The sequence below is a fragment of the Mycobacterium sp. Dal123C01 genome, from assembly GCF_052566995.1.
On record NZ_CP199580.1, the window covers coordinates 2,502,340 to 2,557,055 of the forward strand.

Genomic DNA, 54,716 nt, shown 5'->3' on the forward strand with positions numbered 1-54,716 from the left:
GCCCGTGGTCGGCGCCGAGCCGCCGGTGATGGCCGGTGAGGTGGCCGGCAGTGTGTCCGAGCGCGAACTGCTCTCGGCCGTCTTCGAGGGTCGCGCCAAATTGGCCGACGCCGTCTCCGAGCACATGAGTCCGCCGTTACCGATGATCGGTGCCGGCGAGCTGGTCAGCGCGGCCGGAAAGGCGTTGCGCGAGTGGGATGCGTTGATGGTCGTGGAGGAAGGAAAACCGGTCGGGGTGATCACCCGGTATGACCTGTTGGGCTTCCTGTCGGACGGACCTCGGGTACAGGCAGGGCGGCGTTGACGACGCCGCCGGCCAGCTGATCCGGCCCTCGCCCGAAACCTCCGCGAAGGGTAGCCCTCAGGTACTGTAATGCGGCCTGGTCCAGCTACCCCGCAGTGGAAGGTTGCCCATGACCGATCAACCGCCGCCCTTCCCGCCGCCTGAACCACCTGGTGGCTACGAACCGCCATCCGGCGGGTATGAACCCACTCCTTCGCCGCAGGGTGCCTCGTACCCTCCACCGCCTCCGCCACCCGGCGGCGGTTCCTACCCCCCGCCTCCTCCGTCTTCCGGTGGATATGCCCCGCCGCCGCCGCCCGCACCGGCAATCCGCGCACTGCCGACGGACTCCTACACGCCGTGGATCACCCGGGTGCTGGCGCTCATCATCGACTACCTTCCCTACGCGATCGTGCAGGGCATCGGCACCGGGATCATGTTCGCGACCCAACAGTCGACCTGCGTCACCGACATCACGCAGTACGACGTCAGCCAGTACTGCGCCAGCCAGCCCTCGATGATCGGCCAGTTGGCGCAATGGCTGGCGACGCTGGTGGGCTTGGCCTACTGGCTCTGGAACCGTGGCTACCGCCAGGGCACGACCGGATCGAGTCTCGGCAAGACGGTGATGAAGATCAAGGTGGTCAGTGAGATCAGCGGACAGCCGATCGGATTCGGGTTGTCCGTCGTGCGCGACCTCGCCCACTTGGTCGATGCGGTCATTTGCTTCATTGGTTTCCTGTTTCCGTTGTGGGACCCCAAACGGCAGACGCTGGCCGACAAGATCCTGACGACGGTCGTCCTGCCGATCTGAGGTGTTCGGGTGCGCCTGACGTGATCGTCCGTCGCTCACTAGGCTGATCGTCGATGAGCGAAAACCGTAGCGGACACCACGGAATCAACGGCCTGGCCACCAAAGCCATCCACGCCGGCTACCGCCCGGATCCGGCAACCGGGGCGGTGAACGCTCCGATCTATGCCAGCAGCACGTTCGCCCAAGACGGCGTCGGGGGCCTGCGCGGCGGGTTCGAGTACGCGCGCACCGGCAACCCGACCAGGGCCGCGCTGGAGGCGTCGCTGGCGGCGGTGGAAGGCGGCGCGTTCGGGCGGGCGTTCAGTTCCGGGATGGCCGCGACCGACTGTGCCCTGCGAGCGATGCTGCGGCCCGGAGACCACGTGGTCATCCCAAATGACGCCTATGGCGGCACATTCCGCTTGATCGACAAGGTCTTTACCCAGTGGGGCGTGGGGTACACGCCGGCCGCGCTGTCCGACCTGGACGCTGTCCGGGCCGCGATAACGCCGCAGACCCGGCTGATTTGGGTGGAAACCCCGACGAATCCGCTGTTGTCCATCGCCGATATCGCGGCCATTGCTGAACTCGGGAAGCGTCACTCGGCAAAAGTATTGGTGGACAGCACCTTTGCCTCGCCGGCGCTGCAGCAGGCTTTGACGCTGGGCGCCGATGTCGTGTTGCACTCGACCACCAAATACATCGGGGGCCACTCCGACGTGGTGGGCGGCGCCTTGGTCACCAACGACAAAGCGCTCGACGACGCGTTCGGCTTTCTGCAGAACGGGGCGGGCGCGGTGCCGGGCCCGTTCGACGCCTACTTGACGATGCGCGGCCTGAAGACCCTGGTGCTGCGGATGCAGCGGCACAGCGAAAACGCTTTGGCCGTAGCGGAATTCCTGGCCGGGCATCCGTCGGTGAGCACGGTGCTCTATCCGGGTCTGCCCACCCATCCCGGGCATGATGTCGCGGCGCGGCAGATGGCAGGCTTCGGCGGCATGGTGTCGGTGCGGATGCGCGGTGGCCGGGCAGCCGCCGAAAAGCTGTGTGCCGGCACGAAGGTGTTCATCCTGGCCGAGTCGCTGGGTGGGGTCGAGTCGCTGATCGAGCACCCCAGCGCGATGACACACGCGTCGACGGCCGGTTCGCAATTGGAAGTACCCGACGACCTGGTGCGGCTTTCGGTGGGCATCGAGGATCTCACCGACCTGCTGGCCGATCTCGAACAGGCCCTGGGCTAGTCCGCGACAGAACCTAGTCCGCGACAGAACTAGGAGTGATACGGCTCCGCGCTGACCAACGTGACCTCGACGGTGTTGCCATTGGGCACGGTGTAGCTGCGAGTCTCGCCGACCTTGGCGTCGATCAGGGCCCCGCCCAGCGGTGAGAGCGGCGAGAACACCTCCAGCTTGCCTTCGTTGACACCCTCCTGGCGGGTGGCGATCAGGAACGTCTCGCTGTCCGACTTGTCGCCGTTGTAATAGACCTTCACCACCGAACCAGGCAGCGCGACGCCGGACTGCTTGGGCGCTTCGCCGACCTTCGCGCTGTTGAGCAGGTCCTGCAGCTGGCGGATGCGGGCCTCCTGCTGGCCCTGCTCGTCGCGGGCGGCGTGGTATCCGCCGTTCTCCCGGAGGTCGCCCTCCTCGCGGCGGTCGTTGATTTCCGCGGCGATGACGGGACGATTCGCGATCAGCTGATCGAGTTCGGTCTTCAGTCGGTCATGTGACTCCTGGGTCAGCCAGGTCACCTGAGTGTCCGTCATCTCGTCGTGCTCCTCGTCGTGTCGTTCCGCGTAGCCGCGTAAGTCTCTGAACTCCGCTACAGGGAGTTTCTAGGTCCCGCCCCTTGCCGCCGTTCCGTCGTGCTCACGGCCGCTAATGCAGCAATACACGGTCCCAGCAGGAACCGTGCATTCATCCATGTTACCACTGTGCAAACAGCCGATGACGTCATTCGAGGTTCGCCTTTGTGACCAGTCAGGCTGCGCGCAGGTAGCCCGGTACGTCGGTGCCGCATCCGTAAATATCCGCCATCGCCGGCGGCCGGGAGGATTTCACCGTCGTCGTGACCTGCACCGTGGCCTGCACCGACGGTGGGACCAGGACCTCGCGTCGGCCCGTCTCGCTGCCGTCTTTCGCGCGGACCCGCACGATGCAGTCCACCGGTCGCGACGGGTCAGATCGCGTCACGCTGATCGTGACCGACGCGGTTTCGTTGTCGATCACCTGGTAGCCGGCCAGTGAACCCGAGACGTCACTGGTGCCCAGCCGTTGATAGCCGACGGTCGCGACGGCAACGCCGGCCGCAAGGACCAGCACACCCAGCGCGATGGCCACCCGGCGCCGCGACACGCGAGACAGTCGCGAACGCCCATAGCGGGCCTCGGGACGCGGAATGGAAGGCGGGGTCATGCCTGTTTCACTGGTGGACTCCTGGGCTGCCGCGCCACGGCGGACAGCGTGCAACATGGGGGAACTGGAATTATAAGGTCCTTATAGGGTCGAAAGGGAGACCGGCGGACCGACAAGGGGACATGTGAGCGAACTGCGGTTGATGGCGGTGCACGCCCACCCCGACGACGAGTCCAGCAAGGGTGCGGCCACACTCGCCCGGTATGCCGACGAGGGTCACCGCGTGCTGGTCGTGACATTGACCGGGGGCGAGCGCGGCGACATCCTCAACCCGGCGATGGATCTGCCCGATGTGCAAGAGCACATCACCGAAATTCGCCGTGACGAGATGGCCAAGGCGGCCGAAATTCTCGGCGTCGAGCACACCTGGCTCGGCTTCGTCGATTCCGGTCTGCCCACGGGGGATCCGCTACCGCCGCTGCCCGAGGGCTGCTTCGCGCTGGCGCCGTTGGAGGAGTCCGTCGAGGCGCTGGTGCGCGTTGTCCGCGAGTTCCGGCCGCATGTGATCACCACGTACGACGAGAACGGCGGCTATCCGCATCCGGATCACATTCGCTGCCACCAGGTTTCAATCGGTGCCTACGAAGCGGCCGGCGACTATGCGCGCTTCCCGGACGCCGGTGAGCCCTGGGCGGTGTCCAAGCTCTACTACGTCCACGGCTTCCTGCGCCAGCGGATGCAGTTGCTCCACGACGAGGCCGTCAAGCATGGCCAAGAGCCCCCGTTCAAGAAATGGCTTGAGTGGTGGGATGCCGAGCACGATCCGTTCGAGTCCCGGGTCACCACGCGCGTGGAGTGCTCGGAATATTTCAGCCAGCGCGACGACGCGCTGCGCGCACACGCCACCCAGATCGACCCCAAGGCCGACTTCTTCGCCGCCCCGATCGCCTGGCAGCAGCGACTATGGCCGACCGAGGAGTTCGAGTTGGCTCGCTCGCAGATCCCCGTCAGCCTGCCCGAGGACGACCTCTTTGCCGGAATCGAGAACCACCGGTGAGCCACCTTTTACTCACGGTGATCGCTGACGGGACCCCCCACAACACCGGGCCCGATTTCGGCAAGGCCAGCCCCATCGGGCTGCTGGTCGTCGTGCTGCTGTTGATCGCCACCTTGTTTCTGCTGCGCTCGATGAACCGGCAGCTGAAGAAGGTGCCCGAATCCTTCGACCCCATCCACCCCGAGCCCGATCAGGCTGCCGACGAGGGCACCGATGCGGTCCGGCCACCCCTTGACGAAGCCCCCGGGCAGGCGAACGGATCCACCCGGCCGTCAGGACCCGGCGATGAGCCCGGCTGAATCGTCTTCGACGAACACGCTGGGGCTGGCTACCAGCCCCTATCTGCGTCAACATGCCGACAACCCGGTGCACTGGCAGCAGTGGACGCCGCAGGCAATGGCCGACGCGGCGGCACGCGATGTGCCGATCTTGCTCTCGATCGGTTATGCCGCCTGTCACTGGTGTCACGTGATGGCGCACGAATCGTTCGAGGACGACGAGGTTGCCGCCGCGATGAACGCGGGATTCGTCTGCGTCAAAGTCGACCGCGAGGAACGACCCGACATCGATGCGGTCTACATGAATGCCACCGTCGCGCTCACCGGGCAGGGCGGTTGGCCGATGACGTGCTTCCTGACACCGGACGGCCGGCCCTTCTTCTGCGGCACCTACTACCCGAAAGACGGTTTTCTGCAACTCCTTTCGGCTGTCACCGAAACCTGGCGGGGACGCCGTGGCGAGGTCGACGAGGCATCGGACCAGATCGCGGGCGAGCTGCGCAAGATGGCTGGGGCGCTCCTGACGGTGCCCTCTGGGGGCCCGGACATCGATCCGTCGCTGTGCGATCACGCGGTCGCCGCGGTGCTGGCCGACCAGGACACCGTGCACGGCGGGTTCGGCGGTGCGCCCAAATTCCCGCCGTCGGCGGCTCTGGAAGCCCTGCTGCGCAGCTACGAGCGCACCGGATCACCGGCGGCGCTGCAGGCCGTCGCGCACGCGGGCAACGCGATGGCCCGCGGCGGCATCTACGACCAACTTTCCGGTGGCTTCGCCCGGTACAGCGTCGACAACGCCTGGGTCGTACCGCATTTCGAGAAGATGCTCTACGACAACGCGCTGCTGCTGCGTGCCTACGCGCACTGGGCCCGGCGTACCGGAGATCCGTTGGCCCGCCGGGTCACCGCGCAGACCGCGCGATTTCTGCTCGACGAGCTGGCCGACGGCGCGATGTTCACGTCGTCGCTGGATGCCGACGCCGCCGGCAGCGAGGGCTCGACCTATGTCTGGACGCCGGAACAACTGACCGAGGTGCTCGGCGCCGACGACGGCCGTTGGGCCGCCGAGGTTTTCGCGGTCACACAGTCCGGCACCTTCGAACACGGGACGTCGGTGCTGCAGTTGCCCAGCGAACCCGATGATCCGCAACGGTTGGACCGGGTGCGGACCGAACTGCTGGGCGCCCGGCTCACCCGAACCCAGCCGGGACGCGACGACAAGGTCGTCACGTCGTGGAATGGGCTGGCGATCACCGCGCTGGCCGAGGCCAGTGTGGCCCTGGAAGAACCCGAACTTGCCCGCGCGGCGCGACATTGCGCGACGGCGCTGCTGGACTTGCACCTCGTCGACGGGCGGCTGCGGCGGGCCAGCCTCGGCGGGGTGGTCGGCGACAGCGCCGCCATCCTGGAGGACTACGCGACGCTGGCCACCGGACTGTTGGCGCTCTACCAGCTGACCGTCGAAGAAGTCTGGCTGACGGCGGCATGCGCGCTCCTCGACACCGCCCTGGCACATTTCGCCGATCCGCACCGACCCGGCCGCTGGTATGACACCGCCGACGATGCCGAGCAGCTGATGCTCCGGCCGGCCGACCCGCTGGACGGGGCCACCCCGTCGGGCGCGTCGACGATCACCGAAGCGCTGCTGACCGCGGCGCACCTGGTCGCCAGCGACAAAGCGCCGCGGTACCTGCAAGCGGCGACCGAGGCCCTCACCGCGCATTCCGTACTGCTGGCCCGGGCTCCGCGGTCGGCCGGGCATTGGCTTGCCGTCGCCGAAGCCGCGATCCGCGGCCCGCTACAGATCGCGATCGCCTGCGACTCGTCGCGGTCGCCGCTGCTGACCGACGCCCGCCGGCTGGCGCCCGGCGGGGCGGTCGTGATCGGCGGCAAGATGGACTCGTCGGCCCTGCTGGTCGGCCGGGATCGGGTGACCGGCGCCGATGCCGCCTACGTGTGCCGGGGACGCCTCTGCGACCTACCGGTGACGCGCTCGGCAGACCTGGCCGCCGCCCTGGGCGTGGCCGCGCAGTAGCGCCGATTCAGAAGACCACGAACCACATCGCGATGTAGTGGCAGGTGGCCGCTATCGCGGTGCAGGCGTGGAAGAACTCGTGGTAGCCGAACGTCGAGGGCCAGGGATCGGGCCAGCGCAGCGCGTAAAGAATGCCGCCGATGCTGTACAAGACGCCGCCGACGAACAGCAGCACCATCGCGGTCACGCCGGCGTTATGCAGGATCGACCCGGTGAACCAGACGGCTACCCACCCCAACAGCAGATAGAGCGGCACGCCCACCCAGCGCGGCGCCGACGGCCAGCACATTTTCAGCAGAATTCCGGCCGCCGCCCCGCCCCACACGACGTACAACACCAGCCGCCCGGCGGCCGGCGGCAAGGCCAGCAACGCGAACGGGGTATAGCTGCCGGCGATGAACACGAAGATCATCGAATGGTCGGCCCGCTTCATCCACTTGCGGGCGGTAGCGGACTTCCAGTGCACGCGGTGATACGTAGCGCTGACGGTGAACATGACAATGGTGGCCGCGGTGTACAACAGCGTCGCCAGCCCGGCGCGGGTGGACGCCACCGCCCAGGACACCGCGACCAGCGAAGCGCCGGCGAAAACGGCGACCCCGGCCGAGTAGACGTGAATCCAGCCGCGGAAGCGCGGTTTGGTCAGTACCCGGGCGACGCCCTCGACGAGATGCTGCGCGGCGTTGGCCGCGATCCCCTGCGAGTCGGGTTCTGGATCGGTGACAGTGCTGCTTCGGCCGCTCATGTCTCCTGTTGCCTTGCTCGGATGGCGGTCAAATTGCCAATACCTGACATCGGTAAACACTAGTCCGCACCGGCCGGATGGCCGGGGGTTCGAAGGCGGCGAAATCCCACAAATCGACCGGGAATTCATTGCCCTTCACAGTAGTGTGGATCTTCGTGGAGATTATCTCGCCGCGCCTCAAAGACCCGTTGTATCGCGTCTACGAGCTGCGACTGCGGCAGGGTCTGGCCGCCTCGAAGTCCCAGCTGCCGCGGCATATCGCCGTGCTGTGCGACGGGAACCGGCGGTGGGCCCGCGACGCGGGATACGAGGACGTCAGTTACGGCTACCGGATGGGCGCATCCAAGATCGCCGAGATGCTGCGGTGGTGTCAGGAAGCTGGCGTCGAAATGACGACCGTCTATCTGCTGTCCACCGAAAACCTGCAACGCGATCCCGACGAGCTGGCCGGGCTGATCGAGATCATCACCGATGTCGTCGAGGAGATCTGTGCACCGGCTAATCGCTGGAGCGTGCGCACGGTCGGGGACTTGGAGCTGCTCGGCGAGGAGCCCGCCCGCCGGTTGCGGGGTGCTGTCGAGTCCACGCCCAGCGTCGCGCCCTTCCACGTCAACGTGGCGGTGGGCTACGGCGGCCGGCAGGAGATCGTCGGCGCCGTGCGCGCGTTGTTGGGCAAGGAACTCGCCAACGGCATCACCGGCGAGGAGCTGCTCGACGCGGTGACCGTCGACGCCATCTCCGAGAACCTCTACACCTCCGGGCAGCCCGACCCGGACCTGGTGATCCGCACGTCGGGTGAGCAACGGCTGTCCGGGTTTTTGCTATGGCAGAGCGCCTATTCGGAGATGTGGTTCTGCGACACGCACTGGCCCGCATTTCGCCGCGTCGATTTTCTGCGCGCGCTGCGTGACTACAGCCGGCGGGATCGCCGGCACGGTAAGTAGCTGAGTAGATGGCTGCGCTATCGGCAGTGGTGTTCGCGCTGAGCGGTTGGCTCGGGTTGTATCTGCTGGCTCGTGATCCGCGTAAACCGGTGCTGGTGCTGGCGGCCATCGGTCTGTGCGGTTTCGCGCTGGTGGTGGCCCTGGATGCGGTGCGCACCACCAACCCTCTGCAAGCACCGGCCGGGCTGCTCAGCCACGTCGAGATCTATTTGGTTGCCGTTCCCAGCGTGGCGTGGTTCGCGGTGCTCGTCGAGCTGTCGCAGCCGAGCGACAGCTGGCGGGCGCGCACCCGTGAGCTGCTGCTGGTGGCCGGGGTCGCCGCGCTGACCCTGTTCGGGGCAATGCTGGCCGGCAGCGTCGAGGGGCCGCTACGGCCCGGACACTGGCTGATGTTCGCGGTGATCTCGGTGTCCACCCTGGGCGCGATGGCCGTCGCGCTTCGGCGGCCGCGCCGGCCGCGACGGGCCGTCGGGCTTGCCGTCGTCGCGACGCTGTTCTTCGCGCTGGGCAATGCGATCCTGATCATTCCGCTGGGTCTGGTGCCCAGCTGGCTGGCGCTGGCGTCTACGAGTTTCGACGTCCTCTCGCTCGGGGTCGCCGTCGCCCTGTGGGACGCGTTCGACGAGGGCCAGGCGCTGCGCGCCGACATGCTGCGCTCGTTCGCCGGCTCGGTGGTGGTGGCTGCGCTGTTCGGCGGTCAGGTGCTGATCGGCTTGACGCTGACCCGCACGGAGCCCGCGGCACAGACCGCGCTGACGGTGCTGCTGTTCAGCATCCTGGCGATCGCCCTCGCGGTGCAGGTGTTGGCCGACCCGCTGGCCGGGGTGCTCGACCGACTGGCATTCTCGAAATCGCCTGCGCTGCAGGCGGATCGGGCCGCGCTGCGGCACACCGGGGCGGCCCTGCCGTTGCGGTCGGTGTATCCGCTCGACGATGTCGACGACGAAACCTTCGCCAGGCTCACCCGCCGGGCCCTGGGCCATTACGGTGACCTGACCAAGCTGGTCGCCAGTCCCCTGACCGCATTGCCCGTGATCGACGAGCGGCTGGCCGCCCGGGGAGCGCCCGACCACCCGGTCGAGCGGGCCAACGAACTCAAGGCCGTTCTGGCCGACGGCATCGGGCGGCTCAAGCCGCGTGACGGCGGCGATTTCGGAACCACCGAACAGTGGCGGTACTACAACTCGCTGTATTTCCCCTACGTCGTCGGGGTGCGCGCGTACGCGCAGAATGCCACCGCCTCGGGTCTGGATCCGACCGCGCGGCAGGCCTGGCAGTGGTTGGTGACGGAGGTCCCACAGCGTTCGTTGCATAACTGGCAGAACGCCGCGGCTCGGCTGATCGCCGCTGATCTTCGCGGACGTGTCGGCGTCCCCAGCGAGTAGCCCGGCGCCGCTGCGGGCGCGGTAACGCCCGCCACACTGTGGTTTGTGTCACCACCGGCAAGCGTTATCAGGATGACAACGGTGGTTGTAATGGCTCTCCCGTCCATCTTCGGGTGGACTGGCAACGAATACGGGTATGTGCGGCCGACCGGCCGGCACCGTGATCATCCCGAGTCTGCTGGGGGGACTTATGTTTTCGCCGACTATTCCGACGAACCAACTCGCACGGGCCATCGAGAGAGTCCGGCACCACGTCGGTCAGTTACACCAACGTATGCTTCCGGCGCCGGCCGCGATGATGGAACTGGTCACGAACGCTTGGGTCGCGCAAGCGATTACTGCCGCCGCCGACCTGGGCATCGCCGACGCGCTGGCCAAGGGACCGCTGTCGGTCGACGAGTTGGCGGACGCGGTCGATGCGGATGCCGACACCGTCAGTCGTCTGCTGAGGGCCTTGATCTCGCGAGGCGTTTTCCGTCGGCGCCGGGACGGGCGCTACGACCTCACCCCGCTGGCGGACACGCTGCGCAGCGACGCTGATACCTCGCTGCGCGCGTTCGCACGATTTATCGGGTCACCCCAGGACCGCGAGCACTGGAGCCACCTCACGGACGCGATTCGCACCGGCCGATCGGTTGTCCCTGCCTTGCGCGGTAAGCCGATCTTCGAGTACCTGGCCGAGGACAAAGAACTCGACGAGATTTTCAATGAGGCCATGACAAACATGTCCGGGCTCGCGATCCCGCCGGTCATCGCCGGCTACGACTTCAGCAAGTATCGGACGATCGTCGACGTCGCCGGTGGGCACGGTCGATTCTTGGCCGAGATCTTGAAAGCCACGCCACAAGCTTGTGGCATTCTGTTCGACCAGCCGCACGTGGTCGCGGGCGCCTCGGCATTACTCGAGGAACATCGGGTGGCCGACCGAGTCAAGCTGGTCGAAGGTTCCTTCTTCGAGACCGTGGCCGAGGGTGGCGACGCCTACGTCCTCAAGCACATCATCCACGACTGGCCCGACGACGAGGCGGCGCAGATCCTTGGGAACATTCGCAAAGCGGCCGGCGTCGGCAAGCATGTGTTGATCGTGGAATTCGTTATCCCGCAGCACAACCGCGAATTTCCGGGTAACTGGCTGGATCTGGAAATGCTCGTCGGAGCCGGCGCCCGCGAGCGGACCGCCGCCCAGTACAGCCGACTGCTGAGCCGCGCCGGCTTCCGGATGACGCGGGTGGTCGAAACGGTATCGCCGTACAGCGTCGTCGAAGCAGTCGCCGTCTAGCGCTGAGGCGAATCCGCCGTGTGCATTACCGGTTGTGTAAGGAGTACTGATGTTTTCGCTTAAAGTTCCGCCCACTCAGGTTGTTCGGACCGTCGAGATTGTTCGGCATCACCTCGGTCAGCTGCACCAACGGATGGTTCCGCCACCGGCGGCGATGCTGGAGATGATCACGAATGCCTGGGCGGCGCAGGCGATTACCGCGGCGGCCGACCTCGGCATCGCCGATGCGCTGGCCAACGGGCCACTGTCGGCCGACGAGTTAGCCGACGCGGTCGACGCTGACGCCGACACCGTCAGTCGCCTGCTGAGGGCCTTGATCGGCCGCGGCGTCTTCCGTCAACTGCGCAACGGGCGCTACGCCCTCAACCCGCTCGCGAACACGCTGCGCAGCGATAGCGATGTCTCGTTGCGGGCACTCGCCCGGTATGTCGGGTCACCTCAGGACCGGGAGCACTGGAGCCACCTCGCCGACTCGATTCGCACCGGCCGAGCCGTTGCCCCGGAACTACGCGGTAAGTCCTACTTCGAGTATCTGGCCGAGCAACCGGAACTCGACGAGATCTTCAATAACGCCATGACTGACATGTCCGAGCTCGCGATCCCGCCGGTCATCGCCGGTTACGACTTCACCCGCTACTCGACGATCGTCGACGTCGCCGGAGGGCACGGTCGATTCTTGGCCGAAATCTTGAATGCCACGCCACAAGCTCGTGGCATTCTGTTCGACCAGCCGCACGTGGTCGCGGGCGCCTCGGCAATACTCGAGGAACATCGGGTGGCCGACCGGGTCAAGCTGGTCGAAGGTTCCTTCTTCGAGACCGTGGCCGAGGGTGGCGACGCCTACGTCCTCAAGCACATCATCCACGACTGGCCCGACGACGAAGCCGTCCAGATTCTTGGCAACATCCGGAAAGCCGCCGGGCTTGGAAAGCATGTGTTGATTGTGGAATTCGTCATTCCGCAGCATGGCCGTGAATTCCCCGGCCACCTGATGGACCTGGCAATGCACGTCACAGCCGGCGCCCGCGAGCGCACCGCCGGTCAATACAGCCGCCTGCTGAACCGCGCCGGATTCCGCACGACGCGGGTGGTCGAAACGGCCTCGCCGATCAGCATTGTCGAAGCGGTCGCCGTCTAGCGCTGAGGCAAATCTGCCGTGTGCATTACCGATTGTGTAAGGAGTACTGATGTTTTCGCTTAAAGTTCCGCCCACTCAGGTTGTTCGGACCGTCGAGATTGTTCGGCATCACCTCGGTCAGCTGCACCAACGCATGGTTCCGCCACCGGCGGCGATGATGGAAATGATCACGAATGCCTGGGCTGCGCAGGCGATTACCGCGGCGGCCGACCTCGGCATCGCCGATGCACTGGCGAACGGGCCACTGTCGGCCGACGAGTTGGCCGACGCGGTCGACGCGGACGCCGACACCGTCATTCGCCTGCTGAGGGCTTTGATCGGTCGCGGAGTCTTCCGTCAACTGCGCAACGGGCGCTACGCCCTCAACCCGCTGGCGGACACGCTGCGCAGCGACAGCGATATCTCGGTGCGGGGTATGGCTCGATATGTCGGTGCTCCCCAGCCTCGCGAGCACTGGAGCCGTCTCACGACCGCGATCCGCACCCGCCGGGAAGTTGTATCCGAAATGCGCGGTAAACCGATTTTTGAATACCTGGCGCAGGAAAAGGAACTCGACGAGCGCTTCAACGACGCGATGACCAGCATCTCGGAGTTGGCGATCCCATCGGTCATCGCGGGCTACGACTTCAGCCGCTACGGGACGATCGTCGACGTCGCCGGTGGGCGCGGTCGGCTGCTGGCCGCGATCTTGAATGCCACGCCGCAAGCCCGGGGGATTCTGTTCGACCAGCCCCATGTCATTGCGGACGCACCACCGCTGCTCAAACAGCATCGGGTGGCCGACCGGGTCACGCTGGTCGAAGGTTCCTTCTTCGAGAACGTGGCCGAGGGCGGCGACGCCTATGTCCTCAAGCACATCATCCACGACTGGCCCGACGACCAGGCGCTGCAGATCCTGCGCAACGTGCGGAAGGCGGCCGGGCTCGGCAAGCATGTGCTGCTGGTCGAAATGGTTCTTCCCGGACACGATCGCGATTTCGTGGGCAACTGGCTCGACCTGGAAATCCTGGTCGAATTCGACGCCCGCGAGCGCACCGCCGCGGGGTATGCCGAATTGCTCGACCGTGCTGGATTCCGGATGACGCGGGTGGTGGAAACGGTTTCGCCGTACAGCGTTGTCGAGGCAATTGCCGTGTAACGCTGAATTATCCAGGAGCACCGATGTTTGCGTCTAGAATTCCGGCCGCTCACGTCGCACGGATCATCGAGATGGCTCGGCATCGCCTCGGTCGGCTGCAGCAACGCTTGGTTCCACCACCGATCGCGGTGATGGAGATGGTCATGAATGCTTGGGCTGCGCAAGCGATTACCGCGACGGCCGATCTCGGCATTGCCGACGCGCTGGCCAAGGGGCCACTGCCCGTCGACGAGCTGGCGAGTGCGGTCAATGCCGATGCCGACGCCGTAAGCCGACTGCTGCGGGGCTTGACGGGCCGGGGTCTATTCCGGCTGCGCCGCGACGGCCGTTACGAGCTCACTCCGCTGGGGGATTGCTTGCGCAGTGACGCTGAGGTGTCGCTACGCGGGTTGGCCCGGTTTGTGGGTGCACCCCAGCATCGCGAGCATTGGAGTCACCTCACTGATGCCATTCGCACCGGGCGCCCCGCCGTCCCGGAATTGCGCGGCAAGCCGATGTTCGAATACCTCGCCGACGAGCCGGAATTCGCTGAGGTTTTCAACGCCGCGATGACGAGCGTCTCCGAGCTCGCGATCGCGCCGGTCGTCGCGGGCTATGACTTCAGCCGCTACGACACCATCGTCGATGTGGGTGGGGGGCACGGACGGCTGCTCGCCGCGATCCTGGAAGCCGCCCCGCGGGCCCGCGGGGTCCTTTGCGACCTGCCCCACGTGGTGGCGGGCGCCCCGGCAGTGATGGCGGAACGCGGGGTGCAGGACCGGGTGACAGTCGTTCCGGGATCGTTCTTCGACGCGATACCCGAGGGCGGCGATGCATATGTGCTGAAGCACATCATCCACGACTGGCCCGACGACGACGCCGTGCAAATTCTCAGCAATGTGCGGAAGGTGGCCGACGTGGGCAAGCACGTGCTGCTCGTCGAATTCGTCATTCCGGGGCACGACCGCGAATTTTTGGGGAACTGGGGTGACCTGGAAATGCTTCTCGTGGTGGGTGCCCGCGAGCGCGCCGGCGCCCAGTATGGCCGCTTGTTGGACCGTGCCGGCTTCCGCATGAAGCGGGTGGTGAACACGACGTCTCCGTTCAGCGTCGTCGAGGCGGTCGCCGTATAACAATCCGCATTCACCGCCGATCACGGGAATACCCGGAAGAAATCCCTGGTCTTCTCTTGCGTGGCAGCAGTTGGCAGTGCCACGGGTCGATATGGCAGTGCTCTGGCGGCACGCTCAAACCAGTTCGACACAAATCGTCATCGCGAGGAGTAATCACATGTCCGCTGTATCTGGCATACAAACCCGGCACCTGTACGCCGCGACCGACTCGCTGCTGCGCTTCGCCATGCGGGCAGATGCCACGTTGACGGGGCTGTTCGGTCTGGCCGTGGCCTTCTTCGCCGACCCGCTGTCCTCACTGACCGGCCTGAGTTCCGACCTGGAATACGCCCTGGGCGCCTTTTTCGTGCTCTACGGCCTGGTGGTGTTCAGCCTGGCGGCGTGGCCGAACTTGCGCAGTGCCGGCGTCGGTGTCGTCGTGGCCAACAGCGTGTTCACGCTGGGCTCGGTTGTGGCGGTGGAAGCGGTGCCGATGACCGCGACCGGGGTGGTCGCGACGCTGGGCGGTGGCGTCTACACCGCGGCTTTCGCGAGACTGCAGTACCTGGGACTGCGCCGGCTGCAGCCCGCGTAACTCCCCTTCCCGCCGGTGCGGGGCGCCTCCGCTGGACCCTGCGGAGATCCGCCCCGCTCCGGCCATTTCGGGGTTCGAGCGTGTTAGAGCTTGCGCAGCCGCAGCCGGTTGATGGAGTGGTCGGCGTCCTTGCGCAGCACCAGGGTCGCGCGGGGGCGCGTCGGCAGAATGTTCTCGACCAGATTGGGCCGGTTGATCGACCGCCAGATTTCTCGCGCAGCCGCGACGGCCTTCGTGTCGTTGAGGGCCGAGTAGTGGTGGAAGTGCGATTCCGGGTCCGCGAACGCGGTGCTGCGCATCGCCAAGAACCGCGACACGTACCACTGCTCGATGTCCTCGATTCGGGCGTCCACGTACAGCGAGAAGTCGAACAGGTCCGACACCATCAGGGTCGGGCCGGTCTGCAGTACGTTGAGGCCCTCCAGGATCAGGATGTCCGGGTGCCGGACCACGTGATTGGCCCCGGCGATGACGTCGTAGCGCAGGTGTGAGTAGACCGGCGCACACGCGTGGTCGGAACCCGATTTGACCGACGTGACAAACCGCATCAGCGACCGGCGGTTGTAGCTCTCCGGAAAACCCTTGCGGTGCATGAGGTTTCGCCGGTCCAGCTCGGCATTCGAGTAGAGAAAGCCGTCGGTGGTCACCAGGTCTACCCGGGGATGGTGATCCCAGCGGGCCAGCAACGCCTGCAGCACACGGGCGGTGGTCGACTTTCCGACCGCCACGCTGCCGGCGACGCCGATGATGAACGGCACCGGCCGGTCCGGGTTCTGCTGCGGCTCGCCGAGGAATTCCGCAGTGGCAGCGAACAATCGCTGCCGGGCCGCGACCTGAAGGTGGATGAGCCGGGCCAGCGGCAGGTACACCTCTTCGACCTCGAGCAGGTCGATCTGCTCGCCGAGACCACGCAGGCCGACAAGTTCTTCTTCAGTGAGGGCCAGCGGCGTCGACATGCGGAGCGAGCGCCATTGCTTTCGGTCGAACTCCACATAGGGACTCGGCTCGCTCAGCCGCGGCATAGTGCCAGTGTGGCAGGGGCGATCGCGTGCCACACGGCTGGGCTGGGTAAAACCACCACTCGATAGACTGGCACTCGTGACTGCCGCACCTGATGCCCGCGTAACCGCGTCCCTGATGTCCGCCCCGCTCGCCGAAGTTGACCCGGACATTGCCGAGCTGCTCGGCAAAGAGCTCGGCCGCCAGCGCGACACCCTCGAGATGATCGCGTCGGAGAATTTCGTGCCGCGCTCGGTGCTGCAGGCCCAGGGCAGCGTGCTCACGAACAAGTACGCCGAGGGACTGCCCGGCCGGCGTTACTACGGCGGTTGCGAGCACGTCGACGTCGTGGAGAACATCGCCCGCGACCGTGCCAAGGCGCTGTTCGGTGCCGACTTCGCCAATGTGCAGCCGCACTCCGGCGCCCAGGCGAACGCCGCGGTGCTGCACGCCCTGATGTCGCCGGGGGAGCGGCTGCTGGGCCTGGATCTGGCTAACGGCGGGCATCTGACGCACGGCATGAAGCTCAACTTCTCCGGCAAGCTCTACGAGAACGCCTTTTACGGCGTCGACCCGACGACGCATCTCGTCGACATGGACGTGGTGCGCGCTCAGGCGCTCGAATTCCGTCCGAAGGTGATCATCGCCGGCTGGTCGGCGTACCCGCGGATTCTCGACTTCGCGGCGTTCGCGTCAATCGCCGACGAGGTCGACGCCAAGCTCTGGGTGGACATGGCGCACTTCGCAGGCCTGGTCGCCGTCGGATTGCACCCCTCTCCGATACCGCACGCGGGTGTGGTGTCCACCACCATTCACAAGACGCTCGGTGGCGGCCGCTCCGGGATGATCCTGGGGAAGCAGGAGTACGCCAAGGCCATCAACTCGGCGGTGTTCCCCGGCCAGCAGGGCGGTCCGCTGATGCACGTCATCGCGGGCAAGGCGGTCGCGCTGAAGATCGCGGGCACGCCCGAATTCGCTGAGCGGCAGCAGCGCACGCTGACCGGTGCGCGGATCCTGGCTGACCGGCTCCTGGCCGCCGATGTCGCCAAGGCCGGCGTGTCGGTGGTCAGCGGCGGCACTGACGTCCACCTGGTGCTGGTCGACCTGCGCAACTCCCCGCTCGACGGCCAGGCCGCCGAGGACCTGCTGCACGAGGTCGGCATCACGGTCAACCGCAACGCCGTGCCCAACGACCCGCGACCGCCGATGGTCACGTCGGGTCTGCGGATCGGGACCCCGGCGCTGGCCACCCGCGGCTTCGGCGACGCCGAATTCACCGAGGTCGCCGACGTCATCGCCACCGCGTTGGCGGCCGGCAGCTCGGCCGACGTGTCGGGGCTGCGGCAGCGAGTGACGCGGCTTGCCCAGGAGTTTCCGCTGTACGAGGGCCTCGAGGACTGGGCCCTGATCGGGCGGTAACTCCTCCCCGGGGACCAAGGTCACCGTTTGGTCCGACACGCTCGGGCATTTTCATACATCTGTGTCGGCGGGTTACAGTAATCTCATGGCACAGAGACCTGTCGCAAACGCGCTGATCCTGGAACTCGCGCCGATCGTCGAAGCGAACATGGACCGCCACCTCAGCACCGAGGAAATGTGGTTCGCCCACGATTACGTGCCCTTCGACCGAGGCGAGAACTTCGCCTTCCTCGGCGGACGTGACTGGGATCCGTCCAGCATGACGCTGCCGCGGGCCTTCACCGACGCCTGCGAGATCCTGTTGCTGCTCAAGGACGACCTGGCCAGCCATCACCGCGAGCTTGTCGAGCACTTCATTCTCGAGGAGTGGTGGGGTCGCTGGCTCGGCCGGTGGACCGCCGAAGAGCATCTGCACGCCATCGCGCTGCGCCAATACCTGGTGGTGACCCGCGAGGTGGACCCGACCGCCAACGAAGAGGCCCGAGTCAAGTACCTGATGCAGGGCTACCGCGCCGACACGTACACGCAGGTGGAAACCCTGGTCTACATGGCGTTCACCGAGCGCACCCACGCCGTCTTGGGCCGGAACCTGGCCGCAAGGCTCGAGGAGCCTATTTTGGCCGGGCTTATCGACCGGATCGCCCGGGACGAGGCGCGGCACGAGGAGTTCTTCTCGAATCTTGTCGCGCACTGCCTCGAGTACTCGCGCGACGAGACAATCGCCGCGATCGCTGCCCGTGCGGCCGATCTCGAGGTCGTCGGCGGCGACATCAACACATATCAGGACAAGGTGCAAAACGTCGCCGCCGCCGGAATTTTCGGCCCCGCCGAGCTGCGCCAGGCCATCTCCGACCGCATAACCGCATGGGGCGTCGCTGACGAACCCCAGCTGCGGCAGTTCGTCAGCGGCTAAGCAAACCTTCGCGACCGACTGCGCGACTCTTCGTCGCGGGTCGTCACTCGGCGTCGGCGCGTCTGCGCGGCGGCAAAGCGGCGACGAGAGTAGCGTCATTCTCGATGGTCAGCGTCATGCTTTGCTGCCAGGGCGGCACCTCCCGTCAGCTCGAGGGAAGGACCGGCCCCGGTCCTCGTGTCGCAGTTCCCGCCGACATGCCTGTGCGGGTCCGCGCCGGCTTATCCCGCACGAGGAGCGCTACGTGACCGAAATCCGGACTTACGTGATCGACACTTCCGTGCTGCTGTCCGACCCATGGGCGTGCAGCCGGTTCGCCGAGCACGAGGTGGTGGTCCCGTTGGTGGTGATCAGTGAACTGGAGGCCAAACGCCACCATCATGAGCTGGGATGGTTCGCCCGTCAGGCACTGCGTCTTTTCGATGACCTTCGGCTGGAGCACGGACGGTTGGATCAGCCCATTCCTGTTGGGGCACAAGGCGGTACGCTGCACGTCGAGCTCAACCACACCGACCCTGCCGTGCTGCCCGCCGGATTCCGCACCGACAGCAACGATTCCCGGATCTTGAGCTGCGCGGCCAACCTCGCCGCCGAAGGCAAACTGGTCACGTTGGTCAGCAAGGACATTCCGCTGCGCGTCAAGGCCGCCGCGGTGGGCCTGGCCGCCGACGAGTACCACGCCCAGGATGTCGTGGTCTCCGGTTGGCCGGGGATGCAGGAGATCGAGACCGCCGCGGAAGACATCGACGCGCTCTTCGCCGACGGCGAGATCGACCTGGCTGAAGCCCGGGATCTGCCCTGCCACACCGGAATTCGGCTGCTCGGCGGTAGCTCTCACGCGCTGGGCCGGGTCACCGCGGCCAAACGAGTTCAACTTGTTCGCGGTGACCGCGAGGTATTCGGGCTGCGGGGCCGCTCCGCCGAGCAGCGCGTGGCGCTCGACCTGTTGCTCGACGAGTCGGTGGGAATTGTGTCGCTGGGTGGCAAAGCCGGCACCGGTAAGTCCGCACTGGCCTTGTGCGCTGGCCTGGACGCGGTACTGGAACGGCGGACCCAGCGCAAAGTGGTGGTGTTCCGCCCGCTGTACGCCGTCGGCGGCCAGGAGCTGGGCTACCTGCCCGGCAGCGAAAGCGAAAAGATGGGCCCCTGGGCGCAGGCGGTTTTCGACACCCTCGAAGGTCTGGCCAGCCCGGCCGTGCTGGAGGAAGTGCTGTCCCGGGGCATGCTCGAAGTACTGCCGCTGACTCACATCCGGGGGCGCTCGCTGCACGACTCGTTCGTCATCGTCGACGAAGCCCAGTCGCTGGAGCGCAACGTCCTGCTGACCGTGTTGTCCAGGCTGGGGTCCGGGTCGCGGGTGGTGCTGACCCACGACGTCGCCCAGCGTGACAACCTGCGGGTCGGCCGCCATGACGGCGTTGCCGCCGTGATCGAGAAGCTCAAAGGCCACCCGCTTTTCGCGCACATCACCCTGTTGCGCAGCGAGCGGTCGCCGATTGCCGCGCTGGTCACCGAGATGCTCGAGGAAATCGCCGGGCCGAACTGACGCGGCCGCGGCTTGAGTGTGCGTTAACGGCGGGATTTGAGCCGTTTCACCGCCCAGTACGCACACTCGGCGCCCAGATTGCACACTCGAGGGCGAGTAGGCTGCCAGGGTGCCGAAACGACCTGACAGCCAGGCCTGGCGCTACTGGCGCACCGTGTTCGGTGTGGTGGCCGCCGGTGCGGTGCTGGTGATCGGTGGCCTGACCGGTCACGTGACGCGCGCCGACAACCTGAGCTGCTCGGTGGTCAAGTGCGTCGCGCTGACGTTCGACGACGGGCCGGGCCCGTTCGACGAGCGGCTGCTGCAGATCCTGAAGGACAACGACGCCAAGGCCACCTTCTTCCTGATCGGCAACAAGGTGGCCGCCAACCCGGCCGGAGCCAAGCGCATCGCCGACGCCGGCATGGAGATCGGCAGTCACACCTGGGAACACCCCAACATGGCGACGGTCCCACCGGACGACATTGCCGCACAGTTCTCCAAGGCCAACGACGCGATCAACGCCGCGACCGGGCGGATCCCGACGCTGTACCGTCCCGCCGGCGGGCTGTCCACCCCGGAGGTACGTCAGACCGCCGGCCGCTATGGGCTAGCCGAAATCCTTTGGGGTGTCATCCCTTTCGATTGGGCGAACGACTCGAACACCGCGGCGACGCGGTACATGCTGATGACGTACATCAAGCCGGGCTCGGTGGTGTTGTTCCACGACACCTACTCGAGCACCGTTGACCTGGTGTATCAGTTCATTCCGGTGCTCAAGGCCAACGGCTACCGCCTGGTGACGGTCAGTGAGCTGCTCGGGCCTCGGGCGCCGGGCAGCAGCTATGGCAGCCGGGAAAATGGACCACCCGCCAACCAACTTCACGACATCCCGGCTGGCGAGATTCCGACGCTGCCCAATACTCCCTCGCCCAAGCCGATGCCGAACTTCCCGATCACCGACATCGCGGGGCAGAACTCGGGGGGGCCAAATAATGGCGCTTAGGGGACGCGCGGCTACCTTTATAGGGTGATGAAAGCGGACTGGCGGCGAAGTCGGGGCGCGCGAGATTCGCGCGAGCCAGTGGCGACATCCGAGACGGCGCAGCGCAAGTCAGCTCGCCGGTTATCCATTGAGTATGCGATCGACCTTGCGCTGTCCTACATCATTGCCGTCATCGACGTCGCCGCCATCCTGATTCCGCTGCGGGGCCACGTTTCCGCCACGACCAGCGTCGTCTTTGCGGAAATGAACACGACGATAGTTGTGCTGCTGGTGGCGCTGGGGATCGTCGGTGTCGCGGTGGCCGGTATGTTCAGCCTTGCTCCCACGCTGCGGTGGTATGCCGCCGGCGAAGAACCCACACCGGCGCAACAGGAAGCCGCGATGAAACTCGCCGGCCGCCAGACGGTGATCCTGCTGGTGGCCTGGGGGGCGGCCGGCATCATCTTTCTGCTTTTCAATCTTGGCGGCGGCGCCACGCTGCTCTTGCCGATGGGCCTCGGCGTCCTACTCGGCGGGCCGGCCGCCGCGGGCACGGGAATGCTGCTCGCGCAACGCACCCTGCGGCCCATCATGGGCACCGCGACCCGGGGGCTCGAGCCTCGATTGGCAGTGCCGGGGGTGTTCGCGCGACTAGTCATGCTGTGGTTTCTGGTCAGCGCACTTCCGATTGGAGTCGTTGCAACCCTTGTCGTGCTGCGTTCGTACGGCTGGCTGATTGAGAGGTCTGCCTCGTTGGACGGGCCCGTTCTGGTGGTGTCGCTGGCCGCGCTGCTGCTCGGGCTGCCCACGATGATCCTGACATCGCGATCCATTGCGGATCCGATCGGCGAAGTCGTCGACGCGATGGGGCAGGTCGAACGCGGCCACATCGACACTGCCGTCGGCGCCTACGAGCGATCCCAAATCGGGCGTCTGCAAACGGGATTCAATCGAATGGTCGCCGGGCTCGCCGAGCGTGACCGGTTACGCGACCTGTTCGGACGCCACGTGGGCGCCGACGTGGCTCAGCGCGCCCTCGAAGAGGGCGCATCGCTGTCCGGAGACGTGGTCGAGGCGGCGGTCCTGTTCATCGATCTGGTGGGCTCGACCCAGCTCGCGGAAAGCCGTCCGCCCCAAGAGGTTGCCGACGTGCTCAACGACTTCTTCCGGATCGTCGTCGACGCCGTCGACGAACATCACGGCCTGATCAACAAATTCGCGGGCGATGCCGCGCTTGCGATCTTCGGGGTGCCGCTGCGGACGAGCGAGCCGGCATCCGCGGCGCTGGCCACCGCGCGCACGCTGGGCACCCAACTGCGCCGGCTACCCGTGGTCGATTTCGGGATCGGGGTTTCGGCGGGCCGCGTCTTCGCCGGCAATATCGGTGCCGAAAACCGCTATGAATACACGGTAATCGGTGATGCGGTCAACGAGGCCGCACGGCTCGCCGACCTCGCCAAAACCTCGGATCGGCGCATCCTGTGTTCGGCAGCGGCCATCGACCGTGCCGACGAGACCGAACGGGGGCACTGGGCAGAGTGCTACTCCACCGTGCTGCGCGGCCGCTCGGAAGCCACGCACATCTCGGCGCCGGCGGGTCCCGCCTAGCCGCGAACTACCGCGTCACTTCGTGACCTTGAGCGACCCGATCACCTGGTTGAGCAGTCCCGCCGAGGCCGCATCGCCGATGGGTGTCGCACCCAGGAAGATGGTGACGGGCTTGGTGTCGACCGCGATGATGATCACGGCGTCGCCCTTTACCCCGCGAGCGGGGTCGGCGATCGTGACGTCGGCATCCACTCGGGCGGCCTTGATTCCCTCCACCGTGATCGATGACTTCTTGATCGGGCCCAGCGTCGGCGAGGCGTTTGAATAGCCGGGGCCTTCGGCGACGCAATTCATCAACTTCGCTGCCTGCGCGGTGACGTCCATGCTGGAGACGAAGTTGCTCACGGCGACCTCGGCCTGCATCACCCACTGGTTGGCTCCGGGCACCTCCTGCGCGAGGCCCACCGCGCCAATGAGATTCGGAGTCTGGTCGTCCGAGAACGGCATCCAGCCGGGCGCCGCGGTGGCCGGGAACGACAACTTGCCCGCCTTGATCGGGGCGCCCCCCACGGGCTTGTCACCCCCGGACACATTGGGGGTGCAATCGCTGGCGGTCTGCTGCCCGGAACCGCTCGGCTGCGACGTCGGCGCGGCCGTCGTCGAGGGACTTGCCTTGGGGGACTTAGGTTCGCTGCCGAGGCTGAGCACCAGGATCACCACCAGCGCGATGACGCCCAGCACCGCGATGCCGGCAACGATCAACCATGGCGTGTTCGACCGCGGCCCGTTCGGCGGTGGTCCGGGAGGGTAGGAACCCGGTGGCCAGTTTGGGGGATACTGCTGCCCCGGCGCAGGAAACGGCTGGCCCGGGTAGCCGGGCGCGGAGGGATCCATACCGCCCGCAGGATTGGGGTACGGACCGGTCGGCGGGTAGGCGTGCGGACCGCTCTGCGGCTGCGAGTAGGGGCCGCCCTGCGGGTACGGGGGTGGGCCGCCTTGCGGCGGGCCGCCCCAATAGGGGCTTTGCCCATACGGATTCGCTCCGTACGGATCCTGACCGTAGGGACCGCCCGGAGGAACCGTCATTAGATAACCACCCCTGCCTAGTTCGCCGGTTTGACGTTGGCCATCGCCAACACGTCAAGCCGGCGGTCCAGCTCCTCGACCGACAACTTCTCGCCGATCAGCCCGCGGTCGATGACGGTCTGGCGGATTGTCTTTTTCTCTTTGAGCGCTTGTTTGGCCACGGCGGCGGCTTCTTCATAGCCGATGGCCGAGTTCAACGGTGTCACGATCGACGGCGACGACTCGGCCAGCTCGCGCAGATGCTCGACGTTGGCCGATAGCCCGGTAATGCAGCGCTCGGCGAACAGCTTTGACACGTTGGTCAGCAGCTTGAATGACTCCAAGATGTTGCGGGCCATCATCGGGATGTAGACGTTGAGCTCAAAGGCGCCACTTGCCCCGCCCCAGGCAACCGCGGCGTCGTTGCCGATCACCTGTGCGGCGACCTGTGTAACTGCCTCTGGCAGAACCGGATTGACTTTGCCGGGCATGATCGAGCTGCCCGGCTGCAGATCGGGCAGTTGGATCTCGGCCAAACCGGTCAGCGGCCCGGACCCCATCCAGCGGATGTCGTTGGCGATCTTTGTCAGTGACACCGCGATGGTGCGTAGCGCTCCGGACGCTTCCACCAGGCCGTCGCGCGCGGCTTGGGCCTCGAAAGAGTTTGCCGCCGTGCGTAATTCGGACAATCCCGTCGAAGCGACCAGTGCTTCGACCACCTTGGCGCCGAAGCCGTCGGGAGCGTTGAGCCCGGTGCCCACCGCGGTTCCGCCGATCGCCAGTTCACCCAGCCGCGGCAGCGTCGCACGCACCCGCTCGATCCCGGCCTCGATCTGGCGGGCGTATCCGCTGAACTCCTGGCCGAGCGTCACCGGAACGGCGTCCATCAGGTGTGTGCGGCCCGACTTGACCACGGTGTGCCACTCGCGGGCTTTGGTTGCCAATGCGTCGTGCAGTATCTCGAGCGCCGGAATGAGATGGCGGACCGCGGCTTCGGTGGCCGCGATGTGGGTGGCGGTCGGGAAGGTGTCGTTGGACGACTGCGACATGTTGACGTCGTCGTTGGGGTGCACCGTGACGCCGTTGGCGGCCGCGACGCTGGCGATCACCTCGTTGGTGTTCATGTTGGAGCTGGTGCCCGAGCCGGTCTGGAAGACGTCGATCGGGAACTGGTCGTCGTGTCGGCCGTCGGCGATCTCAGCAGCCGCCGCGATGATCGCGTCGGCTTTCTCCGGTGCCAGCAGCCCGAGGTCTCTGTTGACCTGTGCGCAGGCCCCCTTCAGCAGTCCCAACGCGCGAATCTGGGTGCGCTCCAGCCCCCGGCCCGAAATCGGAAAGTTCTCCACGGCGCGCTGAGTTTGCGCTCGCCACAACGCTTTTGCGGGTACCCGCACCTCGCCCATGGTGTCGTGCTCGATGCGATATTCGCCGCTGTCGGCCATGAATCAGTTCCTCTTCGTCGGGGTGTGCTATCGCGGTTACGGCAGGGGATAGGCGGCGGTGCTGTCGCCAGTGAAGTCGATGGCGGAATATTCGTTGAGCTTCGAAAGTCGGTGGTAGGCCTCGATCATGCGGACGGTGCCCGACTTCGACCGCATCACGATGGACTGGGTGGTGCAACCGCCCGGGGAGTAGTGCACACCCTGCAGCAGGTCACCGTCGGTGACCCCGGTGGCGCAGAAGAAGACATTGTCGCCGGACACCAGATCCCGGGTGGCCAGGATCTGGTCCAGGTCGTAGCCCGCGTCCAGCGCCTTGCGGCGTTCGGCGTCGTCCTTGGGGGCCAGCTGGGCCTGGATCGCGCCGCCCATGCACCGGATCGCGGCGGCGGCGATGATGCCTTCCGGGGTGCCGCCGATTCCGGCCAGCATGTCGGTGCCCGAGCCCGGCCGGCAGGTGGAGATGGCGCCCGCCACGTCGCCGTCGGTGATCAGCCGAATCCGAGCCCCGGTGTCGCGTACGTCTTGGATGAGCTGACCGTGACGGGGCCGGTCCAGGATGCACACGGTCATGTCTCGTACCGACAGTCCCTTGACCTTGGCGACCGCCCGAATGTTCTCGGCGATCGGCGCGGTGATGTCCAGTACGTGCGCGGCGTCGGGTCCGACGGCGATCTTGTTCATGTAGAACACCGCCGACGGGTCGAACATCGCGCCGCGATCGGCCACCGCCAGCACCGAGATGGCGTTGGGCATGCCCTTGCTCATTAGCGTGGTGCCATCCACCGGGTCGACGGCGAAGTCGCAGTCCGGTCCGTCGCCGTTGCCGACCTCTTCGCCGTTGAACAACATCGGGGCTTCGTCTTTTTCGCCCTCGCCGATGACCACCACCCCGCGCATGGAGACCGTGTTGACCAGCTCGCGTATGGCGTCGACGGCCGCGCCGTCGCCGCCCTCCTTGTCCCCACGGCCCACCCAGCGGCCGGCGGCCATCGCGCCGGCCTCGGTGACCCTGACCAGTTCCAGGGCCAGGTTGCGGTCCGGGGCTTCGCCACGTGCCCTTACCTGCGGGTCGTGGGCCGCAGTCGCGGTGCGAGACGAACGGGATCCGCCCGATGCTGTCATGGTTGCTGATTGTCCCAGAAGCAGATCGGTCCGCTGGATCTGGGCTGTGGCTGTTGATAGCGGGCTGGGATACTCGTGGGGTGACCGAGGAGCAGCCCAACGCCGATCCGGCCGGTGAGCCGGTACCGGCACCCAGGCCCGCCAAACCGCGCCTGCTCCAGGACGGTCGCGACATGTTCTGGTCGCTGGCACCGCTGGTGATCGGATGCATCCTGCTGGCCGGCCTGGTCGGGATGTGTTCATTCCAGCCTGCCGGGACGAACAAGGGAACCATCCCGTCCTACGACGCGGCGATGGCCTTGCGTGCCGATGCCCAGACGCTGGGATTCCCGATCCGGCTACCTCAGTTACCCGCGGGCTGGCAGCCCAACTCCGGCGGCCGCGGCGGTATCGAGAACGGGCGGACGTCCAATGGTCAGCGGCTGAATGCGGCCACCTCGACGGTGGGGTACATCAGCCCAACCGGGATGTATGTGAGCCTGACTCAGAGCAACGCCGATGAGGACAAGCTGGTCGGCTCGATTCATCCGTCGGCGTACCCGACCGGAACGGTCGACGTCTCGGGAACAAACTGGATCATCTATCGCGGCACCGGTCAAAGTGGTGCCGAGGCCGAGCCGGTATGGACCACCAGACTGACCAGCCCCGCCGGCGCCACCCAGATCGCGATCACCGGTGCTGCAAGCACCGACCAGTTCCGTACCCTGGCGGTCGCGACGCAGTCGCAGCCACCGCTCCCGACAAGCCGATAGAAGGGGCCCGCGTGACCGCACCCGAAGCAGACCTTTCCGGATGGGCAGCCGAACCGTTCACCGGCGGCGGCTATACCCATGACGTCTATCGCAAGGGCGCCGGCCCCGGGGTGGTGTTGATTCCCGAGATACCCGGGATCCATCCCGGCGTGCTGGGCCTGGGTAATCACCTGGTGGACAACGGTTTCACCGTCGCCATGCCGTCGCTGTTCGGTGAGCCGGGCAAGCCCAAGACCGTCGGCTACACGGCAGCCAGCGTCGCGCGGGCCTGTGTGGCAAAGGAATTCGCGGCATTCGCGACGAACAAGCAGCGGCCGGTGTCGTTATTCCTGCGTGCGCTGGCCCGTGATTTGAATGCGTCGACGCCGGGCAAGGGGGTGGGCGTGATCGGCAATTGTTTCACCGGCGGTTTCGCACTGGCCGCCGCGGTCGACGACAGCGTGCTGGCTCCGGTGCTCAGTCAGCCGTCGGTGCCCTTGCCGCTGGGCCTTGCGCGTCGCAGCGACACCGGGCTCAGTGAATCGGAAATCACCACGATCGCCAATCGCGCTGCCAATGATGGATTGTGCGCCATGGGTTTGCGATTCAGCGAGGATTGGATGTCCCCGCGTGACCGATTCAGCGCCCTCAAGGATCGCCTGGGCGACGCGTTCGAGGTGATCGAGATCGATTCACGCTCGGGCAACGCACACGGTTTCGGTAAGGCGGCGCACTCGGTGCTCACCGACGAGGTCCGGGAGGTCGACGGCCATCCTGCTTACGAGGCTCGCAAGCGGGTCGTCGAATTCCTCACTGCGCGGCTGACTTAACCTCTGACTCCTTCGCCTTTCGCCGCCGCCGCCAGGGGATGCGTGCGGGTGGTTCGTCGTCCGGGTTCACCAGCTCGACGCCCTGGTAGACCGCCAGGTAGACATCGATCGTCGTGACGATCAGGATCATCAGCACCGGCCCGATCACGATGCCCCAGGGGCCGAACATGGCGATACCGGCGAACACCGACAGCAGCATCAGCGCCGAATTGAGCCGGGCGTCCCGCGGTACCAGGACCGGGCGTAAGAAGTTGTCGATGTTGGTGACCACCAGTAGATGCCACAAGATGACGAACGCGCCGCCGAAGATGTTGCCGTAGAAGATCATTCCGATGCCGAACGGAATCGTCACGATGCCGCCGCCCAGCGGAATGATGGACAGCGCGGTCAGCAGAATCGCGAAAATGAAGAATCCGTGGTGGAATCCGGCGACGTAGATCGACCCTGCTCCCGCGACGCCTTGGCACAACGCGATCACGAACTGGCCGAACACGGTGCCGCGCACCATCGCTCCGGTCTTCTTCAGGTACAGATCCGTGACTTCTTCGCCCAGCGGGTTGAGCTGGCCGATCAACGTGCGCAACTTCTCCCGGTGCACCAGCAGCGCGAGAAAGACGTAGAGAAAGATGATCCCGTAGGTGATGGCACCGAAGACGCTTCCCGCCGCGCCCTGCAAGGCTTGCAGGAGCCACTGACCGACATTCTGGGCGCCGGTGACCATCGCCTTTCGCAGCATTTCCGCATTGATCGTGATGTGCAGGAAGGGAACTCGGGCAGCAAGGTCGTTGACGATGTGTAGGACTTTGTCGCCGAGCCCGCTCAGGTCGGTGTTCTTGACCCACCCGGAAATGCTGCCGACCATGCGGGAGATCTGAACAACGGCCAACACCATGAACAGCCCGACCGGCACGATCACGGCGGCTAGCGCCGACAACAAGGTGCACGCGGCGGACAAGCCGGTGCCGAGGCGTCGGTTGAACCAATTGAACAGCGGCGTGAACAAGTACGCGCCAACCGCGGCCACCACGATGAGCACGAAATAGTCGCGCAGGAAGTAGGCGCCGAACAGCAGCGCGATCAGCGTGAAAACCGCGAGGGCACGTTTCTGAGTCAGCGTGAATTCGGTGTTCATACGACCGTGCCGCCCTCCGCGTCGCCGTTTGTGCTGAACCTTAGCCCGCGGCGATGTTTTTCGGCAGCGTCCCGCCCGTACCTGCTACCGCTTGGCGGCGGCTTTGGCCATCTCGGCCTGCCGCTTCATCTGCTCGAACATCTCCACGTAGTACGACAGACACTCGGTCAACGCTTTCTCGGTGGTGAACAGCGGCTGGTAACCGAGGTCGCGGGAAGCCTTGGCGACCGAGAAGAAGTTGTCCAGGTACAGCCGCTCGACCGCCAGCGGCTCAAGCAGCGGCGCCGGTATTCCGAACCGGAAGTGCAGCCGCTGCCAGCCGGTCATGGCAGCGGCCACGATGGGCCCGTTGACCCGTATTCGCGGCCAGGGCTGCCCGCAGGCTTCCACCACCGGCCGGGCGAACTCGAACATATTGATCGGCTCGGCATCGTTGATGAAGTACGCCTCACCGGGAGCGGTGCCGCCGGGCACCAGATGTTGGGCGGCCAGGATGAAACCGTGAATCAGGTTGTGCACGTAGGAGTTATCCAGCCGGGCCGATTTGCGGCCGATCAGTACTTTGACGTGCCCGGCGATCACGCTCTCGAACAATTTGCGGAACATCGTCTGGTCGCCGCGGCCCCAGATGCCGCTGGGCCGGATCGCGCACGTTAGCATGCCGCTAACGCCGTTCTGGGACAACACGAATCGTTCGGCGACGACCTTGGTTTCGGTGTAGAGGTCATTGAACCGACTGGTGTAGGGCAGGGTCTCGTCGCCGTCGGCGATGTTCTGGCCGCCCATCACCACGCTGTTGGATGACGTATAGACGAATCGCTGCACGCCCGCGGCCTGCCCGGCGTCCACCAGATTCTGGGTGCCGCCGACGTTGATCGCGAAGCTGCGCTGACGGTATTCCTCGCTCACCGACCCGCCGCCCATCAGGTCGATGATCGCCGCGGTGTGGAACACCGTGTCGATGCCCTCCACCGCCTGTGCGCAGACGGCTTTGTCGGTGATGTCCGCCTGCAACACCTGCAGCTGTGGATGCGCGGCGAGCGGTGAAGGAGCGCGGTCGAAGGAACGTACCGAGTACCCGCGGTCGAGCAAGGTGGTCACCAGGTTGGCGCCGACGAACCCGGAGCCGCCGGTGACCAGGACGCGGCCGAGTTCGGTTGTCAGTGCTGCATCACCCATGCCGGATAGGATAACTGAAACACGTTCCAGTTCTGCAAAAGATCGCAGAATTTATTTTGCGGAAATGGCCGAGATTCAGGCTTCCTCGCCCTGCCCGGCCGCCAGTACGTCCGCTACTCGCTTGCGAGCTCCAGCTAAGTGCTCTTCGCACCGTTTTGCGAGTTCCTCGCCTCTTTCCCACAGCTTCAGCGATGCATCGAGGTCCAGTCCGCCCTGTTCCAAAAGGCGCACGACTTCGATCAGCTCGTCGCGGCACGCTTCATAGCCAAGCTGACTAATAGGAGTAACCGACGTGGCCCCTCCTGTGTCCAAGCCGCTGCCCGGACCGTCGTCTTCGTCAGTGACCATCGGTCAGCCCTTCACTTACCGCCGTTACGGCGCCGTCGGAGACCCGCACCCGCAGCCGGGTGCCGGGCGGCGCGTCGTCCGTGGAGCGTAGGACGCGCATGTCTTCGGAGGATCCGGCGGCGGGAACGGTCTGCACCACCGCGTAGCCGCGGGCCAGGGTGGCCGCCGGGCCCAGAGTGGCTAGCCGGGCGGACAGGTGGCCGACGCGTTCGGATTCGGCGGTGACCAGCCGCGTGATGTCGCGGCGCACCGCCGAGCGGGCGCGGTGGATTTCCTCGGCGCGAGCCGTCAGCGCGCTCAGCGGCTCGGCCAGCACCGGGCGGCTGCGCAACTGGGTCAGCGCGCGCTGTTCGCGAGATACCCAATTGCGCAGGGCCTGGGCGCTGCGCCGGCGCAGGTCATGGATTCCCCGCTGCTCTGCGGCGGTGTCCGGGACCATCCTCTTGGCCGCATCGGTGGGGGTGGCCGCGCGCAGATCGGCGACCAGATCACAGAGCGGATTGTCGGGCTCGTGGCCGACCGCGCTGATCACCGGCGTCCGGCAGGCCGCGATCGCGCGGCAGAGCGTCTCGTCGGAGAACGGCAGCAGGTCCTCGACGCTGCCGCCGCCACGGGCCAGCACGATCACGTCGACAGCCTGGTCGCGGTCGAGTTCGCGTAGCGCCTCGACGATCTGGGCGACCGCGTTGGGACCCTGAACAGCGGTGTTGCGCACGGCGAAACGCACCGCGGGCCAGCGGGCGCCGGCCACCGTCGTCACGTCGCGCTCGGCGGCACTGGCCCGGCCGGTGATCAACCCAATCATGTTCGGCAGGAAGGGAATAGGCCGTTTGAGTCTCGGGTCGAAGAGGCCTTCGGCGTCCAGCAGCCGACGCAGCCGGTCGATGCGGGCCAGCAACTCACCGACACCAACTGCGCGAATCTCGCTGAGCCGCAACGAGAATGTGCCGCGACCGGTGTAGAACGACGGCTTACCGCAGACAACTACCTGAGTGCCCTCAACCAATTTCACCGGCGCGCTCAGCACCAGATCGCGCGGACACGTCACGGTCAGCGACATGTCAGCGGCCGGGTCGCGCAACACCATGAACACGGTCTTGGATTGGGCGCGAATGTTGATCTGAGCCAACTGCCCTTCCACCCATACCGTCCCCAGCCTGTCGATCCAGCCCGCGACCCGGATCGCGACCGCGCGAACCGGGAAAGGGTTCTCGGCTGAGTTCGCCTCCGAATTGGCCGCGCGGGTCACTTCGCGGTCGCGCGGGTGATCCTGTTGGCCAGCAACGTCTCAAACGGCGCCCGGGCCTTGGTGGCCTGCTCGTAGGCGAGCAGGGCTTCGAGCTCGTCGACACCCAGCGATTGCACCCGGGCTCGCAGCTGGGCCAGCGTCAGCGTCGGATAGTCGAGTTCGGCGGCCACCGACGGCTCTGCAACCGACTTCTTCGATTGCTTCGCCGGCTTGTCGGGGGCGCCCGCGTCCCGCGCGGCATCGGCGACGGAGTACAGGGCGAACCGCCCCTCGGCCCGGCGATCGCCGCCGGCGCCGTCGGGCAATTCTGCGAAAGCGCTTTCGAGTGCTTCGGCCGTGTCCTCGTCGAATGTTGCCCAATCCGGCTTTTCATCTCGCGGCGGAAAAATCGATTCCAGGGTGGAGTCACCCTTGATCACCAGCTCCGCCAGATTCTGCTGAAATCGCATCACAATGTGCGCCGCCTGGCTGGCGATCGTCATCGGGTACATCAGGATCGTCTTCGGCAGCCTGATCGTCTCCTCGACGGCGACTGTCGCCGCGCCGACCAGCAGCCGAACTCCGTACGGTGCAGAAGCCATGGGTCCAAGATTGCCTTAACCGGCGGCTAACTCCAAGCCCAGCGCCGCGAGCTGGCGGCCCCGTGTCGGCAGAACGTACCCTGAATGCCATGGCGCCGACTGTCGACATGGGGATTCCCGGCGCATCCAGCTCAGTAGCGATCGATCCGATCGGTAAGCGGGTGCTGCTGGCAGAGCCCCGTGGCTACTGCGCGGGCGTGGATAGGGCCGTCGAGACGGTTGAGCGAGCCCTGGAAAAGCACGGCGCCCCGGTCTACGTGCGCCACGAGATCGTGCACAACCGGCATGTGGTGGACACCCTGCAAAAGGCCGGGGCGGTCTTCGTTCAGGAGACCAGCGAGGTGCCCGAGGGGGCCATCGTGGTGTTCTCGGCGCATGGCGTCGCGCCGACGGTGCATGTCGAGGCCGCCGAGCGGAACCTGCACACCATCGACGCCACCTGCCCGTTGGTCACCAAGGTGCATAACGAGGCTCGGCGGTTTGCCCGTGCCGATTACGACATCCTGTTGATCGGCCATGAGGGGCACGAGGAGGTCGTCGGCACCGCCGGCGAGGCTCCCGACCATGTGCAGCTGGTCGACGGGGTCGCCTCGGCGGACAAGGTGACGGTCCGCGACGAGGACAAAGTGATCTGGCTGTCGCAGACCACGCTGTCGGTCGACGAGACCATGGAAATCGTCCAGCGGCTCCGGCAGCGTTTCCCTAAACTGCAGGATCCGCCCAGCGACGACATTTGCTATGCGACCCAGAACCGGCAGGTCGCGGTCAAGGCGATGGCCCCCGAGTGTGAGCTGGTCATCGTCGTCGGGTCGGGCAACTCGTCGAATTCGGTGCGGCTGGTCGAAGTGGCGTTAGGTGGCGGCGCTGCGGCCGCTCACCTGGTCGACTGGGCCGACGATATCGACCCGGCGTGGTTGGCGGGTGTCACCACGGTAGGGGTGACCTCCGGAGCATCTGTTCCCGAGGTTCTGGTGCGGGGGGTGCTGGAGCGGCTCGCCGAATGCGGCTACGGCGTGGTGCAACCGGTCACGACGGCCCAGGAGACCTTGGTGTTCGCGCTGCCCCGCGAAATCCGGTCACTGCTTAAATAGCCTTCTCTCCCAACACTTCTCGCGATGTCCTCGCTGGGCCGGGTGGTTGGCAGAAACGCGACTTAGGCGTCGTACTCCCAGGATTCGGCCGGGGGTCGTTCCTGGGGCCGGCCATTTGTCCGTGATCGACCGCGGCGATCGGTGCGCGGCTCGTCCGACGGGCCCGATCCGCGGTAACGGACCTGCGATATCGGGTGGTGCGTGGGGTTGGCGCCGTTGGTCCCGTTCGGCGCGGCGCCACGGCGCCGAGGCTCCGACGCGGGCTGATAGGACTCGTACGGCTCATAGGACTGGTAGCGATTGAACTGCTGAGGCGCCCCGGGCGGCTCGTACATGTCGTAGCCATCTAAGCGACTGCCGCGCGGCGCCGAGCGCTCGTAGGGATTGCGGCGGTGCGGGTCACGACCTTCCCGCTGCGACTGCTCGCGTGGGTCCGGATCGGCCGGCAGCCTCGGGCGGCGTCGCGACCGGCGTGGCGGGTCGGCGGGATCGAAGTCACCGGGCGGGGCCTGGCGCCGGCGGCGCTGCCGCTCGCCCATGGGTTCGTGCTCGTCCTCCGGCGATGGGCGGGCATGCCGGGATCGGGTTCGGGCGGAAGCCGCGGCCGACCGACCGCTGCGCGTCGTTCGGCCGCTCCTGGCGGTGGCTCTCGCCGGGCTCCGCTGCGAGTCGGCGGACGGCGCGTCGTCGGCATCGTCTTCGGACGACGCGACACCGAGCAGCGAGTTCAGTTTCGTGCTGATGGAGTGGATGAAGGACGACTTTGCGACGGTGGCAGCGCCGTCAGTCGGACTGTCCACCGCAGTCGCGCGGTGCGACGCCGCGAAGTACCACCTGATCAGGCCGATCAGCAGGACGCCGCCGGCGGTGCCCAGCATCAGCGGGAAGCGCTCGATGAGCGGATAGCCGCAGTTGATCAGGAGGTCTTTGAGGCTGCCGATTTTGCCCCCGTGGAACAGCCAGTAGGCGCCCGGCACCGCGCAGAAAAGGATCAGCGGCGGCTGGATGACCGCGGTGAACAGGCCATCCTGACGTACGGCCAGCACCCCAGCCACGCAGCCCGCTATATAGAGGCAGGCGAAGATGCCCGTCAGCTCCTTGTGGCCGGATCCGGAGTCGATTCCATACCCGATGGCAGTCGCGGTAATGGCGATGAGCAGGGCTATCCACGCAGGCACACCCGGAATGCCCGGGTGGATCGAGCGATGGGCAGCTTCTGCCGCCGAGGTTCCCCGCTGCGCTGACACATGTCGACCGTACCGGCAATGGGCGGAAACGCCCGTAAATACCTTGTTAGGGATCCCGGGCGTGGCATGCCGTTACGCGTCGAAAATGATCCGCGGCGGCCGACCCTGGCGCTGAGCCCTAAACTTGGTTCCCCGTGAGCCTGAGCCTGGGAATTGTGGGTCTGCCCAACGTCGGCAAGTCGACCCTGTTTAACGCGCTGACCCGCAACAACGTGGTGGCAGCCAACTATCCGTTCGCCACCATCGAACCGAACGAGGGCGTCGTGTCACTGCCCGATCCGCGACTCGACAAGCTGGCGGAGCTGTTTCGGTCCGAGCGCATCGTTGCGGCGCCGGTCACCTTCGTCGACATCGCCGGAATCGTGAAGGGCGCCTCCGAGGGCGCTGGGCTCGGCAACAAGTTCCTGGCCAACATCCGTGAGTGTGACGCGATCTGTCAGGTGGTGCGGGTGTTCGCTGACGACGACGTCGTGCACGTCGACGGCAAGGTCGATCCGGGCTCCGACATCGAGGTGATCGAGACCGAGTTGATCCTCGCTGACATGCAGACGCTGGAGAAGGCCATCCCGCGGTTGGAAAAAGAAGCCCGCAACAACAAGGAGCGCAAGTCCCTGCACGAGGCGGCCGTCGCTGCCGAGGCGGTGCTGAACTCCGGCAAGACGCTCTTCGCGGCCGGTGCCGACGCGTCACTGCTGCGCGAGCTGAACCTGATGACGACCAAGCCGTTTCTGTACGTGTTCAATGCCGACGAGTCCGTGCTGACCGACGATGCCCGCAAGGCAGAGCTAAGCGCGATGGTGGCACCTGCCGACGCGGTGTTCCTCGACGCGAAGATCGAATCCGAACTGGTTGAACTCGACGCCGAGTCGGCCGCGGAGTTGCTCGAATCCATCGGGCAGACCGAGCGGGGGCTCGATGCGTTGGCACGGGCGGGCTTTCACACACTCAAGTTGCAGACCTACCTGACAGCGGGCCCAAAAGAGTCGCGGGCGTGGGTGATTCATCAAGGCGATACCGCACCCAAGGCCGCCGGGGTGATCCACACCGACTTCGAGAAGGGTTTCATCAAAGCCGAAATCGTGTCCTACGACGACCTGATCGCGGCCGGATCAATGGCGGCAGCCAAGGCAGCCGGCAAGGTCCGGATGGAAGGCAAGGACTACGTGATGGCCGACGGCGACGTCGTGGAATTCCGTTTCAACGTCTAGTCACCAGAAGAAGTGAGGCCGCACTGTCGGAGCCGTCGAGCCTCAGTGCGCAGTCGCCTCTAGGTGCAAAAATATTGTCTGTTGAGCACACAATTCGACGGTGGTGAGTAGGAACCGCTCAGCACACCCCTCATACCACCGGTGGCTGAACCACCAGGAGCAATGCTGCGATTCCAATTCGCGGGGGTGATCACAAAGTGAGTACCAGATTGCGCAAAGGTGCTATTCCACGTGTGCGAAATACCTTCTCCCGCCGGCAAGTCGAATTCGAGCCTCCAATCGGAGAGCTCCGTCGTGCTGGCGTTGGTGATGGTGAAGTTGGCGATGAAACCGGTCTGCCAGGTATGTTCCACCGACAACGTCGCCGTGGCCGCCGCCGCATGAGCTACGGGGGCGATGGCGAGTCCGAGGATGACGACTATCAATGCCGACACGGTAGCGTGAAGCGCTGTGCGCCAGGGCTTCACGTAATTGTTCAGTCCGGCCATAGCAGCCAACAGTAAAGCCAAGCGGGCGATATCGGCCCTCGCATCGCGGGTAAGCTGCCGTACCTTTGCTCAACCGAAACCATCATGAAATTTTCCCTCGATCCCGGCGAACTGGACGGCGCGCACGTCGAAATGGCTCTGGCGGCCGCGTCGTTTGTCGGAGGGAGCGCTTAGCATGCCTCAAACAGGACACTGCTCGCCGGGCGACACCGCCACGGCCTTGAGGGGGGATTTCGTGAAGTTCATTTCGACCCGCATCATCACCGCCGACGTCAATCGACTCGTCGACTTCTACGAAATGGTCACCGAAGTCTCAGCGGTATGGGGGAACGAGCTGTTCGCCGAGATTCCGACGCCGGTCGGAGCACTGGCCATCGGCAGCGACAAGACCGTGCCGCTGTTCGGAGATGGATCCGCCGAGCCGGCGGCCAACCGGAGCGCGATCCTTGAGTTCATCGTCGAGGACGTGGACGCGGAGTACGAGCGGCTGCGCGGACGCGTGGGCGAGGTCGTGACCGAGCCGACCACCATGCCGTGGGGTAACCGCGCACTGCTATTCCGCGATCCGGACGGAAACCTCATCAATCTGTTCACCCCTGTTACAGATGCTGCCCGCGCCAAGTTCGGGCTGTGAGGATGTGACGGTTATCGCGACCCTTCCGCAGAGAAGACGTCGATCGACCGCACGGGCTTCAACATCACCAGCGGGATTTGACGATTAGTTGACTGCTGATAGGTAAGGTACGGCGGGTACAGGTGGGCCATGTACGCCCACACCTGATGGCGCTCCTCACCTTCGGGTTGCCGCCACGTAGCCTCGAACGCTTGGGTCGCGATCTGGACACCAATCGTGTTGCTCTCCAAGATATTCAAGTACCACCCCGGATGCGTGTCGGCGCCGCCCTTCGATGCGACGATCACAATCTCGCCGCCGACGTTGCCGTAGATCAACGGCCTGACATAGACCTTCGCGGACTTGCGACCCGCACACTTGATCAAGCAGTGTGTGGTCAGCGCGCGGCCCCCGACCGCACTCACGTCCAAGATGTGGCCCCGCGCGCCACCGGAGGTCAGATAGGCCTTGAGGTGGTCGCTGATCCAGTCACCTCGCGCCGCTCGGATCGCCGCGGCATCGGCGTCGCCCATGGAAGACTCCTGAATGTAGACGGGGGCGAAGGTGATTGGACCGAATCTGCGTCGCTGACTTCGCCAGGCCGAATCATGTAACCATGCGCCCGCCCAGTTGGTTGGGGCGGCCAACGAAGTCCGATCGGTCAGGTCTGTCGGAGGGCATGCACGCCCGACAGTGAGCCGCCCAGTTGCATTAGCCTGCCGCCGTTGCTGAGGTCCCCTACCGCGACCGGGGCGAAGCCGAGTCCCTCGACGAACTCGGCGACGGCTGTGCGTGCGGCGTTGTCGTCGCCGGCGTAGAACACGATCTGCGTGCCCTCAGCGTGGTGTGGGTCGGCTTTGATGTAACTGGCGAACATCGCGTTGAAGGCCTTGATTACGGTGGCCCCGGAAAGGTGACGGGCCACCCATTCGCTGCCGGTCTCGTCGCCAAGGTCGACGAATCCGGCGTAGGTCGGTTCGTATTCCGCGAATTGGTTGGTGGCGTCGATCACGATCCGCCCCGACCAGTCAGGCACGACGTCGACCAACTCGGGAACCCTGAGGAACGGGATCGCCACGATCACCAGGTCGGCGTCCGCCGCCTCGCGCACCGTCACGGCGAGCGCTCCCTCGCCAAGCGCACTAACGACCTCGGCGAGGGTGGCCGGGCCTCGGCTGTTGCTGATGAGAACACGGAATCCGGCGTTGACTGCGTGACTGGCGAGCGCCCTTGCGACCTCACCCGAACCTATGAATCCGACACTTTCGATCATGGAGTGAATCCTTTCATCGTGACAAGCTCCGTGGCCGATGGCCCCGTCCGGCTTCGGCGAGCCCCAGAACTGGGCGGGTCGCAAAGCCGTTGATAGGCAACGGCTTGCACTCGGGGATGCCCAGTCCGGCCGCGACCTTCGTGGCGAGCCATCTCTCACGCACGTGTCGGAGATGACGGTGACGTGGTGCAATTCCGGTTCAATGTCTAGCGGTGAAGCCCCGGGCCGACCATTCTTAGGAGATGGCGACGGTAAAGCACACGAGACCGTGGGTTCGGCTCTGCACCGGGATGGTGGCGGGCTGCGGGCTGGCGATGTCCGCTTTGGGCCTGGCCGGCGGTGTCGCCCAGGGGGCCCCGGCTCCCGCGCCCAGCAACCACTGGTGCCCCGGTCAGCAATGGGACCCGGCCTGGGGCACCAACTACCACTGGGACTGGAATCAGTGCCACGACTGGCAAGGTCCGGCTCCGGCGGGCTGGGGACCCTGGGGGCCCCCGCCGCCGTGGGCGCCACCAGCTCCGCCTCCACCGGCCTGGGCGCCCCAGGCTCACCTGATGTGGAACCCGACTTCGGGTGCTTGGGGATTCTTTAACAACGGCATATGGACTCCGGTTTGATCCAACGCCACGTCGTTCTAGTTGCTTCAGTCGCTTGCGCGTGGACATGGACAGGGAGTTGACGTGGTCGAGGAACCGCAGTTGAAGGTGGAACGCGACGGAAGCGTCGTCGTGCTTACGATGAACAATCCGCGTCGACGAAATGCGCTGACGCCGAACATGATCACGTTGATGGCCCAGGCGTGGAATGAGATCGACGACGACGATGGCGTTCGCGTTGCGATCCTCACGGGTGCGGGATCGTCGTACTGCGTCGGCGGTGATCTCGATGACGGATGGATGGTGCGCGGACCCAAGGCAGACAAAGGTGACGTGCCCGCTGCAGATGCCAAGCCGGCTCGCAGCGCCATCAGTGAGGGCCTGCTGCTGAGCCGTTCCCTCGCGAAGCCGTTGATCGCGGCGGTCAACGGTCCATGCTTAGGTGGTGGCTGTGAAATGTTGCAGCAGACTGACATTCGGATTGCGGAGGAGCACGCGGTCTTCGGTCTGCCCGAGGCCAAGTGGGGGCTCATTGCCGGTGCCGGCTCGACCGTGCGGCTCAAGCGCCAAATCCCCTACACCAAAGCCATGGAAATGATCCTGACCGGCGATCCACTGACGGCGGCGGAGGCCTACCACTTCGGTCTGGTTGGTCATGTGGTCCCAACCGGTCACTCGTTGGACAAGGCCCTCGAGATCGCCGCTCGCGTCGCCGCCAATGGGCCCTTGGCGGTCCAGAATGCCAAGGCCTCGGTGATCAACAGCGGATGGATCGACGAGGAGGACGCGCGCCGGATCGAGCAGCGATTCGTCGTCGAGGTGGTTCGCTCCGCGGATGCCAAGGAGGGATTGGCTGCCTTCGGAGCCAAGAGAGAACCGCGGTTCACGGGCAAGTAACTGGTGTGACCGGTCGAGATCGCTTGCTCGCCTAATCGATTCGCTCGACCCACTGAGCACGCGATGGCCCAGGCTCGAAGGCGTCGCCAAAGTATTGCGTCTCGCGGACGACCTCGCCATCGTCGAACTCCATGATGCTGACGACGTAGAAGGGCTGGCCGTCATAGGTCAAGACGAGTTCGCTGATCCAGAGGTCGCCGCCCCCCAGGATCCGCCGCACGGTGAACCGCTTCGCATTCGGCTGAGCGGCGCGGGAAGCCTGAATGTTGTCGCGACCACGGATCCGCTCACCCGATTGTGGATACTCGAGAACCGCGTCGGCCCGATAGATCCGATGCTCCGCGTCGAAGTCGTTCGCATCCGAAGCTGCCCAATGGGTTTCAAGAGCGCCCCGCACGTCTGCGTCCATGGCGACCTTTCTGCCCGGAGTTCCTGGTGTTCAAGGATAGGTCGCTCGATGTCGACCGGGCGGCCTGATCGTGTCGACACACAGTAGGGTCGCCGCATGCCGCTGCACTACGTCGACCCGACCAAGGAGTACGGCCGCTGGTACCGGGCTCTGGAACGCTTCGGTCGCTCGCGCGCGAGCGGATTCATAGCGCGACATCTGTTATGGCACATCGACCCGTGGCTGCACCGCGCCACCGGCGGGCGCTACCCAGCCATCCTTGGCGGGCTTTCCTCGGCCCCGTTGATCAGCACCGGTGCCAAATCAGGTCAGCCGCGCGAGCATCAACTCGCGTACTTCCACGACGGGTCTGACGCGATCCTGGTCGCCTCGTATTTGGGTGAACCAAAGAATCCGCAGTGGTACCACAACCTGAAGGCGCATCCCGAATGCCAACTCGGCGACGAGGACTTCATCGCCGCGGAGGTCACCGAGCCCGACGAATACGAGCGCCTGTACGCCCTTGCCGAGCATGTTTGCGTCAATTACGGCGACTACCGCGTAAAGGCTGCCGCGGTCGGGCGACGGATCCCGGTCTTTCGCCTCAAGCCCGTTTAGGGTTGCGCTCAGGCGGTCGGCTAGCGCGGCTTGAGCCGGAACATCGGGATCTGCCGACCGACGGGTGCCGTCGCGGCACGGTAATCGCTGTACCCGGCATAGACCTGCTCGGCCAGCTGGTAAAGCCTTGCGTATTCCTCAGGGTCGGTGACTCGGGAGGCGGTAAAACCTTGTCCACCGAACTCGCACTCGGGATGCGCCTTCAGGTTGTGGTACCACTGCGGATGTTTGCTTCCGCCGTAGTTCGAGGCCGTCAGGATCACATCGGCCCCGTCGTGGAAGTAGGTGAGCTGCACCTCCCGCCGCTGGCCCGACTTCGCCCCGGTCGACACAAGCGGCGCATTGATGATCGCGCCCATGTTCACCCGGCCCCCGGTTAGCCGGAACAAATGCGGGTCGGTGCGGCGGGCGATGTGACGGGCGATGAACTGGCCCGCACGTGAGCGCCCGAAACGGACACTGGCCCGGTAAACGGGACCGCGCTTCTTATGTGGATCCACGTAACGAGGTGGCACGCGTGCAACCGTACCGCTCGAAGTAGGCCCCGAATGAAAGGGTTGCTGAGCCAGGCCAGTGGCCTGGTTGCAACCGGCTCAGCACTTCCGTTTCCGGAAATATGCATTGCCGTGACATATTTGCTGTAAGTGCGGTGCACGCCATTATTTAATTGGTACGTGACGCGCGCCACAAATTTTGTCTTGCTAACTAGTTTGTTGCTAGTGTCCCTCCGCATGTTCGTTCTTGCATCGTTGGTATCGCTAATCAATCAGGTTTCGGGAACGCCCTATATTGTGGGTGGAGATTCTCCCGCGGGCACCGATTGCTCGGGACTTGTCTCGTGGGTTGTCAATGCGGCAACCGACAGGCCGGTTTTCGGGGATCGATTTAATACAGGAAACGAGGAAGGCGCGTTATTGGCGCGCGGCTTTCAATATGGAACGGCTCCCAACGCGTTGGTAGTCGGGTGGAACGGTGGCCACACGGCCGCGACCTTGCCGGACGGAACCCCCGTGTCCAGCGGTGAACGCGGTGGGGTGCACATTGGTGGCGCGGGCGCTTACCAGCCCGGATTCACCCACCACATGTTCTTGCCGATGCCGCCCGACGGCGAGGGTCCTCCGCTTCCGCTGCCGGATGCGCCGCCTCCGCCGCCGGACGCACCACCTCCGCCGCCGGATGCGCCGCCCGTTCTGGTCGGTGCCGTGGCGCCCGCACCGCCGGCTCCGCCGGCTCCGGAATTGCCGCCGCCCGGCGATCCCAGAATTCCGAATTGATAAAGGTTTGAATTATGCGCGTGATGTTTTACGTCGCAGATAAAACTGCGACGTGGATCACACTAATTGCATTGCGCGCTTGGCATCCGTGAAGTAGTCGTGAAAATCGGCTCGTTGTGGGCTGTGTCACATTAGACTGAGCGTCATCGCAGATTCGACTATCGCAGGATCAATGCAAAGTCCGCCTAGGCGTCCATTGAGACATCTAGGCGGACTTTGCTGTAGCACGGCGAAACAGGGGTCACACGGACCCTAAATGCCACTCCCGTCACAGCGTGCGAGTCGTCTCTGGCGGCCCGTATATCCTGGCGCTGCCCACCGGGTAAGCAAGCGCACTGGAAGCTGCGAGCACAAGCGGGGAACGCATGATCTTCATTGTCGTCAAGTTCGAAACCAAGCCCGACTGGACCGAACGCTGGCCGGACCTGGTCGCCTCGTTCACCGCTGCGACTCGCGCCGAAGCGGGCAACCTGTGGTTCGAGTGGTCCCGCAGCCTGGACAACTCGGCGGAGTATGTCTTGGTCGAGGGGTTCCGCGATGGCGACGCCGGCAGCGTCCACGTCAACAGCGACCACTTCAAGCAGGCCCTACAAGACCTGCCGCAGGCGCTGAAGTCCACGCCCAAGATCATCAGTCAGACGATCGACGCGACAGGCTGGTCCGAAATGGGCGAGATGTCGGTCGGCTGACCTCAGTCGACCGAGATGGCGATTTCGTCGCCCAGCCGATAGCCCGGTGCCAGCGGGAGCGTGTCGCCGCTCCAGAACTTGCCCGGGTCGAACCAGTTGGTGTCCTTGTCGGTGAGCAGCAGCCCCATCTCCTCGTAGGTGATCGCCACCGTCTCCGCGCAGTAGGCGGTAGCGAGGCTCATCTTGCGCTCTTCGCGACGCCGTCGGGTCTGCTCGCGAACTTTCCTGTCCACCACCGGGATTCCGCGCACCCAATCGTTGATGGTCGGAACCCGGCCGCGAAACCAGCGGGCGGTCAGCCGGGCGGTGGTGGGGAAGGCGGTCCCGTCCATGCGCGCAATTACCCGCAGCAGTTCATTCTCCTGTTGGCGGGTGGCATAGGGCGTCAGCTGGCGCAGCCAGCACCGCTGGTGGTAGCGCTGTGTCCACTGCAGGACCGCCTGCCGTAGATCGTTGAGCTGCACACCGCGGTGATTGGTGCCGGTCCACATATCGGTGAGCTTGTCGCCCAGTTCGGCATGCCAGATCAGTGGCGGCAGGTCGTCGACGGCCACTGTCATACCAACGTGATTGACCGGGGCGTTCGTCAACGTCTGGATCGCCCGATCGGGTCCCGACTCGCCGCGGAACAGCCAAAGATCGCCCGTCCGCGTTTCGCTCAGCGCCTGGTCAAGAGTCAGCATATTGACGAAAGTCTAGGGGCCCGAGAGTACTTCGCGTGCCACATTGCGCGCGTTGGCCGCCGCCGGGTAACCCGCGTAGCCGGTCATGTGGTAGATGACCTCATCGATTTCGTCGATCGTCAGCCCGTTGCGCAGCGCGATCGGAAAGTGGAATTTCAGCTCTTCGGAAGCCCGCAGCGCGATCAGCGCGCCCAGCGTCACCAGACTGCGCGAACGGCGATCCAAGCCGGGGCGCGTCCAGAGCGCACCGAAGACGTGATCGATGGTCAGTTCACCGAGCTCGCCGGCGACGCCGTCGTCGGCGAGGCTGGTGACGTCATCGGGGATCAGCCCGGGCATCATGTCCCTGAACGCTTCCAGGCCCTTAGCGCGCGAATCGGCCATCGGTGGGCCGCCTTTCTGTGCTTATTGCAGGGGTTCACGGGAAATCTGGTAGTCGATGTACGCGTCCCAGTCGTCGATGCGGCGGCGAAGCTCGTCGACGACCTGAGGATGGGTAGGCACGAAGAACCGGTTACCCAAGATCGCATCGGCGACCAGCTCGCCCACGGGTGCGGGATCGAGCAGCTCGAACTGTTCACCCGGGGTCCGCAGCGCTGTTCCGTCGCCGAATGTCGGCACGGCAGCGACGATATTCGTCAACACCGGACCCGGGCACAGCAACGTCACGCCAATACCTTTGGGCCGCAGGTAAATCGCCAGGCCCTCGCTAATCTGCACGATAGCCGCCTTGGTGGCCGCATACGGCTGGCGGTCGTAGGAATAGGTGAAAAGCCCGGCGAAGGAAGCGGTATTGACCAGATGCCCGCTGCCCTGATCAAGCAGCAGCGGGAGGAACACGGCGTTGCTGCGTACCACCGACATCAGATTGATGTCGAAGATGCGCTGCCACTCGGAGACCGGAATGTCTTGTGGCAGTCCGTTTGTCAGCACACCGACATTGTTGACTACCACGTCTACGCGGCCGAACCGTTGCAGCGCCGCGTCCCGGACACCTTGGAACGCATCGGGATCCGAGACGTCGGCACGGTGCCCAAGTACCGCGGCGCCCCGCTCGCTCAGTTCGTTGGCAAGGACTCCGATGCCGTCGTCGTCAACATCGACAGCCACGACGTGTGCGCCCCGGTCGGCCAGCGCACGCGCGATGGAGCGACCGATACCGCTGGCCGCTCCGCTGATGATGCAGACCTTGTCGCGCAACGTGTCCATTGCGCGTCAAGGCTAGCCTGTGTCTATGCGCGGCATATGGAAGTGGGTTGGGCTGGCCGGCGCCGCGGGCGTCGTGGCGGGCGGCGCGCTGGTCGTGCGCGATCAACGCAAGCGAAAGGCCTACACACCCGACCAGATCCGGACCCGGCTGCATCAGCGGTTAGCCGAATCCGACTCCTCGTCCGGCTCGGTCTCCACCGAGAACAAGCGATAGCTGCCCGAAAAGCCTTTCAATTCGACGTCGCGGCCTTCGTCGAACCAGATGTCTTCGCAGTCGCTCAACGCGTCTCGCACCGGTTGGCTCACCAGGATCTCGCCACCGACGGCCTGCGCCGCGACCCTCGCCGCCATGGCGACGTTGCGTCCGAACAGATCATCGCCGCGCCGCACCGAGCGTCCCATGTGGACGCCGATCCGCACTCGAATTTCCTCGTGCCGCTTACGCTTTGCGTCCTCACACAGCGCGTGCTGAAGGTCGATCCCACACCGCACCGCCTGCTCGGCTCGAGCAAAGGCGATCATGAACCCGTCGCCCTGACTCTTGACCACATGACCGGCTCGGTGCTTCACGAGTCCGGAGACGAGCTTGTCATGCGAGCTGATCAGCTTGACCCACGCCCGGTCGCCGATCCGCTCGTTGAGCGCGGTGGACTCCTCGATGTCGGAGAACAGAATCACCACCCGACCGTCCGGGGTGACGCGGGCCAGGTCGGGGCGCTCGACCTCGGCCCAGTCGGCGAGGTCTTCGATCGAGCTGCGCATGGCGGCGCCAAAGCCCTCCTTGCGCATCACGCTGGCGGTGTTCCACACCGTCTTGACCGCCTCGCGGCCACCGGATATCAGCCAATTGCGGGTATCGGCGCGGTGCCTTAACTCCTCGGCCTCCTGGCGGCTACGAACAAGCAACCTCCACATCACCCCGAGTGCGCACGCTTCGATCACGGCAACCCCGGCCAGGACGTAGACCGCGATACGTAGCGCATCACCCACGTCACGCATCCTTGCAAAGTGCGCGATGGCCTCCGGTTGTCGGCCCCATAAGCAGTGTCTAGGGTTGAGTCCGAACACCCCGGGTAGTGCGTCTCGAGTGAACCGATTAGGTGACTTTTGGAGGTTCGGCCGTGGCCGACGACGGTGGTGATTCGTCCAACCTGCTGGTGATCTTCGGGATTACTGGCGATCTGGCCCGCAAGATGACGTTCCGGGCGTTGTACCGGCTCGAGCGCCGCAACTTGCTGGACTGCCCGATCCTGGGTGTGGCCAGCGACGACATCAGCGTCGACAAGTTGATCGAGCGGGCGCGGGGAGCCATCAACGACGCCGGGGAGAAGATCGACGACGAGGTGTTCGATCGGCTGGCGAACCGGTTCGATTATGTGCACGGCGACGTCACCGACAGCAAGCTTTACCACCGGCTGGCGGAGATGATCGGGTCCGACTACCGCCCGCTGTACTACCTGGAAATGCCGCCCGCGTTGTTCGCGCCGATCGTCGAGAACCTCGCGCGAGAGGGCCTGGTGCAGCGCGCCCGCGTCGCCGTGGAAAAGCCGTTCGGCCATGACCTGGATTCCGCGTGCGAACTCAACGCCCGATTACACGCGGTCCTCAACGAAGACCAAATCCTGCGGGTTGACCACTTCTTGGGCAAGCAGCCCGTGGTGGAGCTCGAATGCCTGCGGTTCGCAAATCAGGCGCTGGCCGCGCTGTGGAACCGGCAGAGCGTGTCGGAGATCCAGATCACGATGGCCGAGAACTTCGGCGTGGAGGATCGGGGCAAGTTCTACGACGCCGTCGGCACCGTGCGCGACGTGGTACAGAACCACCTGCTGCAGGTACTTGCGATGGTGGCGATGGAGCCACCGGTGGGCGGCAGTGCCGATGACCTCAACGACAAGAAGTCCGAGGTGTTCCGTGCGATGCCGGCGCTGGATCCCGACCACTGCGTACGGGGTCAGTACCGCGGCTACACCGATGTTCCTGGGGTGGCGAAGAAATCACAGACCGAGACCTATATCGCGCTGCGGACCGAGATCGACAACTGGCGCTGGTCCGGAGTGCCGATCTTCCTGCGGGCCGGCAAGGCGCTGCCCGAGAGGGTCACCGAGGTGCGGCTGTTTCTGCACCGCGTTCCCGACATGGCGTTCCTGCCCCACCGCAGGCGGGCTGAGCCCAACCAGATCGTGCTGCGCATCGACCCCGACCCGGGCATGCGACTGCAGTTGTCTGCCCTCGTCGAGGGCGAGTGGCACGACATCCACCTGGACTCGCTATTCACCACGGACCTGGGCGAAGCCGAAGGGCCTTACGAACTGCTGCTGCACGCCGCGATGACCGGCGATCGCCAGCTTTTCGCCCGCGAGGACAGCATCGAACAGACGTGGCGCATCGTCCAGCCGCTGCTGGACAAGCCGAGCGAAATCCACCCCTACGAGCCGGGGTCCTGGGGGCCCGAGGCCGCGCAGTCGCTTGTACGTGGTCACCGCCATTGGCAAGACCCGTGGTTCCCTCCGCAGACGCAGTCGGGACAGTAAGGAGACCGGAGAAATGCAGCTAGGGATGATCGGCCTGGGCCGAATGGGTGCGAACATCGCGCGACGGGTGGCCGACAACGGGCACGAATGCGTTGTGTACGACTACAACCCGGACGCCGTCAAGGCCATGGCCGGTGAGGAGCGGACGACGGGGGTGTCCTCGCTGGAGGAGCTGGCCGAGAAGTTGTCGACGCCGCGGGTCGTGTGGGTGATGGTGCCCGCCGGCAACATCACCAGCTCGGTGATTGAGGAGCTGGCCAAGACGCTCGAATCCGGGGACATCGTGATCGACGGCGGCAACTCCTACTACCGCGACGATCTCAGGCATGCAAAGCTGCTGTCCGAGAAGGGGATTCACCTCATTGACTGCGGCACCAGCGGGGGGGTGTGGGGCCGGGACCGTGGTTACTGCCTGATGATCGGCGGTGACGACTACGCCTTCGAGCACGCGGAGCCGCTGTTCGCCACGATCGCACCCGGAGTCGACGCGGCGCCGCGCACCCCCGGCCGCGACGGCGAGGTCGCGCAACCCGAGAAGGGCTACCTGCACTGCGGCCCGTCCGGGGCTGGGCACTTCGTCAAGATGGTGCACAACGGGATTGAGTACGGCATGATGGCCTCCCTCGCCGAGGGGCTGAACATCTTGCGCAACGCCGATATCGGCAAGCGCGTCGAGGCGGGCGACGCCGAAACCGCGCCGCTGTCCAACCCCGAGTGCTACCAGTACGACTTCGACATCTCCGACGTTGCCGAGGTGTGGCGCCGGGGGAGCGTCGTCGGCTCCTGGCTGTTGGACCTGACCGCCATCGCGCTGCACGAGTCGCCCGACCTACACGAGTTCTCCGGGCGGGTCTCCGACTCCGGGGAGGGCCGGTGGACCGCCATCGCGGCGATCGACGAGGGTGTGCCAGCCCCGGTGTTAACGACGGCGCTGCAGTCCCGCTTCGCCTCGCGCAGCCTCGACGACTTCGCGAACAAGGCGCTGTCGGCGATGCGCAAGCAGTTCGGCGGGCACGCCGAGAAGCCGGGAGTGGGCGGCTGACTAAGCCGTCAGCCGCTTGACGAACTCCACCACTACATCGCTGAAGGCGTCATTGTCGTCACCTGCCGCCGTGTGTCCGGCGTCGGACAGCTCGACGAATTCGGCACGCGGAACCGTCGCCAGGAAGTGCTTGACGCCCTCGGGGCTGACGACGTCGGAGAGCTTGCCGCGGATCAACAGGACCGGAATCTGCAGATCCGCCGCGGCCTGCTCGAAGTGCTCGGTGCGCAGCTCCGGATCGTCCCCGGGTGCGGTCATGAACGCGGGATCCCAGTGCCAGTACCACCGCCCGTCACGCAGGCGCAGGTTCTTTTTCAGCCCTTCGGGACTGCGAGGCTTTTCCCGGTACGGCAAATAGGCGGACACCGCGTCGGCGGCTTCTTCGAGCGTGCCGAAACCGTGCAGGTTGGTCATCATGAAGTCCCGGATGCGCGCGCTGCCGTTCTTCTCGTACCGCGGCACCACGTCGACCAGCACCAATGCGTTCACTTTCGCTGGGCCCGCGCTGTCGGCGACCAGGATGCCGGTCAAGCCACCCATGCTGGCGCCGATGAGCACCACCGGGCGGCCGATAGCGTCCAGGATGTGCAAGACGTCGGCCGTCAGGGTTTCGATCGCGTAGTCCGCGCCCGGCGCCCGATCGCTGTCGCCGTGGCCGCGGCTGTCGAGCGCGACGACGTGGTAACCCTCGTCGGCCAGGAACTGGCCGGTGTTCTTCCAGGAGAATCGGTTTTGGCCGCCTCCGTGCAACATCAGAATCGTCGGCCGGCCCGTCGCGGCGGCGTCGCGGTTCCATTCGTCGGCGACCAGGGCGATCCCGCCCACGCCAGCGAACTTGACCGTCTCGGGACTACTGCTCACGGTGCTCACGGGCGTCCTCTCGGTTGATCGTGCTTCGACGTTACCGAGGTCGTCTATACATTTGCGTGCGAGGGGGTGCGCGGTGAGTTTTGCGGGTCTCCGGGGTCTATCAGCGAAACCCGACGATAAGGAGACGGCATGCCATCGATCACGCCCACGCTGTGGTTCGACCACAACTTGGAAGATGCGGTGGCGTTCTACGCCTCGGTGTTCCCGAACTCGCGAATCGAGGACCTCAACCGGAGCACCGACGCCGGTCCCGGCGAGCCCGGATCGGTGCTCTCGGGCACATTTGTGCTGGACGGCAACCGGTTCATCGGGATCAACGGCGGTCCGCATTTCACGTTCAGCGAGGCGGTGTCCTTCACGATCGACTGCAAGGATCAAGACGAGGTCGACTACTACTGGAACAGGCTGACCGACGGTGGCGAGGAATCGCCATGCGGCTGGTGCAAGGACCGCTACGGGCTGAGTTGGCAAGTCATCCCGGCCCGGCTCTACGAGCTGGTGAGCCATCCCGATCCGGCCCGCGCGACGGCCGCAACCCAGGCGATGTACGGCATGCGCAAGATCGTCATCGCCGAGCTCGAGCGGGCGGCGGCGGATGCATTGGGCGAAAACCCTTGATGCGGTGACGTTTTAGAGATTCTTTCGCTCCGGTCGGTGCGGTCTGGACCCGCACACGTTAGGTTGGTCCGTGCGGACGCGCCGAACAGGAGTGAAGATGGCGGACTACCCGAGATGACTGAGCCGCGGTGGATCGACGTTCCGGGCTCTCCTGGCGACCTCAAGGCGCTGACTTGGGGTCCGTCCGACGGCCCGATCGCGTTGTGTCTGCACGGCTTCCCCGATACGGCCTACGGGTGGCGCAAGGTCGCCCCGCTATTGGCCGAGGCGGGCTGGCGGGTCGTCGCACCGTTCATGCGCGGGTACGCGCCGTCAGCCATCCCGGACGACGGCAGCTATCACGGTGGCGCGATTATGGACGACGCCCTGCGTGTGCGGGCCGCCGCCGGAGGTACCGACCGCGATGTGGTGATCGGCCACGACTGGGGCGCGCTGGCGGCCACCGGCCTGGCGGCGATGCCCAACAGCCCGTTCACCAAGGCGGTGATCATGTCGCTGCCGGTCTCGGCCGGTTTCCGGGGGCGGGTAACCGAGCGGGGTCGGCTGGTCCGCCAATTGCCGCGTCAGCTGGCGCGCAGCTGGTACATGTTCTACTTCCAATTGCCCCTCCTGCCCGAACGTTCCGCTTCTTGGTTGCTGCCCTTGCTGTGGCGGCGGTGGTCGCCGGGCTATCGCGGTGCCGAGGAGGATCTGCGTCACGTCGACGCCGCGATCGGGACACCGCAGAGCTGGCGGGCGGCGCTGGGGACCTACCGGGCCACGCTGCGCAATACCCGGCCGCCGCAGCGGTATGCGGAGTTGAACCGGCTGTGGACCGAGGCGCCGATCCTGCCCAGTTTGTATCTGCATGGCCGCGACGACGGTTGTATGACTCCGGCTTTTGCGCACTGGACGGAAAAGGTCCTGCCGCCCGGTAGCGACGTGGCCATCATCGACAACGCCGGGCATTTCCTGCAGCTGGAACAGCCGGACAAGGTTGCCGAGCGGGTGCTTGCATTCGTCGGCTCACCCGGCTGACGCGATGGCGGCACACCGGATGGCGGCCGTCGATGCGGAGTTCTATTGGATGTCGGCGAAGGTCCCTAACGACGACTTCCAGCTCTGGGCATTCGACGGCGAACCCGCCGATCTGGGTGCCGGGATCGACGAGGTCTGTCGCCGAGCCCGCGCGTGTCCCGCTCTGACCATGAGGGTCCACGAGGGAAGCGCGCTGACGTATCCGCAATGGGTGCCTGCGCCGGTCAGGCCGGAGCAGGTGGTCTGCCACGACTTGGTCGACCGCAGCTGGCACGGCTGCCTGGCAGCCGTTGTCGGTCTCGCCGATGGCCAGTTGGACATACGCCGGATGCCCTGGCGGGTACACGTATTCACGCCGGTCTTCGGCGTCCCGGGGCTCGGCGGCCCAGGCACCGTTGTGATCCTGCAGTACCCACATGCGTTGGCCGACGGCGTTCGTGCTTCGGCGATGGGGGCCTGGCTCTTTGGGCGGGCTGTCTCGGTCCCCGAGGTGCAGCCAATATCGGCGGGCTTTTTGCCCTGGCGAGCCCTCGACGCGGCCCGCACGCATCGCGGGCTGGTTCGCGATACCCAGGCCGGGCTGCTGGCGCCGGGAATCGGGTATCGGCCGCCGCTGCCCACCAACGCCCCTTCGGCCGGCGCCCGCTCGATACGCACGTTGGTGCGGCACCGCTCGCAAATACCGGGTCCTACCGTGACCGTCGCGGTGCTGGCCGCGGTGTCCACCGTACTGTCGGGGTTGTTCGGCGACGCGGCCGATTCGCTGGGCGCGGAAGTGCCGATGGCTAAACCCGGTGTGTCACATGCACATAACCATTTCGGGAATGTCGTCGTCGGACTCTACCCGCAGCTCGATTGGGGCGCCCGGGTGCAGCGGATCGCGGTTGATCTCGCCAATGGCCGGCGCCGCTTCGAACATCCGGCTTCCCGCTCGACCGATCGAGCCTTCGCCGCGATGCCCGCCCCGCTACTGCGTTGGGGCGTTTCGCTGTTCGACCCCGATGCCCGGCCCACGCAGGTGCTGGGCAACACCGTGGTGTCCAGCAATAATCGGGGTCCCGCCGATCTGAACTTCGGGGGCGTTCCGGTGGCGCTGACGGCCACCTACCCGCCGCTGTCGCCGGTGATGGGTCTGACGCACGGGGTGCACGGCATCGGTGAGACGATCGCGATCAGTGTCAACGCGGCGGAGTCGGCGATCGCCGACATCGACGACTACCTAGACCGTCTGGACGCCGCGCTGTAACCTAGTGTGCATCACCGGATCTGGCCGCTTCCTCGCGGGTGAGCCCGGCGGCGCCGATCAGCTCTTCGTGCCATTCGAACCACACGGTGTGGTACGAGTCGATGAGCGGGCGGGCCAGCCAGGCGCTGTCCCCCGCTTTGATTCTGCCAAGTGCTGCAATCAGTTTCGACGAATAGGAGTTGAGCCGCGGCAGTTGTGCCGCGACCGCGTCGATGATCGGCAATACCCTCGCGTGTACCTCGTCGAGGCGGGCCAATACCGCCGCGTCGTATTCGGCGTCGTCATGCGCGTTGGGCTTGCCCGCGGGGCCGCCTTTGAGCTGCCACTCGGTGACCAGGGCTTTGAAATCTGGGTTAACGCTTCGGAAGTCGTCGTAGGCGGCGGTCATCGCAGCCGTGTCGATACCCTTGCGCTCCGCAGCGAGCAGGGCATCCAGGCGCTCGCGACCGCCGGGACTGATCCGCAACGTCGCGCCGCCGACCAGTAATCCTGACTCGGTCAGCTGTTCGGCGGCGTTGGTGACGTCGTCAAGGTCTTCGTCCAAGGTGGCGGCCAGGTCGGCCAAGGTTACCCGGCCCTTGAGTCGAACCGCTTGCAGCACAACCAATTCAGTCATGGACTGGCCTGCTCTGTCAGTCGCAGCGCGGCCAGCATGACGATTAGCGGGGAGGACGAAAGCACGTCGGTGCGCCCGCTTTCCAGGGCGGCGCGCACTGCGGCGTCGGAGGTGTCGTCCAGCCTCGGGTGGTCGCCGTCGTCGTGCGCCCGCAGCGGGCTGATGCGCCGTGCGATGTCGGCGAGTTCATGTAGTTCGGGCGTATCGTTCTCCGACCACGAGGCTGGGGCCAGATTGCCTTCGCGCACTTCGCCTTCGTAGCCGTCGACGGTGATCTGCTTGCCGGCCAGCGTTGCCGCGGTTCCCTGGCCGCAGCCCACCACCGCCACCCGGCCGAGTTCGCGGCTGACCACCGCCGCGTGACTGGCGGCCCCGCCCACCTCGGTGACGATGCCCCGCGCGGACAGCATGCCCAGAACGTCTTCGGGCCGCGTGTGGTCGCGCACCAGGATGACGTGCTCACCGCGGTCGACAGCCTCCAGTGCCTCGTCCACCTGTGTGTATGCCTTACCCGACGCCACGCCCGGGCATGCGGGTAATCCTTTGGCTAAAAGTGGTGCAGCCAAACGTATTTCCGGTTGCAGTGTGGGCAGCAGCAGGGCCTCGACATGCGCCGGGGTCAGCCGGCGCAGTGTTTCGGCGGGCTCGATGAGTCCCTCGTGTTGCAGTTGCAGCGCCAGGCGCACCGCCGCCTGCGCCGAGCGCTCCGCCGACCGTGTCTGCAGCAGCCAAAGTTTGCCGTCTTCGACGGTGAACTCGATCTCCTGCACGTCGGACCCGAGCCGCTCCAGGGTCCGGGCGGCATCCATCAGCTCGTCGTAGACAGCCGGTTGCTCATCGCGCAGGGCGGTGATTGGTTCGACGTCGACCAACCCCGAGACCACGTCGTCGCCTTGGCCGCCGGGTAGCCATTCCCCGAAAGGTTCGTTGACGCCGGTGATCGGGTTGCGTGAGAAGAACGCTCCGGCACCGGAATTGGGGCCATGATTGCCGAACACCATGGCCTGCACCACCACAGCGGTGCCACCCCGATCGTCGAGGCCGTAGTGGTCGCGGTAGGCAATCGCGCGCGGCGAATTCCACGACGCGAACACGGCTTCGATGCCCGCGCGTAGTTGCGCGTACGGGTCGGCCGGAACCGATTGCGATTCCCCGCCCACGATGCGTTGGTAGGTATGGATGAACCGCAACCGGGTGTCTCGGGCGAACGTCTCGGCCCCCGATGCGGCCAGCGCCTGTTCGGCGGCATCGTTGAGGCCCAGGTTCAGGATCGTGTCCATCATGCCGGGCATGGAGAGGGTGGCCCCCGAGCGCACGCTGACCAGCAGCGGTCGTGGGCCCCTGCCGAACGTGCGTGAGGTTTCGGCCTCCAGCCACTTCATCCGGCCGAGCACGTCGCCCCAGATTGCGTCCAGCGTCGCGGCGGGCTCTACCAGATACCGCAGGCCCACCCCGGTGGTGATGCAGAACGCGGGCGGTACCGGCAAGTTGTGCCGGAGCATCAGTTCGATGCCGTGGCCTTTGTTGCCCAGGATCTCCCGCGGGTGGTCCGCGTCGCCGTTCAGCAACACCACGGTGTCGTCGGTCGATGTGGCCGCATGCCCGATCGATCCGTCTTCGGGGGTGCTGTTGCCTCGTGCGATACGAGCCGTGGTGCACCCCCTCCTGGTTCAGCTAGTTTTCGGGCAAACGCGGGAACGCCCGCTATGTTCCCACACGAATCGGCAGACCCAGCCGCTCACCGCTGCTGTTATCCGATCGGGCCGATGATCTAGGTTTGCACGTATGACTCCCTATGACGTCGGATTACTGATCCTGCGGCTGGTGTTGGGCGTGACATTGGCTGCGCATGGCTACAACAAGTTCTTCGGCGGCGGCCGGATACCGGGCACCGCACGATGGTTCGAGAGCATCGGTATGAAGCCGGGTAAGTTCCACGCCACGGTGGCCGCCACCACCGAACTTGCCGCGGGGCTGGGTTTGGCGGCCGGACTGCTCACCCCGATCCCGGCCGCGGGCTTCGTCTCGCTGATGCTGGTTGCGGCGTGGACCGTGCATCGCCACAACGGGTTCTTCATCGTCAAAGAAGGCTGGGAGTACAACCTGGTCCTGGCGATCGCCGCGATTGCCGTGGCCACGCTGGGCCCCGGCAGGCTGAGCCTGGACTGGGTGATCTTCGGCATTAACGACCCGCTGATCGGCTGGAACGGACTGCTGCTCTCGGTGGCGCTCGGCCTCGCCGGCGCCGTCGGCCAGTTGCTGATCTTCTACCGGCCGCCGGCCAAACAGGCCAGCTAGCTTCCTAGAGCGCGGCGACGCAGG

General features: G+C 65.7%; 61 protein-coding genes (2 of these 61 only partly in view). 35 read left to right on the forward strand and 26 right to left on the reverse strand.

The window, feature by feature from the left end; all coding sequences use genetic code 11:
• The 3 genes from ACTXG5_RS12025 to ACTXG5_RS12035 form a co-directional block, all read left to right on the forward strand.
• A protein-coding gene (locus ACTXG5_RS12025; protein WP_445163855.1) for a cystathionine beta-synthase crosses the window boundary here: on the forward strand, positions 1-304 show its 3' portion. 1,115 nt of this gene lie to the left of the window's left edge; only the last 304 of its 1,419 coding nucleotides appear in the window; the start codon falls outside the window, past its left edge; it ends in the stop codon at positions 302-304.
• Between the two features lie 109 nt (positions 305-413).
• Positions 414-1,097: an RDD family protein gene (locus tag ACTXG5_RS12030; protein WP_445163856.1), complete on the forward strand. Its 684-nt coding sequence runs from the start codon at positions 414-416 to the stop codon at positions 1,095-1,097.
• Between the two features lie 53 nt (positions 1,098-1,150).
• Positions 1,151-2,317, forward strand: coding sequence for a cystathionine gamma-synthase (locus ACTXG5_RS12035; RefSeq protein WP_445163857.1), 1,167 nt, complete (start codon positions 1,151-1,153; stop codon positions 2,315-2,317).
• A gap of 29 nt (positions 2,318-2,346) precedes the next feature.
• On the opposite strand, the gene greA is transcribed toward ACTXG5_RS12035, so the two are convergent.
• Together greA and ACTXG5_RS12045 are read right to left on the reverse strand one after the other, a co-directional pair.
• Positions 2,347-2,841 (reverse strand): transcription elongation factor GreA, encoded by a 495-nt coding sequence (gene greA / locus ACTXG5_RS12040; RefSeq protein ID WP_445163858.1) that lies wholly within the window; start codon positions 2,839-2,841, stop codon positions 2,347-2,349.
• Between the two features lie 214 nt (positions 2,842-3,055).
• Positions 3,056-3,490, reverse strand: a complete 435-nt coding sequence (locus tag ACTXG5_RS12045; protein WP_445164382.1) for a DUF4307 domain-containing protein — start codon at positions 3,488-3,490, stop codon at positions 3,056-3,058.
• Between the two features lie 124 nt (positions 3,491-3,614).
• On the opposite strand from ACTXG5_RS12045, the gene mca reads away from it, so the two are divergent.
• From mca to ACTXG5_RS12060, 3 genes are read left to right on the forward strand one after another with little or no spacing between them, the layout of a single operon-like run.
• Positions 3,615-4,487 (forward strand): mycothiol conjugate amidase Mca, encoded by an 873-nt coding sequence (mca, locus tag ACTXG5_RS12050; protein ID WP_445163859.1) that lies wholly within the window; start codon positions 3,615-3,617, stop codon positions 4,485-4,487.
• Positions 4,484-4,786: a hypothetical protein gene (locus ACTXG5_RS12055; RefSeq protein WP_445163860.1), complete on the forward strand. Its 303-nt coding sequence runs from the start codon at positions 4,484-4,486 to the stop codon at positions 4,784-4,786. Before mca ends, ACTXG5_RS12055 begins: the two co-directional genes overlap by 4 nt.
• Positions 4,773-6,797 (forward strand): thioredoxin domain-containing protein, encoded by a 2,025-nt coding sequence (locus tag ACTXG5_RS12060; protein WP_445163861.1) that lies wholly within the window; start codon positions 4,773-4,775, stop codon positions 6,795-6,797. Before ACTXG5_RS12055 ends, ACTXG5_RS12060 begins: the two co-directional genes overlap by 14 nt.
• Positions 6,798-6,804: 7 nt before the next feature.
• Here the strand turns inward: ACTXG5_RS12060 and trhA are convergent, their stop codons facing one another.
• The gene (gene trhA / locus ACTXG5_RS12065) at positions 6,805-7,542 is read right to left on the reverse strand and encodes a PAQR family membrane homeostasis protein TrhA (protein ID WP_445163862.1); all 738 of its coding nucleotides are present in this window, start codon (positions 7,540-7,542) and stop codon (positions 6,805-6,807) included.
• 155 nt (positions 7,543-7,697) lie between these two features.
• Between trhA and ACTXG5_RS12070 the strand changes: the two genes are divergently transcribed.
• The 7 genes from ACTXG5_RS12070 (at position 7,698) to ACTXG5_RS12100 (ending at position 15,112) form a co-directional block, all read left to right on the forward strand.
• Entirely contained in the window at positions 7,698-8,486 is a 789-nt protein-coding gene (locus ACTXG5_RS12070) for a (2Z,6E)-farnesyl diphosphate synthase (RefSeq protein WP_445163863.1), read from the forward strand.
• 8 nt (positions 8,487-8,494) lie between these two features.
• Positions 8,495-9,871 (forward strand): hypothetical protein, encoded by a 1,377-nt coding sequence (locus tag ACTXG5_RS12075; protein ID WP_445163864.1) that lies wholly within the window; start codon positions 8,495-8,497, stop codon positions 9,869-9,871.
• Between the two features lie 190 nt (positions 9,872-10,061).
• Entirely contained in the window at positions 10,062-11,150 is a 1,089-nt protein-coding gene (locus tag ACTXG5_RS12080) for a methyltransferase (RefSeq protein ID WP_445163865.1), read from the forward strand.
• A 49-nt stretch (positions 11,151-11,199) separates the two neighbouring features.
• Positions 11,200-12,288: a methyltransferase gene (locus ACTXG5_RS12085; RefSeq protein ID WP_445163866.1), complete on the forward strand. Its 1,089-nt coding sequence runs from the start codon at positions 11,200-11,202 to the stop codon at positions 12,286-12,288.
• A 49-nt stretch (positions 12,289-12,337) separates the two neighbouring features.
• A complete protein-coding gene (locus tag ACTXG5_RS12090; RefSeq protein WP_445163867.1) occupies positions 12,338-13,426 on the forward strand; it encodes a methyltransferase in 1,089 nt (362 codons plus the stop codon).
• A gap of 23 nt (positions 13,427-13,449) precedes the next feature.
• Complete coding sequence (locus tag ACTXG5_RS12095) at positions 13,450-14,538, forward strand: methyltransferase (RefSeq protein ID WP_445163868.1); 1,089 nt, start codon at positions 13,450-13,452, stop codon at positions 14,536-14,538.
• A gap of 157 nt (positions 14,539-14,695) precedes the next feature.
• The gene (locus ACTXG5_RS12100) at positions 14,696-15,112 is read left to right on the forward strand and encodes a hypothetical protein (protein WP_445163869.1); all 417 of its coding nucleotides are present in this window, start codon (positions 14,696-14,698) and stop codon (positions 15,110-15,112) included.
• 83 nt (positions 15,113-15,195) lie between these two features.
• Here the strand turns inward: ACTXG5_RS12100 and coaA are convergent, their stop codons facing one another.
• Positions 15,196-16,134 carry a type I pantothenate kinase gene (gene coaA / locus ACTXG5_RS12105; protein WP_445163870.1) on the reverse strand — a complete coding sequence of 313 codons (939 nt, stop codon included), beginning with the start codon at positions 16,132-16,134 and terminating at the stop codon, positions 15,196-15,198.
• Between the two features lie 115 nt (positions 16,135-16,249).
• Between coaA and glyA the strand changes: the two genes are divergently transcribed.
• The 5 genes from glyA to ACTXG5_RS12130 all read left to right on the forward strand — a co-directional run bounded on the left by glyA (position 16,250) and on the right by ACTXG5_RS12130 (position 22,561).
• A complete protein-coding gene (gene glyA, locus ACTXG5_RS12110; protein WP_445164383.1) occupies positions 16,250-17,530 on the forward strand; it encodes a serine hydroxymethyltransferase in 1,281 nt (426 codons plus the stop codon).
• An 85-nt stretch (positions 17,531-17,615) separates the two neighbouring features.
• The gene (locus ACTXG5_RS12115; protein ID WP_445163871.1) at positions 17,616-18,443 is read left to right on the forward strand and encodes an acyl-ACP desaturase; all 828 of its coding nucleotides are present in this window, start codon (positions 17,616-17,618) and stop codon (positions 18,441-18,443) included.
• 244 nt (positions 18,444-18,687) lie between these two features.
• Positions 18,688-19,989, forward strand: coding sequence for a PhoH family protein (locus ACTXG5_RS12120; RefSeq protein WP_445163872.1), 1,302 nt, complete (start codon positions 18,688-18,690; stop codon positions 19,987-19,989).
• A gap of 109 nt (positions 19,990-20,098) precedes the next feature.
• Positions 20,099-20,974 (forward strand): polysaccharide deacetylase family protein, encoded by an 876-nt coding sequence (locus tag ACTXG5_RS12125; protein WP_445163873.1) that lies wholly within the window; start codon positions 20,099-20,101, stop codon positions 20,972-20,974.
• Positions 20,975-21,052: 78 nt separating this feature from the next.
• Positions 21,053-22,561 carry an adenylate/guanylate cyclase domain-containing protein gene (locus ACTXG5_RS12130; protein ID WP_445163874.1) on the forward strand — a complete coding sequence of 503 codons (1,509 nt, stop codon included), beginning with the start codon at positions 21,053-21,055 and terminating at the stop codon, positions 22,559-22,561.
• Between the two features lie 15 nt (positions 22,562-22,576).
• On the opposite strand, the gene ACTXG5_RS12135 is transcribed toward ACTXG5_RS12130, so the two are convergent.
• From ACTXG5_RS12135 to glpX, 3 genes are read right to left on the reverse strand one after another with little or no spacing between them, the layout of a single operon-like run.
• Positions 22,577-23,587: a hypothetical protein gene (locus ACTXG5_RS12135; protein WP_445163875.1), complete on the reverse strand. Its 1,011-nt coding sequence runs from the start codon at positions 23,585-23,587 to the stop codon at positions 22,577-22,579.
• A gap of 17 nt (positions 23,588-23,604) precedes the next feature.
• The gene (locus ACTXG5_RS12140; RefSeq protein ID WP_445163876.1) at positions 23,605-25,008 is read right to left on the reverse strand and encodes a class II fumarate hydratase; all 1,404 of its coding nucleotides are present in this window, start codon (positions 25,006-25,008) and stop codon (positions 23,605-23,607) included.
• Positions 25,009-25,044: 36 nt separating this feature from the next.
• On the reverse strand, positions 25,045-26,130 hold the full coding sequence (gene glpX, locus ACTXG5_RS12145) for a class II fructose-bisphosphatase (RefSeq protein ID WP_445163877.1): 1,086 nt from the start codon (positions 26,128-26,130) through the stop codon (positions 25,045-25,047).
• Positions 26,131-26,210: 80 nt separating this feature from the next.
• On the opposite strand from glpX, the gene ACTXG5_RS12150 reads away from it, so the two are divergent.
• Both ACTXG5_RS12150 and ACTXG5_RS12155 read left to right on the forward strand, forming a co-directional pair.
• On the forward strand, positions 26,211-26,882 hold the full coding sequence (locus ACTXG5_RS12150; protein ID WP_445163878.1) for a DUF4245 domain-containing protein: 672 nt from the start codon (positions 26,211-26,213) through the stop codon (positions 26,880-26,882).
• Between the two features lie 11 nt (positions 26,883-26,893).
• Positions 26,894-27,691: a dienelactone hydrolase family protein gene (locus tag ACTXG5_RS12155; protein ID WP_445163879.1), complete on the forward strand. Its 798-nt coding sequence runs from the start codon at positions 26,894-26,896 to the stop codon at positions 27,689-27,691.
• Here the strand turns inward: ACTXG5_RS12155 and ACTXG5_RS12160 are convergent.
• The 5 genes from ACTXG5_RS12160 to ACTXG5_RS12180 all read right to left on the reverse strand — a co-directional run bounded on the left by ACTXG5_RS12160 (position 27,672) and on the right by ACTXG5_RS12180 (position 32,180).
• Positions 27,672-28,823, reverse strand: coding sequence for an AI-2E family transporter (locus tag ACTXG5_RS12160; RefSeq protein WP_445163880.1), 1,152 nt, complete (start codon positions 28,821-28,823; stop codon positions 27,672-27,674). The genes ACTXG5_RS12155 and ACTXG5_RS12160 overlap by 20 nt on opposite strands.
• 84 nt (positions 28,824-28,907) lie before the next feature.
• Positions 28,908-30,014, reverse strand: coding sequence for a 3-beta-hydroxysteroid dehydrogenase (locus tag ACTXG5_RS12165; RefSeq protein WP_445164384.1), 1,107 nt, complete (start codon positions 30,012-30,014; stop codon positions 28,908-28,910).
• Between the two features lie 63 nt (positions 30,015-30,077).
• Positions 30,078-30,350 (reverse strand): exodeoxyribonuclease VII small subunit, encoded by a 273-nt coding sequence (locus ACTXG5_RS12170; protein ID WP_445163881.1) that lies wholly within the window; start codon positions 30,348-30,350, stop codon positions 30,078-30,080.
• On the reverse strand, positions 30,340-31,599 hold the full coding sequence (gene xseA / locus ACTXG5_RS12175) for an exodeoxyribonuclease VII large subunit (RefSeq protein ID WP_445163882.1): 1,260 nt from the start codon (positions 31,597-31,599) through the stop codon (positions 30,340-30,342). The genes ACTXG5_RS12170 and xseA overlap by 11 nt, the downstream gene beginning before the upstream one ends.
• Positions 31,596-32,180: a lipid droplet-associated protein gene (locus ACTXG5_RS12180; RefSeq protein WP_445163883.1), complete on the reverse strand. Its 585-nt coding sequence runs from the start codon at positions 32,178-32,180 to the stop codon at positions 31,596-31,598. The genes xseA and ACTXG5_RS12180 overlap by 4 nt, the downstream gene beginning before the upstream one ends.
• Positions 32,181-32,269: 89 nt before the next feature.
• On the opposite strand from ACTXG5_RS12180, the gene ACTXG5_RS12185 reads away from it, so the two are divergent.
• Positions 32,270-33,271: a 4-hydroxy-3-methylbut-2-enyl diphosphate reductase gene (locus tag ACTXG5_RS12185; protein ID WP_445163884.1), complete on the forward strand. Its 1,002-nt coding sequence runs from the start codon at positions 32,270-32,272 to the stop codon at positions 33,269-33,271.
• A gap of 62 nt (positions 33,272-33,333) precedes the next feature.
• Here ACTXG5_RS12185 and ACTXG5_RS12190 read toward each other — a convergent pair whose 3' ends face one another.
• Positions 33,334-34,518, reverse strand: a complete 1,185-nt coding sequence (locus ACTXG5_RS12190) for a DUF6542 domain-containing protein (RefSeq protein ID WP_445163885.1) — start codon at positions 34,516-34,518, stop codon at positions 33,334-33,336.
• 134 nt (positions 34,519-34,652) lie between these two features.
• Between ACTXG5_RS12190 and ychF the strand changes: the two genes are divergently transcribed.
• Positions 34,653-35,726 carry a redox-regulated ATPase YchF gene (gene ychF / locus ACTXG5_RS12195; protein ID WP_445163886.1) on the forward strand — a complete coding sequence of 358 codons (1,074 nt, stop codon included), beginning with the start codon at positions 34,653-34,655 and terminating at the stop codon, positions 35,724-35,726.
• A gap of 59 nt (positions 35,727-35,785) precedes the next feature.
• Here the strand turns inward: ychF and ACTXG5_RS12200 are convergent, their stop codons facing one another.
• Entirely contained in the window at positions 35,786-36,214 is a 429-nt protein-coding gene (locus ACTXG5_RS12200) for a cellulose-binding domain-containing protein (protein ID WP_445163887.1), read from the reverse strand.
• A 235-nt stretch (positions 36,215-36,449) separates the two neighbouring features.
• Here ACTXG5_RS12200 and ACTXG5_RS12205 point away from each other — a divergent pair, with 235 nt between their 5' ends.
• On the forward strand, positions 36,450-36,848 hold the full coding sequence (locus ACTXG5_RS12205) for a VOC family protein (protein ID WP_445163888.1): 399 nt from the start codon (positions 36,450-36,452) through the stop codon (positions 36,846-36,848).
• A gap of 11 nt (positions 36,849-36,859) precedes the next feature.
• Here the strand turns inward: ACTXG5_RS12205 and ACTXG5_RS12210 are convergent, their stop codons facing one another.
• Together ACTXG5_RS12210 and ACTXG5_RS12215 are read right to left on the reverse strand one after the other, a co-directional pair.
• On the reverse strand, positions 36,860-37,360 hold the full coding sequence (locus ACTXG5_RS12210; RefSeq protein ID WP_445163889.1) for a nitroreductase/quinone reductase family protein: 501 nt from the start codon (positions 37,358-37,360) through the stop codon (positions 36,860-36,862).
• Between the two features lie 128 nt (positions 37,361-37,488).
• Entirely contained in the window at positions 37,489-38,100 is a 612-nt protein-coding gene (locus tag ACTXG5_RS12215) for an NADPH-dependent F420 reductase (RefSeq protein ID WP_445163890.1), read from the reverse strand.
• A gap of 242 nt (positions 38,101-38,342) precedes the next feature.
• Between ACTXG5_RS12215 and ACTXG5_RS12220 the strand changes: the two genes are divergently transcribed.
• Together ACTXG5_RS12220 and ACTXG5_RS12225 are read left to right on the forward strand one after the other, a co-directional pair.
• The gene (locus ACTXG5_RS12220; RefSeq protein ID WP_445163891.1) at positions 38,343-38,717 is read left to right on the forward strand and encodes a hypothetical protein; all 375 of its coding nucleotides are present in this window, start codon (positions 38,343-38,345) and stop codon (positions 38,715-38,717) included.
• A 63-nt stretch (positions 38,718-38,780) separates the two neighbouring features.
• A complete protein-coding gene (locus ACTXG5_RS12225; RefSeq protein ID WP_445163892.1) occupies positions 38,781-39,593 on the forward strand; it encodes an enoyl-CoA hydratase-related protein in 813 nt (270 codons plus the stop codon).
• 31 nt (positions 39,594-39,624) lie between these two features.
• Here ACTXG5_RS12225 and ACTXG5_RS12230 read toward each other — a convergent pair whose 3' ends face one another.
• Positions 39,625-40,002 carry a nuclear transport factor 2 family protein gene (locus ACTXG5_RS12230; RefSeq protein WP_445163893.1) on the reverse strand — a complete coding sequence of 126 codons (378 nt, stop codon included), beginning with the start codon at positions 40,000-40,002 and terminating at the stop codon, positions 39,625-39,627.
• Between the two features lie 96 nt (positions 40,003-40,098).
• Between ACTXG5_RS12230 and ACTXG5_RS12235 the strand changes: the two genes are divergently transcribed.
• Positions 40,099-40,599: a nitroreductase/quinone reductase family protein gene (locus tag ACTXG5_RS12235; protein ID WP_445163894.1), complete on the forward strand. Its 501-nt coding sequence runs from the start codon at positions 40,099-40,101 to the stop codon at positions 40,597-40,599.
• A 20-nt stretch (positions 40,600-40,619) separates the two neighbouring features.
• Here the strand turns inward: ACTXG5_RS12235 and ACTXG5_RS12240 are convergent, their stop codons facing one another.
• Positions 40,620-41,114, reverse strand: coding sequence for a nitroreductase/quinone reductase family protein (locus ACTXG5_RS12240; protein ID WP_445163895.1), 495 nt, complete (start codon positions 41,112-41,114; stop codon positions 40,620-40,622).
• A 216-nt stretch (positions 41,115-41,330) separates the two neighbouring features.
• On the opposite strand from ACTXG5_RS12240, the gene ACTXG5_RS12245 reads away from it, so the two are divergent.
• Complete coding sequence (locus ACTXG5_RS12245; RefSeq protein WP_445163896.1) at positions 41,331-41,873, forward strand: peptidoglycan endopeptidase; 543 nt, start codon at positions 41,331-41,333, stop codon at positions 41,871-41,873.
• 365 nt (positions 41,874-42,238) lie between these two features.
• The gene (locus ACTXG5_RS12250) at positions 42,239-42,562 is read left to right on the forward strand and encodes a putative quinol monooxygenase (RefSeq protein WP_445163897.1); all 324 of its coding nucleotides are present in this window, start codon (positions 42,239-42,241) and stop codon (positions 42,560-42,562) included.
• Between the two features lie 2 nt (positions 42,563-42,564).
• Here the strand turns inward: ACTXG5_RS12250 and ACTXG5_RS12255 are convergent, their stop codons facing one another.
• Genes ACTXG5_RS12255 through ACTXG5_RS12265 form a run of 3 tightly spaced genes read right to left on the reverse strand, consistent with a single transcriptional unit; the run spans position 42,565 to position 44,454 of the window.
• Positions 42,565-43,245 carry a guanylate cyclase gene (locus ACTXG5_RS12255; protein WP_445163898.1) on the reverse strand — a complete coding sequence of 227 codons (681 nt, stop codon included), beginning with the start codon at positions 43,243-43,245 and terminating at the stop codon, positions 42,565-42,567.
• 12 nt (positions 43,246-43,257) lie between these two features.
• The gene (locus tag ACTXG5_RS12260) at positions 43,258-43,629 is read right to left on the reverse strand and encodes a carboxymuconolactone decarboxylase family protein (RefSeq protein ID WP_445163899.1); all 372 of its coding nucleotides are present in this window, start codon (positions 43,627-43,629) and stop codon (positions 43,258-43,260) included.
• A gap of 21 nt (positions 43,630-43,650) precedes the next feature.
• Positions 43,651-44,454, reverse strand: coding sequence for an SDR family oxidoreductase (locus ACTXG5_RS12265; RefSeq protein ID WP_445163900.1), 804 nt, complete (start codon positions 44,452-44,454; stop codon positions 43,651-43,653).
• 25 nt (positions 44,455-44,479) lie between these two features.
• Here ACTXG5_RS12265 and ACTXG5_RS12270 point away from each other — a divergent pair, with 25 nt between their 5' ends.
• On the forward strand, positions 44,480-44,668 hold the full coding sequence (locus ACTXG5_RS12270) for a hypothetical protein (protein WP_445163901.1): 189 nt from the start codon (positions 44,480-44,482) through the stop codon (positions 44,666-44,668).
• Here the strand turns inward: ACTXG5_RS12270 and ACTXG5_RS12275 are convergent.
• A complete protein-coding gene (locus tag ACTXG5_RS12275) occupies positions 44,608-45,453 on the reverse strand; it encodes an adenylate/guanylate cyclase domain-containing protein (RefSeq protein ID WP_445163902.1) in 846 nt (281 codons plus the stop codon). The two genes, ACTXG5_RS12270 and ACTXG5_RS12275, sit on opposite strands and share 61 nt — an antisense overlap.
• A gap of 122 nt (positions 45,454-45,575) precedes the next feature.
• Here ACTXG5_RS12275 and ACTXG5_RS12280 point away from each other — a divergent pair, with 122 nt between their 5' ends.
• Positions 45,576-46,985, forward strand: a complete 1,410-nt coding sequence (locus tag ACTXG5_RS12280) for a glucose-6-phosphate dehydrogenase (RefSeq protein ID WP_445163903.1) — start codon at positions 45,576-45,578, stop codon at positions 46,983-46,985.
• A 13-nt stretch (positions 46,986-46,998) separates the two neighbouring features.
• Positions 46,999-48,027: a phosphogluconate dehydrogenase (NAD(+)-dependent, decarboxylating) gene (gnd, locus tag ACTXG5_RS12285; protein WP_445163904.1), complete on the forward strand. Its 1,029-nt coding sequence runs from the start codon at positions 46,999-47,001 to the stop codon at positions 48,025-48,027.
• Here gnd and ACTXG5_RS12290 read toward each other — a convergent pair whose 3' ends face one another.
• On the reverse strand, positions 48,028-48,897 hold the full coding sequence (locus ACTXG5_RS12290; protein WP_445163905.1) for an alpha/beta fold hydrolase: 870 nt from the start codon (positions 48,895-48,897) through the stop codon (positions 48,028-48,030). It abuts the gene before it with no gap.
• 129 nt (positions 48,898-49,026) lie between these two features.
• Here ACTXG5_RS12290 and ACTXG5_RS12295 point away from each other — a divergent pair, with 129 nt between their 5' ends.
• The 3 genes from ACTXG5_RS12295 to ACTXG5_RS12305 all read left to right on the forward strand — a co-directional run bounded on the left by ACTXG5_RS12295 (position 49,027) and on the right by ACTXG5_RS12305 (position 51,778).
• On the forward strand, positions 49,027-49,515 hold the full coding sequence (locus ACTXG5_RS12295; RefSeq protein ID WP_445163906.1) for a VOC family protein: 489 nt from the start codon (positions 49,027-49,029) through the stop codon (positions 49,513-49,515).
• A 114-nt stretch (positions 49,516-49,629) separates the two neighbouring features.
• Complete coding sequence (locus ACTXG5_RS12300) at positions 49,630-50,532, forward strand: alpha/beta fold hydrolase (RefSeq protein ID WP_445163907.1); 903 nt, start codon at positions 49,630-49,632, stop codon at positions 50,530-50,532.
• A gap of 4 nt (positions 50,533-50,536) precedes the next feature.
• Positions 50,537-51,778, forward strand: coding sequence for a WS/DGAT domain-containing protein (locus tag ACTXG5_RS12305; RefSeq protein WP_445164385.1), 1,242 nt, complete (start codon positions 50,537-50,539; stop codon positions 51,776-51,778).
• Position 51,779: 1 nt separating this feature from the next.
• Here ACTXG5_RS12305 and ACTXG5_RS12310 read toward each other — a convergent pair whose 3' ends face one another.
• Together ACTXG5_RS12310 and ACTXG5_RS12315 are read right to left on the reverse strand one after the other, a co-directional pair.
• Positions 51,780-52,394, reverse strand: coding sequence for a MarR family transcriptional regulator (locus tag ACTXG5_RS12310; protein WP_445163908.1), 615 nt, complete (start codon positions 52,392-52,394; stop codon positions 51,780-51,782).
• Positions 52,391-54,001 carry a pyruvate, phosphate dikinase gene (locus ACTXG5_RS12315; protein WP_445164386.1) on the reverse strand — a complete coding sequence of 537 codons (1,611 nt, stop codon included), beginning with the start codon at positions 53,999-54,001 and terminating at the stop codon, positions 52,391-52,393. Before ACTXG5_RS12315 ends, ACTXG5_RS12310 begins: the two co-directional genes overlap by 4 nt.
• Positions 54,002-54,179: 178 nt before the next feature.
• Between ACTXG5_RS12315 and ACTXG5_RS12320 the strand changes: the two genes are divergently transcribed.
• Positions 54,180-54,692 carry a DoxX family protein gene (locus ACTXG5_RS12320; protein ID WP_445163909.1) on the forward strand — a complete coding sequence of 171 codons (513 nt, stop codon included), beginning with the start codon at positions 54,180-54,182 and terminating at the stop codon, positions 54,690-54,692.
• Here ACTXG5_RS12320 and ACTXG5_RS12325 read toward each other — a convergent pair.
• Positions 54,689-54,716, reverse strand: partial view of a diguanylate cyclase gene (locus ACTXG5_RS12325; RefSeq protein WP_445163910.1) — the end only. 1,025 nt of this gene lie beyond the right edge of the window; the window shows 28 of its 1,053 coding nt (coding positions 1,026-1,053); the start codon falls outside the window, past its right edge; its stop codon occupies positions 54,689-54,691. The two genes, ACTXG5_RS12320 and ACTXG5_RS12325, sit on opposite strands and share 4 nt — an antisense overlap.

Coding starts and splice junctions, on each gene's coding strand:
- ACTXG5_RS12295 (WP_445163906.1), top strand. CDS start 49,027: ATGCCATCGATCACGCCCACGCTGTGGTTCGACCACAACTTGGAAGAT.
- ACTXG5_RS12220 (WP_445163891.1), top strand. CDS start 38,343: ATGGCGACGGTAAAGCACACGAGACCGTGGGTTCGGCTCTGCACCGGG.
- ACTXG5_RS12140 (WP_445163876.1), bottom strand. CDS start 25,008: ATGGCCGACAGCGGCGAATATCGCATCGAGCACGACACCATGGGCGAG.
- ACTXG5_RS12260 (WP_445163899.1), bottom strand. CDS start 43,629: ATGGCCGATTCGCGCGCTAAGGGCCTGGAAGCGTTCAGGGACATGATG.
- ACTXG5_RS12300 (WP_445163907.1), top strand. CDS start 49,630: ATGACTGAGCCGCGGTGGATCGACGTTCCGGGCTCTCCTGGCGACCTC.
- ACTXG5_RS12215 (WP_445163890.1), bottom strand. CDS start 38,100: ATGATCGAAAGTGTCGGATTCATAGGTTCGGGTGAGGTCGCAAGGGCG.
- ACTXG5_RS12180 (WP_445163883.1), bottom strand. CDS start 32,180: ATGGCTTCTGCACCGTACGGAGTTCGGCTGCTGGTCGGCGCGGCGACA.
- gnd (WP_445163904.1), top strand. CDS start 46,999: ATGCAGCTAGGGATGATCGGCCTGGGCCGAATGGGTGCGAACATCGCG.
- ACTXG5_RS12250 (WP_445163897.1), top strand. CDS start 42,239: ATGATCTTCATTGTCGTCAAGTTCGAAACCAAGCCCGACTGGACCGAA.
- ACTXG5_RS12310 (WP_445163908.1), bottom strand. CDS start 52,394: ATGACTGAATTGGTTGTGCTGCAAGCGGTTCGACTCAAGGGCCGGGTA.
- ACTXG5_RS12255 (WP_445163898.1), bottom strand. CDS start 43,245: ATGCTGACTCTTGACCAGGCGCTGAGCGAAACGCGGACGGGCGATCTT.
- ACTXG5_RS12075 (WP_445163864.1), top strand. CDS start 8,495: ATGGCTGCGCTATCGGCAGTGGTGTTCGCGCTGAGCGGTTGGCTCGGG.
- ACTXG5_RS12245 (WP_445163896.1), top strand. CDS start 41,331: ATGTTCGTTCTTGCATCGTTGGTATCGCTAATCAATCAGGTTTCGGGA.
- glpX (WP_445163877.1), bottom strand. CDS start 26,130: ATGACAGCATCGGGCGGATCCCGTTCGTCTCGCACCGCGACTGCGGCC.
- ACTXG5_RS12210 (WP_445163889.1), bottom strand. CDS start 37,360: ATGGGCGACGCCGATGCCGCGGCGATCCGAGCGGCGCGAGGTGACTGG.
- trhA (WP_445163862.1), bottom strand. CDS start 7,542: ATGAGCGGCCGAAGCAGCACTGTCACCGATCCAGAACCCGACTCGCAG.
- coaA (WP_445163870.1), bottom strand. CDS start 16,134: ATGCCGCGGCTGAGCGAGCCGAGTCCCTATGTGGAGTTCGACCGAAAG.
- ACTXG5_RS12265 (WP_445163900.1), bottom strand. CDS start 44,454: ATGGACACGTTGCGCGACAAGGTCTGCATCATCAGCGGAGCGGCCAGC.
- ACTXG5_RS12185 (WP_445163884.1), top strand. CDS start 32,270: ATGGCGCCGACTGTCGACATGGGGATTCCCGGCGCATCCAGCTCAGTA.
- ACTXG5_RS12100 (WP_445163869.1), top strand. CDS start 14,696: ATGTCCGCTGTATCTGGCATACAAACCCGGCACCTGTACGCCGCGACC.
- ACTXG5_RS12080 (WP_445163865.1), top strand. CDS start 10,062: ATGTTTTCGCCGACTATTCCGACGAACCAACTCGCACGGGCCATCGAG.
- ACTXG5_RS12095 (WP_445163868.1), top strand. CDS start 13,450: ATGTTTGCGTCTAGAATTCCGGCCGCTCACGTCGCACGGATCATCGAG.
- ACTXG5_RS12060 (WP_445163861.1), top strand. CDS start 4,773: ATGAGCCCGGCTGAATCGTCTTCGACGAACACGCTGGGGCTGGCTACC.
- ACTXG5_RS12305 (WP_445164385.1), top strand. CDS start 50,537: ATGGCGGCACACCGGATGGCGGCCGTCGATGCGGAGTTCTATTGGATG.
- ACTXG5_RS12160 (WP_445163880.1), bottom strand. CDS start 28,823: ATGAACACCGAATTCACGCTGACTCAGAAACGTGCCCTCGCGGTTTTC.
- ACTXG5_RS12090 (WP_445163867.1), top strand. CDS start 12,338: ATGTTTTCGCTTAAAGTTCCGCCCACTCAGGTTGTTCGGACCGTCGAG.
- ACTXG5_RS12170 (WP_445163881.1), bottom strand. CDS start 30,350: ATGGTCACTGACGAAGACGACGGTCCGGGCAGCGGCTTGGACACAGGA.
- ACTXG5_RS12135 (WP_445163875.1), bottom strand. CDS start 23,587: ATGACGGTTCCTCCGGGCGGTCCCTACGGTCAGGATCCGTACGGAGCG.
- ACTXG5_RS12275 (WP_445163902.1), bottom strand. CDS start 45,453: ATGCGTGACGTGGGTGATGCGCTACGTATCGCGGTCTACGTCCTGGCC.
- glyA (WP_445164383.1), top strand. CDS start 16,250: ATGTCCGCCCCGCTCGCCGAAGTTGACCCGGACATTGCCGAGCTGCTC.
- ACTXG5_RS12230 (WP_445163893.1), bottom strand. CDS start 40,002: ATGGACGCAGACGTGCGGGGCGCTCTTGAAACCCATTGGGCAGCTTCG.
- greA (WP_445163858.1), bottom strand. CDS start 2,841: ATGACGGACACTCAGGTGACCTGGCTGACCCAGGAGTCACATGACCGA.
- ACTXG5_RS12235 (WP_445163894.1), top strand. CDS start 40,099: ATGCCGCTGCACTACGTCGACCCGACCAAGGAGTACGGCCGCTGGTAC.
- ACTXG5_RS12200 (WP_445163887.1), bottom strand. CDS start 36,214: ATGGCCGGACTGAACAATTACGTGAAGCCCTGGCGCACAGCGCTTCAC.
- ACTXG5_RS12115 (WP_445163871.1), top strand. CDS start 17,616: ATGGCACAGAGACCTGTCGCAAACGCGCTGATCCTGGAACTCGCGCCG.
- ACTXG5_RS12030 (WP_445163856.1), top strand. CDS start 414: ATGACCGATCAACCGCCGCCCTTCCCGCCGCCTGAACCACCTGGTGGC.
- ACTXG5_RS12045 (WP_445164382.1), bottom strand. CDS start 3,490: ATGACCCCGCCTTCCATTCCGCGTCCCGAGGCCCGCTATGGGCGTTCG.
- ACTXG5_RS12085 (WP_445163866.1), top strand. CDS start 11,200: ATGTTTTCGCTTAAAGTTCCGCCCACTCAGGTTGTTCGGACCGTCGAG.
- ACTXG5_RS12270 (WP_445163901.1), top strand. CDS start 44,480: ATGCGCGGCATATGGAAGTGGGTTGGGCTGGCCGGCGCCGCGGGCGTC.
- ACTXG5_RS12320 (WP_445163909.1), top strand. CDS start 54,180: ATGACTCCCTATGACGTCGGATTACTGATCCTGCGGCTGGTGTTGGGC.
- ACTXG5_RS12035 (WP_445163857.1), top strand. CDS start 1,151: ATGAGCGAAAACCGTAGCGGACACCACGGAATCAACGGCCTGGCCACC.